Origin of the sequence: Dietzia papillomatosis NBRC 105045, assembly GCF_001570845.1 — a bacterium.
GTDB classification, from domain to species: Bacteria; Actinomycetota; Actinomycetes; order Mycobacteriales; family Mycobacteriaceae; genus Dietzia; species Dietzia cinnamea.
On sequence record NZ_BCSL01000004.1, the window covers coordinates 1 to 57005 of the forward strand.

Here is a 57005-nt window from a genome sequence, read left to right on the forward strand (position 1 = left end):
GGCCTTGAGCCAGCGGGTGATGGTGCCCTCGGTGACGGACTCGCCGAGCTCGGGCATGGTCACGTCGGTGCCCTTGCCGCCACCGGAGCCGCCGGAGGACTTCTTCGCGGGGGCGGGCTCGTCGTCGGCCTCGTCCGCGGAGTCGGACGCGTCGTCCGCGCCCTGGTCGTCGGAGGCGGGAGCGTCAGCTGCGTCGTCGTCGCTGTCCGAGTCGTCGTCGCCCGCGTCGCCCGCGTCGTCGGAGCTGCCGGAGCCGTCGCCGATGACGGCGAGGGTGGCGCCGACCTCGACGGTCTCGTCCTCCTCGGCGACGATCTTCTGGACGGTGCCGGCGACAGGCGAGGGGATCTCGGTGTCGACCTTGTCGGTGGAGACCTCGAGCAGGGGCTCGTCGACCTCGACGGTGTCGCCGACGGCCTTGAGCCAGCGGGTGATGGTGCCCTCGGTGACGGACTCGCCGAGCTCGGGCATGGTCACGTCGGTGCCCTTGCCGCCGCCGGAGCCGCCGGAAGACTTCTCCGCGGGGGCGGGCTCCTCCGCGGGCGCGTCTTCCTCGTCCGCGGAGTCGTCGGCCTGCTCGGCCTGATCAGCGTCCGCGTCGTCGGCGGCGTCGTCGCCCGAGTCATCGGACCCGCCGGAGCCGTCGTCGATGACCGCCAGCTCGCCGCCGATCTCGACGGTCTCGTCCTCCTCGGCGACGATCTTCTGCAGGGTGCCCGCAGCAGGAGAGGGGATCTCGGTGTCGACCTTGTCGGTGGAGACCTCGAGCAATGGCTCGTCGACCTCGACCGTGTCCCCCTCCTTCTTGAGCCAGCGGGTGACGGTCCCTTCGCTGACGGATTCACCGAGAGCCGGCATCTGTACGGAGAAGGCCATGGTGTCGTGACTCCTCGAGAGGTCTAGAAGCGCTGCTCCCCGGCGCGGTCAGCGCCCGCGGTGAGCGGCGTCGTGGGTGGGTCAACTGTCTGTTCGTCGATAGCGCCTCGGACGGACCCGCGGTGGCGACCCGGCCGGACGATCGCCGTCCATTGTGCCCTCTGCCACTGGATGGTGTCGTCGGACGCCCCGATCCGAGCCGAGCCGGACAACGAATTCCCCCGTGGGTGACGCGATCCGCGCTGCTCGCGGCAGATACGATCGATCCGGCGTGACCGGCCCCACCCCGGACGGGGGCCGGCGGGAGGAGGCCGACAGTGGGGATCCGCGACCTGTTCGGGCGTCGTCGGCGGGGGATCGCCGCCGACCCGGCCGACCTCGACCACCTCCGCCGGTGGTGCCGCACGCGGGTGGGCGTCGAGGCCTACCTCGAGCCCGAGACCCTCGTCTCCGTGCCGGGCCTGTGCCTCGTCGCGTTCGACGGTGAGTGGACCCGCCGCCCGGTCGGCGACGTCGCCACCGCCCGCAGGCTCGCCGCGCGGTTGAAGCTGCCGCTCTTCGACGCCTCGATCCAGGGCTACCCGCAACGCATGCGGGACTACGAACAGGTCCGCATCACCCGCGAGAAACGCGAACGCGCCCGCCGGCTGCGCGAACAGATGCGCGAGGCCGACGGGCGCTGACCGGATCCGGCGCACCGGGGCGGTCAGCCCGCCGCGGCGATGTCCTCGAGCACTGCGAGCATCGTGCGGACCGGGACGCCGGTGCCGCCCTTGGGCAGGTAACCCTCCGGACCGCCGTCGTTGTAGGCGGGGCCGGCGACGTCGATGTGCGCCCACTCCACGCCCTCGCCGACGAACTCGCGCAGGAACAGCCCGGCCGAGAGCATGCCGCCCCAGCGGTTGGGGGTGACGTTGGTCATGTCCGCCACCTCGGAGTCGAGTCCGTCGCGCAGCTCCTCCGGCAGCGGCATCGGCCAGCCGCCCTCGCCGACCGACCGGCTCAGCTCGGCGACCCGGTCACGGAACTCGTCGGTGCCCATGACGCCCGGGGTCTTCTTGCCCAGCGCCACCATCTGCGCTCCGGTCAGCGTGGCCGTGTCGATGAGGTACGAGGGGGAGTCCTCGCAGGCCCGGACGATCGCGTCGGCCAGGATGAGCCGGCCCTCGGCGTCGGTGTTCTGCACCTCGACGGTCGTGCCGCCGTACATGGTGAGTACGTCGCCCGGCCGGTAGGCCGTGGCCGACGGCATGTTCTCGGCCATCGGGACGGTCGCCACCACCGTCAGGTCCAGACCCAGGCGCGCGGCGAGGATGACGGTCGCGACCACCGCCGCCGCACCGCCCATGTCCATCGTCATCTGCTCCATGCCGGCGGCCGGCTTGATGGAGATGCCGCCGGTGTCGAAGGTGATGCCCTTGCCCACCAGGGCCACGGTGGGTCGACCCTCGGCGCCCCGGTGGGTGAGCCGCACCATGCGCGGGCCGCGGGAGGAGCCGCCGCCCACGGCGAGGATGCCGCCGTAGCCACCTTCGGTGAGCGCCTCCTCGTCCAGCACCTCGACCTCCAGACCGGCGTCGCGGGCCAGTTCTGCGGCCCGATCGGCGAACGATCCGGGGAACAGCAGGTTGGGCGGGGTGTTGACCAGATCGCGCGCCAGCCCGACACACTCGGCGACGGTGGCGGCGCGGGTCACGGCGTCGGCGCCGCCCTCGGCGACGAACACCTTCAGCGAATCGCTGTTCTCGTCGTCGTCGTCGTTTTTCGAGGTGACCTTGGCCGGGCGGAACGATCCGAGCCCCGCTCCCAGGGCCACCGGCTCCGCGCGCTCGGCGTCCAGCAACACCAGGGCGGACCCGAGTCCGCGGCAGGCCCGCGCGGCGGCGCCGGCCGCGCGGCGCAGGGACTCGTCGGACACCTCGTCGTCGGAGGACCCGAGCCCCACCAGCACCACGGACCCGGCCGACACACCGTCCGGCGCCGGGACACGGGTGGTGGAGGCGACCTTGGTGGACGCGCCCACCGACCGCGCGACCGCGGCGAGCGCCGCGGTGACCCCACCCTCCAGGCCGGGGGCGACGACAACGGGCGCCGCATCCTCTCCGGCCCCGGCATCGGCCGCGATACCGACCACCACGACGTCGGCGTCCACCGGCGTCGTGACCGCCTCGATCGGGGCGAGATCAGGGCTGTGGGTGAGGATCGACTGCGCGGTCGGCATGAAGCGCTCCTGGGGGTCGGCGGGACGTACGGGAAGGTGCGTGATGCCCGGACGACGCGGCGGGACCGCCACGGCGAGGGCACCATAGTCTATCGACTAACGTGGGCAGGCAGCCGGACCGTAGAGCGCGAGGAGTGGCCACATGACAGACACAGGGGACCTTCACGAGGGACCACTGCACTCCCGCCACGTGGAGGCCGGCGCGACCTTCGCCCCGTTCGGCGGCTGGTCGATGCCGGTGCAGTACGCCGGCACCGTCGCCGAACACACCGCCACCCGCACGGCCGTCGGGCTGTTTGACGTCAGCCACCTCGGCAAGGCGCTCGTGACCGGCCCGGGCGCCGCGGAGTTCGTCAACTCGTGCTTCACCAACGACCTCGACCGGATCGCCGCCGGCAGCGCCCAGTACACGCTGTGCTGCGACGAGTCCGGGGGAGTGGTGGACGACCTCATCGCCTACCGGGTCTCCGACTCCGAGATCTTCCTCATCCCCAACGCCGCCAACACCGCCGAGGTGGTCCGGCGGATGCAGGCCGCCGCCGCCGAGCGGGCGCCCGGGGTCACCGTCACCGACGAACACCGTTCCCGCGCCGTGATCGCGGTCCAGGGCCCGCTCGCCGGAGAGGTGCTCGAGGCGGTGGGGCTGCCGACCGACCTCGACTACATGGCGTACGTCGACGCCGGCTGGAACGGACACTCCGTGCGGGTCTGCCGTACCGGGTACACCGGCGAGTACGGATTCGAGGTGCTGCCCGCCTGGGACGAGGCCGGCCCGATCTGGGATGCGCTCGCCGAGCAGGTGCTGTCCCGTGAGGGCGCCCTGTGCGGTCTCGGTGCCCGCGATTCGCTGCGCACGGAGGCCGGCTACCCGCTGCACGGCAACGAACTGTCCGTGGACCTCAGCCCGCTCGAGGCACGCTGCGCCTGGGCCATCGGCTGGGACAAGCCCGCCTTCTGGGGGCGCGAGGAACTGCTGCGTCAGAAGGAGGCCGGCCCCGCCCGCCGGATGTACGCGCTCGAGGTCACCGGACGCGGGATCCCGCGCGCCGGACAGACCGTGCGCGCCGGTGGACGCGACGTGGGCGTCACCAGCTCCGGCACGTTCTCACCGACCCTCAAGACGGGGATCGCGCTCGCGTTCATCGAGCTGGACGCGGGTCTGAAGAAGGGCGACGAGGTCGTCGTCGACGTACGCGGACGAGAGGTACCGTGCCGCCTCGCGGTACCCCCGCTCATCGAGATCCGCACCCGCTGACCCGCCCCCTTCCTCCAGGAACGAGACCCGCCATGCCCGACACGACAGACTTCGACATCCGCCCGTCCGCCTCGCCCAGGACGGCCGACGAGCGCGCCGCCATCCTCGCCGACCCCGGCTTCGGCAAGCACTTCACCGACCACATGGTCACCATCCCGTACGCCGGGGGAGCCTGGGGGACGCCGGTCGTCGAGGCGTACGCGCCCCTCGCGATCGACCCGTCCGCCGTGGTCCTGCACTACGCCCAGACGATCTTCGAGGGCCTCAAGGCCTACCGTCAGGCCGACGACTCCATCGCCTCGTTCCGGCCCGAGCAGAACGCCGCCCGCTTCAACCGCTCCGCGCGGCGCCTGGCCATGCCGCAGCTGCCGGAGGAGCTGTTCATGGAGTCGCTGCGCCAGATCGTGGCGATCGACCGTGAGTGGGTGCCCGCCGCCGGCGGTGAGGAGGCGCTCTACCTGCGGCCGTTCATGATCGCCACCGAGACCGGGCTGGGCGTGCGGCCGGCCGACGAGTACCTCTACTCGGTCATCGCCTCCCCTGCCGGCGCGTACTTCTCCCGCGGTGTCGCCCCCGTGAGCGTCTGGCTGAGCACCGAGTACGTCCGCGCCAGCCCGGGCGGCACCGGCGCCGCCAAGTTCGGCGGCAACTATGCCGCCTCGCTGGCCGCTCAGGAGCAGGCCGCAGCCAAGGGCTGCGACCAGGTGGTGTGGCTGGACGCGATCGAGCGGAAGTACGTCGAGGAGATGGGCGGGATGAACCTGTTCTTCGTCCTGGGCTCCGGGGACTCCGCCGAGATCGTGACCCCCGAGCTGTCGGGCTCACTGCTGCCGGGCGTCACCCGGGACAGCCTGCTCACCCTTGCCCGTCATCTGGGTTACCGCGTCACCGAGCGCAAGGTCTCGGTGGAGGAGTGGGAGACCGGGGTCGCGTCCGGGGAGATCTCCGAGGTGTTCGCCTGTGGCACCGCCGCCGTGATCACCCCGGTCGGCTCCGTGCAGCACGCCGACGGCGGCTACACGGTGGGCGACGGGGGCCCCGGCACCATCACGGTTCGCCTACGCGAGACGCTCACCGGGATCCAGCGCGGATCCGTGGAGGACCCGTTCGGCTGGATGACGCGCCTGGCCTGAGCGCACCCGGCCGGCTCCGTCACGCGAGGAGCACCGCCGCGACGAGAGCCGCGGCGGTGCCGGCCTCGATGGCCGCGCCGAGGACGTCGCCGTTGACGCCACCGAACCGAAGGACGACGTGGCGGCCGAAACCCGCCGTGGCCGCGTAGGCGAGCAGGCCCGCCGCCGCGCCGACCACCGGCGCCCACCAGCGGTCGGCGGGCCACCCACCGTCGGCCGGCCCGGCTCCGGCCAGTCCCGCGCCGGCGACCGCGCACAGCACCGCGGTCATCGCCACGGCGACGCGCGACTGCGAGCCCGCCACCATCGCGCCGAAGCCCGTCGTCGAGGCCGCGGGAACCCCGCGGCGCAGCAGCACCACGGGCAGGCAGCGGGACAGGACGAACGCCGCGACGGGGGCCAGCCACGCTCCCGAGTCGACCAGCGCGCCGAGCGCGGCGACCTCCGCCAGTAGGACGAGGACCAGCACGGCGGCCCCCATCGGCCCCACCGAGCCGGAGCGCATGATCTCGAGCGCACGGTCCGGGCCGGCGTACGAACCCAGCCCGTCGGCGGTGTCGGCCAGGGCGTCGACGTGCATGCCGCGGGTGAGCGCCAGGACGGCCCCCACGCCGACGACCCCGGAGAGCATCGCGCCGGCCCCGAGGGCGTGAGCGCCGTGGGCGAGGGCGGTGGCCGTGGCGCCGCAGACCAGTCCCACGGCGGGGAGCGCCGTCATGGCGCGTCCGGCCGCGGTCGCGTCGGGGACGCCGCCGCGGTCGACGGGGAGGACCGTCATCCACGACAGCGAGAGGCGGACCGCGTCGATCACGAGCCGTCAGTCCCGGCCGCTGACCCCGGCGTCGGCGAAGGTCGCCATCTCCGTGAGGATCGCGACGGCGTTGTGAACGACCGGTAGGGCGGCGACGGCGCCGCTGCCCTCACCCAGTCGCATCGCGTGCTCGAGGATCGGGTCGAGTGACAGGTAGGTCAGCGCCGCCGAGTGGGCGGGTTCGGCACTGCGGTGCCCGGCCGCCCACCACTGACGGCACCCGGGAGCCAGCGCCTCGGCCATGAGGGCGGCCGAGGTGACCACCGAGCCGTCGAGCAGGCACGGCGTCCGGCGGATCGCCGCCTGGGCGAGGAACCCGGCCATCGCCGCGAGATCGGCACCGCCGACCTTCCGCAGCATCGCCACGGGGTCGCGGAGGTCGCCGGACGCACGGTACATGGCGTCGCGGATGGCGGCGGTCTTGCGCATCCATCCCTCGTCGTCGACCCCGGTGCCGCGCCCCACGAGCTCGACGGGCTCGTGGCCGGTGACCAGGCATGTGAGGACGGTCGCCGGGGTGGTGTTGCCGATGCCGAGGTCACCCGCGATGAGCAGGTCCGCCCCGGAGTCGACCTCCTCGTCGGCGATGCGGCGGCCGGCGGCGATCGCGGCCCGCACCTCCTCGGGGCTCAGCGCGTCCTCCCGGTCGATGGAACCGCTGGAGCGGCGGACCTTGTGGTCGTCGAGACCCCCGGGGCGCTCCGCGGACATCGCCATGTCGGCCACCCGGACCGTCGCGCCGGCGGTGCGGGCGAGGACGGACACGGCCGCGCCTCCGGCGACGATGTTGTCGGCCATCTGCAGGGTGACCTCCCGCGGGAACGCGGAGACCCCGTGCTCGGCGACACCGTGGTCACCGGCGAACACCACGACGCGAGCCCGCTCGAGCGGGCGCGGCGGGCACGTGCCCTGGCACGAGGCGATCCAGACGCCCAGCTCCTCGAGGCGTCCGAGGGACGCCGCGGGCTTGGTCAGCGTGAGGTGGCGACCGCGGGCCTCCTCGGCGACGGCGTGGGACGGCGGGTGGACCGGCGGGAAGACGACCGGGTCGTCGTAGTGCGCGACGTCGGAGAGTCCGGGGAAGTCGTGCGAGGCTCCGGTGTGCGCGTCGGTGGGCGCGCTGGCGGGATGCTCGGCCGGGGTGTCGGCGGGCGCGGTCGTCGCCGCGGCCGTAACGACGGGCGTGGTGGCGGCGGGGGTCGGGCGCGCGTCGTCGAGGGGCAGCGCACGCCCGGCGACGACGAGGACCGCCGAGTCGCACACCTGCGCTAGTCGCCGGTTGAGCGAGCCGATCACGTCGGCGAACACCCGGCCGGAGAGGGTGTCCGGGACCACGCCGAGGCCGACCTCGGGGGAGACCAACACGACCGGGCCGGGGTGCTCGGCGACCGCGGCGACGAGCGCGTCCGTCTCGTCGGCGACCGCTGACCCCCCGTCGGTCCACCCGAGAGTGGCGTCCATGCGTCGGGTGAGCCAGCCCCCGACGTCGTCGACGAGGACGGTCGAGTCCGGGTGCTCGGCGAGGACGCGGGTGACCTCGTCGGTCTCCTCGGTGACCCACTCGTCCGGCCTGCGGTCGCGGTGCGCGGCGATGCGGGCGGTCATCTCCGCGTCGTCGGGGTCGCGACGGGCGGTGGCGACGTACACGACGTCGGTACCGGTGGCGGCGGCCACGGACTCGGCGTGGGCGGATTTACCCGAGCGGGTGCCACCGAGGACGAGCAGGCGCATGGGTCAGACCCTTCCGGGGAGCATCGGGGCGGGATCAGATGGCGTCGCCCGGGCGGACCCGGGGACGCGGGGTGCGCAGCATCCGCGGCTGGGTCGCGCGCATGACCGCGTACCAGCCCATGCCGAAACCGGTGTCGTCGGTGTCGGGGAACCGCTCGCGGACCGCCTTGTTGACGGTGCGACCGAGGAGCACGCCGTCGATCACGACGACCGCGATGAGGACGAGGAACAGCGTCTGGCTGAACGCCAGGAGTTCCGGGTTGGGGATGAGCTGGAAGACGATGACGAACAGCGCGAGTGGCATGAACCAGTTGATGAGGCGGCGATGCGTGTCCACCCAGTCGCGGGCGAAGCGCCGGACCTCGCCGCGATCGCGGGACAGGACGTACCGGTCGTCGCCCTCCATCATGAGCTGGCGACGTTCCTCGCGGGCGGCGCGCTCCTCGGCCTTCGCGGCGCGGCGCTCCTCCTTGGTCATGGAGGCCTGCGCGGCCTTGCGACGCTCCTTCGCCTCCTTACGGGTGAGCGGAGCGGTGACCGGCCCCTGGCGCATCCCGCGGGCGCGCTCCTGGTCGCGGCGCCGGGGCGTGGGCTTGCCCTTGCCCGCGGGACGCCGCGGGTCGACGGCGGGCTCGGGCGTCGGCTCCGTCGCCGCCTCGGGGGCGGGGGAGTCCTTGCCGGTCTCGTCGTCTCTGGAGCCGAATGCGCGCAACTTCACGCACTCAAGGCTAGGCGATCCCCGGTTGTGCCGGACATTCACCCGTACGAGGTGGCAGGCGTATCGTGTGGAGGGGAACGGGAGCCGGGGAATAGAGGACTCCCCGGTGGACGTTGGAATCTGCATACGTCCCCGAAGCCCTCTCGGATCGCAAGGAGAACCGACATGACCACTGCGGAGAACACCGCCACCGGCGTACTGCTCACCGAGGCCGCCGCCGCCAAGGCCAAGGCCCTGCTCGATCAGGAGGGGCGCGACGACCTCTCCCTGCGCATCGCCGTCCAGCCCGGTGGCTGCGCGGGCCTGCGCTACCAGCTCTTCTTCGACGACCGTTCGCTCGACGGCGACGTGGTGGACGACTTCGGTGGCGTCAAACTCGCCGTCGACCGCATGAGCGTTCCGTACCTCATGGGTGCCTCGATCGACTTCGTCGACACCATCGAGAAGCAGGGCTTCACGATCGACAACCCCCAGGCCACCGGTTCGTGCGCCTGCGGCGACTCGTTCAACTGACCCCTCGGTCGCGCTGACCGCCTGACGACCCGGACCGATCACGCATCGGTCCGGGTCGTCTACTGTCTGGGGCATGCCCGTCGTCATCACAGGTTCCATCGCCACCGACCACCTCATGACCTTCTCGGGTCGCTTCTCCGAGCAGCTCCTGCCGGACCAGCTCGCGCATGTGTCGCTGAGCTTCCTGGTGGACTCGCTGCAGATCCGGCGCGGGGGCGTCGGTGGCAACATCGCCTTCGCGCTCGGCGTGCTCGGCCGTCGGCCCCATCTGGTGGGCGCTGCGGGTGCGGACTTCGCCGACTACCGCGACTGGCTCGAGCGGCACGGCGTCGACTGCTCGGCGGTCCACATCAGCTCCGCCCTGCACACCGCCCGGTTCGTGTGCACCACCGACTCGGAGATGGCGCAGCTCGCCTCCTTCTACCCCGGTGCGATGGGGGAGGCCGCCACGATCTCGCTGGCCCGCCTGGTCGAGCGGATCGGCCGGCCGGAGATCGTCCTCATCGGTGCCAACGATCCCACCGCCATGAACTCCCACACCGCGGAGTGCCGCGAGCTGGGCCTGGATTTCGCCGCCGATCCCTCCCAGCAGCTCGCCTTCCTCGACGGCGAGGCGGCCGCGGCCCTGGTGGACGGTGCGCGCTACCTGTTCACCAACGAGTACGAGTACGAGCTGCTGCTCAACAAGACCGGCTGGACGGCGGCCCAACTCGACGCCAAGGTCGGCACCCGCGTCACGACCCGCGGTGGCAAGGGAGTGGTGATCGTCGAGCAGGGCGCGGAGCCGATCGAGGTCGGGATCGTGCCGTCGGACAACCTCCTCGACCCGACGGGCGTGGGCGACGCGTTCCGCGCCGGCTTCCTCAGCGGTGTCCTCGACGGATTGTCGCTGGAGCGCTCGGCCCAGTTCGGTGCGCTCATCGCCACGCACGTCCTCGAGACCACCGGCACCCAGGAGTGGACCATCGACCCGGTGGCCGCGCGCCGCCGCCTCACCGACACCTACGGCGACGAGGCGGCCGAGGAGATCTCCTCGCTCCTTCCGGCCTGACCCGCCGCCCGGTCCGCCGTGCCCGTCCCCGGGCTCAGAGGCGGACCGGGTACTCGCGCCGCTCGATGTCGGGGGAGATGCGCCCCTCCACGAAGATGCCGTGCCAGATCATGAAGCACAGCATGGTCCAGATCCGACGGCTGTGGTCGGAGTCGCCGCGACGGTGTTCGTCGAGCATGCGCATCACAGCGTCCTTGTTCACGTACTCGTCCGTGCCGGACGCCGCCACGTGCTCGCGCGCCCAGTCGTGCAGTTCCGGCCCGGCCAGCCAGTGGCGTGTGGGCACGGGGAAGCCGAGCTTGCGGCGGTGCAGCACGTGCGCGGGCACGATCCGCTCGAGCGCCTTGCGCAGGGCGTACTTGGTGGTGCCGTGGGCGATCTTCTCGGTGTACGGCAGCCGCGAGGCGACCTCGTAGACCTCGCGGTCGAGGAACGGCACGCGCAATTCGAGCGAGTTGGCCATGGTGACCTTGTCCGCCTTGACGAGGATGTCGCCGCGCAGCCACGTGAACAGGTCGAGGTGCTGCATGCGCGCGACGGGGTCCCAGCCGCGGGAGCGCTCGTAGATCGGCGCGGTGACGTCCTGGTGGCTCCACTCCGGGCGGTGGTCGCGCAGGACGGAGCGGACCTGCTCCTCGGAGAACGAGCGGGCGTTGCCGTAGTAGCGGTCCTCCAGGGTCATCGACCCGCGGTGCAGGAGGCTCTTGCCCCGGGTGCCCTCGGGGATCAGTTCGCTGGCCCTGCCGAGCGCGCGACGTAGCGCGCCGGGGACCTTCTCGAACGGCGCGAGCGACAGCGGCTCCTTGTAGATGGTGTAGCCGCCGAACAGTTCGTCGGCGCCCTCGCCGGACAGCACGACCTTGACGTGCTTTCGGGCCTCACGGGCGACGAAGTACAGGGGTACCAGGGCGGGGTCAGCGACCGGCTCGTCGAGGTACCAGATGATCTCGGGGATCGCGGCGGCGAACTCCTCGGGAGAGACGACCTTGACGATGTGCTCGACCCCGATCGCGGCCGCGGACTCGGCAGCGACGTCGATCTCGGAATACCCCTCGCGTTCGAATCCGGTGGTGAAGGTGAGGAGGTTCTCGTTGTGGCGTCGGGCCAGCGCGGCGATGGCGGTGGAGTCGATGCCGCCGGACAGGAACGAGCCCACGGTCACGTCGGCGCGCATGTGCTTCGCGACGGAGTCCTCCAGAGCGGCGGCGATCTCGTCGTAGCGCCGCTCGGCGTCGCCATCGGCGACGGGGGCGACGGGGAAGGTGGGTTCGAAGTACCGCTCGATCACCGGCTCACCGCCGGGGGTGAGGGTGGCGTGGCACCCGGACTCGAGTCGCCGGACGCCTCGGGTGAGGGTCTCGTCCTCAGGGACGTACTGGAGGGTGACGTAGTGCTGGAGGGCGCGGGTGTCGAGGGAGGTGTCGACGACGACGAGGTCGATCAGTTCGGTGATGGACTTCTTCTCGCTCGCGAACACGGTTCCCCCAGGCCCGGTCGCCATATACAGGGGCTTGATGCCGAAGGGGTCGCGGGCGACGAAGAGCGACCGCTCGACGGTGTCCCAGATGGCGAAGGCGAACATGCCGCGGAGCCGACGGACCGCGGCGGGGCCCCAGTGGTGGAAGGCGACGATGATCGGTTCGCCGTCGCCCTCGGTCTCGAAGGTGGCTCCGTACTCGCGGCACAGCTCGTCCCGGAGCTCGAGGTAGTTGTAGATCTCGCCGTTGAACACGAGCGCGTAGCGGTCGGGCTGCTCCGGCGGGCCCCAGCGGAGCGGCTGGTGTGAGTGCGAGATGTCGATGATCGACAGGCGGTTGAACCCGAAGGCCATGTCGCCGTCGACCCAGGTGCCGACCTCGTCGGGCCCGCGGTGGCGCTGGCACCCCATGGCGCCGAGCACGCGGGCCTCGTGGGTACGGGCGGAGCCGTCAGGGGTGATCAGACCTAGTAGGCCACACATTCGTCGGGTACCTCGTCCATCGTCGTCGTAGCGTCAGCGGTGACCCGCCTGGGCGGGTCTGGACGCGTTCGAATACTACTGGTCTGTGGGTTCCCACCCGCTCCGGCGCGGGGCGTGGGGGCCTCACGGGTGAATTGCCGGACCCGCGGCTTTCATTCTGAGAGCCGTGGTCTACTCTTCTAAGGTGTCCCGGCCACGTGGCCGGTGCCGCTGATCAGGAAGGCGTGATGGTGGAACAGCGTGACGGGCGTCGTCGGACGCGCAGGGCGACACTCGCGGTGGCTCTCGGTTCATTGGGCTTGCTGTTGTCCGGTTGTAGCCTCCACACCGACAACAAGTGGTGGAACCAGACGATCAACTTCGGATTTCCGACCGGTGTCACCCCCGAGGGCGTCGCGATCCGCGAGTTCTGGACGGGCACCGTCATCACGTCGCTGATCGTCGGGTTCTTCGTGTGGGGCCTGATCTTCTGGTCGATGGCCGCCTACCGCAAGCGGAAGAACGACAACGGCGAGTTCCCGCGGCAGACGGCGTACAACGTGCCGCTTGAGCTGATCTACACGGCCGTGCCGTTCGTGATCATCTCAGTTCTCTTCTACTTCACCGTGGTCACACAGAACAAGGTTCTCGACCTCCGTCCGGAGGAGGAGGTCGGCGTCAAGGTCGACGTCACCGCGTACCAGTGGAACTGGAAGTTCGGTTACAACAAGGTCGACGTGGCCGGCGCGAGCATCGAGGACGGCACCAACGTCGAGGCGCAGCGTGCGGCCGAGGAGGCCGGTGTGCTCTCCGACGAGGCGCGTGAGGCGCTCGGTCATCACGGCGAGCCCGCCGCCGGGGGCCCGATCCACGGCCGTCTCGCCGAGGACAAGTCGTACCTGTACTTCAACAACATCGAGACCGTGGGCACTTCCGACGAGGTCCCGGTCCTGGTCCTGCCGACCGACACGCGTATCGAGTTCCGGCTCGCGTCGGCGGACGTCATCCACTCGTTCTGGATTCCCGAGTTCATCTACAAGCTCGACGTGATGCCGCACCCCGGCAAGAATCAGCAGTTGAGCATGTTCCAGATCGAGGAGATCGAGCGCGAGGGCGCCTTCGTCGGCCGCTGTGCCGAGATGTGCGGCATCTACCACGCGATGATGAACTTCGAGCTGCGCGCGGTCTCCCCGGAGGCGTTCGCCGACTACATCGAGTTCCGCCAGGCCAATCCGACCGCGACCAACGCGGAGGCGCTGGAGTCCATCGGGGAGGAGCCGTACTCGATCTCCACTGCACCGTTCAAGACCGGCCGCAGCGATACCCGCGACCAGAACAACACCATCGAGACCGCGTCAGCTAACTGACGGTTCTCCCGGTATCACGCGAAGGATTTCTGAACGATGAGCGCAACAGTACGAATCTTCGACGCACTGTTTATCTTCCTGGCCTTCCTGGCCATCGCGTACGGGTACCTCACCGGTACGTCGCGGACGGGCGTCGAGTGGGTCGGAACCACGGCCCTCGTGCTCTCGGCCGGCCTGAGCCTGCTGATCGGGGGTTACCTCCGCTTCGTGGCGCGGCGTATCAGCACGCTGCCCGAGGACTACGAGGAGGCTGAGGTCTCCGACGGTGCCGGTGAGCTGGGCTTCTTCAGCCCGCACAGCTTCTGGCCGTTCCTGCTGGCCTTCTCGGTTTTCGTGGTCGGCTACGGGGCGGCGTTCTGGAACTGGTGGGTGCTCATCGGCGGCGCCGTCGCGCTGGTGATCACCGCCTGCGGCCTGGTCTTCGAGTACCACTGGGGTCGCGAGAAGCACTGACCCACTGATCGCCTTCCGCCGGGGCCCGGCGTCGCTGTCCGCGACGTCGGGCCCCGGCGCTTTTCGTCGCGCGCTGACGGCCGGCGCCGTCTAGAAGGGCGGTGGGTCGGTGTCGGTGGTGGGGTGGCCGGTTGTGGGTGGGGGTGTGGTGGTGTTGGCGGCGCGTTCGGCGGCCAGGCGTCGGGCGCGTCGGAGCCAGTGGGTGGCTTGTGGTCGGGGGTCGAGCCAGGGCCGGCGGGGTGGGGCGTCGTCCGTGGGGTTTGGGTCCGGGTCGAGGTCGCGTTGGCGCCAGCGGGCCAGGGGGCCTGTGGGGTGGGTGGTCAGGGTGTGGCCGGTGTCGGTGGTCACGGTCAGGGTGCCGTCGGGGGCGAGGTGGTAGTGCCAGCCGTGGAAGGTTTTGAACCGGTGGTGTTGGCGGCACATGCTGGCGAGGTTGGCTTCGATGGTCAGGCCGCCGCTGTCGGGGTCGGTGTGGTTGAAGGGGCGGATGTGATCGATGTCGCAGTCCTGGGCGGGGACGGAGCAGCCGGGGTGGCGGCAGGTGCCGTCGCGTAGGCGGATGCGGTGGGCCAGTCGGTCGCTGATGCGGTAGCGGTGGGCGTGGTGGGGGTTGTCTGTGGCGCCGGGCGCGGTGTCGGGCACGGTGATGGTCGCGCCGGTGCTGCGGGTGAGTAGTTCGATGAGGGCGTCGATGGTGGCCGGGCCGCCTCGGGGGAGGTAGACCTCGGGTTCGCCGTCGGGGCCGGGGGGTGCGAGCACGGTGATGGTGGGGCGGATCTGGGTGGCCGGCGGGCGGTGACCGGCGCCCGCGGCAGTGCCTGCGCCCGCGCTCGTACCCGCGCCCCTGCGTGCGTCTATGTCGGTGTCGGTGTCGGGGTGGCCGAGGAGGGCGGCGACGAGGGCGTCGGCGCGTAGTTCGTCCATGCTGCGGATGGTGTCGGTGTCGAGGGTGTGGGCGCCGTGGCGGCGGGTGGTCTCGACGCGGGTGCGGGTGTCGCGGTGGCGTTGGTCGGTGGCCCTGGTCTGCAGCAGGGTGTGGATGGCGAAGGCTTCGGTGGCGGTGAGGTGGGCGGTGAGGTCGGCCATGCCGTCTGGGCCGCGGCGCAGGGTGACGCGGCGTTCGCGGACCGCGGCGGTGCGGCGCAGGCGTACGCCGTGGGGGTCGTGGGCGCCGATGATGCGGTCGGTGCGGGACAGGATCGCGTCGCGTCCGGGGCGCCTGCCGGCGGCGAGGGCGGCCAGGAGCCAGTCGATGACCTCGCGGTGAACGGCGTCGCGGTGCAGTGAGTCCACGGTGCGCATGTGGCGTGCGAGCAGGGTGGCGGTGGCTTCGTCGAGGTGGCCGGTGTCCATGGCCTCGACGAGACCGGGGAACTTGGTGACCAGGGTGATGGCCAGGGTGAGCAGGCTGCGGGCGCGGTTGTGGTGCACGCCGTAGGCGGCGACGATCTCACTTGTGGCGATGGTCAGCGGGTCGATGACGGCGTGTTCGGGGCGTTGGTCCAGGCCGGGGCCGTAGCCGGCGGCGATGTCGCGCAGTTCCTGTTCCTCGCGGCAGGTGGCCCACAGGTCGTGGCAGGCGCGCAGTCGGGCAGCGGCCGCGCGATTCTCGGCGTGCAGTGCCGCCAGGGCTGCGGAGCTGGCGGCGGTGACGGCGGGACTGCCGGCCACCGCTCCGGCATCATCCCCGGTAGTCGTCTCCCGCATGTGCACCCCCTCGGGCGGGCGAGTGCCGCACCCCGTATCGCTCGTGTGTTCGATTGAGGGAACACTAGCAAGGGGGTCCGACATGAGGCTCTCAACTGGGAAGACCGGCGACCGGCGCTGGTCGGTGGGAGGGTGAGACCGTGTTGGACACGGGTGCCGTCGTCTCGGTGAGTTGGTGGGCGATCATCCCGCTCATCGTCGTCGGCTCGGTGCTCCACTTCGTCTACGACTGGAGCGGGCACAACCGGGTCGTGGCCGTGTTCGCCGCGGTCAACGAGAGTTACTGGGAGCACATCAAGATCGCCGCCTGGCCGACCATGGTGTTGTACGCGGCCCTCTTCGTGCTCGGCGGCGCCTCGCAGCCGTCTTTCGTGCCCGCGGCCACTGTCGCCCTCTATTCGATCCCGGTGACGATGATCGGGGTGGTCTTCGTCTACAAGGCCGTCGCAGGTCGCAATGTGCTGTGGGTGGACATCGCCGTGTTCGGCCTGTGCATTGCGCTCGCCCAGGTGATCTTCGTGTGCCTGCTCAGCGGACTGGAGGCGGACGTCCTCGTCGTCGTCCTCTCGGTTTTCTACCTGGTGGGCATCGTCGCCGCCTACGTGGTGTTCACCCTGAGGCCCCCCGCCGAACCCGACGTCTTTATCGATCCCATCACATACAGATACGGGGTCGAGGGGTACGCCGACTACGAGGCCGCACCCGGGGACTGACGGGCAGAGGGAGTCCGTCGGACGACTCGGGCCCCGTCCGCGGGGGGCGGACGGGGCCCGACGGAGCCAGGGGGGTCGTGGGACCTACAGGCCCATGTCCTTGGCGATGATGGACTTCATGACCTCGTTGGTGCCACCGTAGATGCGGTTGACGCGGTTGTCCGAGTACAGGCGGGCGATCGGATACTCGTTCATGAAGCCGTAGCCGCCGTGCAGCTGGAGGCAACGGTCGATGACCTCGGCGGCGACCTCGGTGCAGAACAGCTTGGCCGAGGCCGCCTCGGCGGCGGTGAGCTCGCCCTCGTCCAGCGCCTCGAGGGCGCGGTCCGCGACGGCCTGCGCGGCGTCGACCTTGGCCTGGCACGCGGCCAGCTCGAACTTGGTGTTCTGGAACGAGGCCACCTCCTTGCCGAAGACCGTGCGCTGCTGCGTGTACTCCTTGGCGAACCGCACGGCGGCCGCGGCCTGGGCGTACGCACCGTAGGCGATGCCCCAGCGCTCGGACGGCAGGTTCTGCCCGAGGTAGTAGAAGCCGCGGTTCTCTTCGCCGAGCAGGTCCTCGACCGGGACCTTGACGTCGGTGAAGGACAGCTCGGCTGTGTCGGAGGTCTTGAGTCCGACCTTGTCGAGCTTGCGGCCCACCGCGTAGCCCTCGAGCTTGGTGTCGACGGCGAGCAGCGAGATGCCGAAGCGGCGGTCGTCCTCACGCGGGGGAGCGGTACGGCAGGCCACGATCACGCGGTCGGCGTGGACGCCGCCGGTGATGAACGTCTTGGCACCGTTGAGAACGTAGTGGGTGCCGTCCTCCGAGAGCTTGGCGGTGCTCTTCATGCCGGCCAGGTCCGACCCGGTGCCGGGCTCGGTCATGGCCAGCGCCCACATCTCCTCGCCCGAGACGAACTTGGGCAGGTAGCGCTGCTTCTGCTCCTCGGTCGCCAGGGCCTTGATGTAGGGGAGCCCGAGCAGTACGTGGACACCCGAGCCGCCGAAGTCCACGCCGGCGCGGGCGGTCTCCTCGGACTGGATGGCCTCGAACTTGTGGGAATTGATCCCCGCGCCGCCGTACTCCTCGTCGACGTTGATGCCGAACAGGCCGAGGTCGGCGAGCTTGTAGTAGAACTCACGCGGGACGATGCCGGCCTCGAACCACTCCTGGAAGTGGGGGGTCACCTCGGACTCGATGAAGTCACGGAGGGTCTGGCGGAAGGCCTCGTGGTCTTCGTTGAACACAGTGCGGCGCAAGGGCGTGCCTTTCCGTTGGACGTTCTGCTCCGGTGGCAGGCCACCGTGGAGGGGAGCGGAGCGTCGGGTTGGTGTACTCCTACTGGTGAGTAGCCTACAAGAATTCGAACTCTCTGACCCGTCCGCCGGCCCATCCGACGCCGCGACGTCACCCCGTCGGCGGAGTGAATTCCAGGCCGTCGTCGGCGATCAGCCTGATCGGCCCGGTCACCTCACGTCCGGTGACCCGCTCGCCACGCTGGGTCACCGCCACCACGCCCTCCTCGCGGAGGTCGAACGCGACCTCCCGGGCGACGGGCATGAGGTCGCGCCAATGATCCCCACCCGCCACCCGGGCCGCATCCGACGGGCAGATCGACCCCTGGCCGCGCGAGCGCAGGAGCGTCCTGATCGTCGCGGCCAGTCGATCGCGTGTCCCCTCCCGGGTGGGTGCCCACCACGGGTCGCCGCGCTCACCGAGCGCGACCTTGGCGTCGTGCACCATCACCCGGGCGGCATCGCCTTCGGTCTTGACCAGCCGGCGACCGGTCATCAGTGCCCGGACGAGCTCCGAGCGGAGCTTATCGGGGATGGACGGATCCGTCGCGCGCCACCGCCGGCCCCCGACCACGATGTGTCGACCGTCCTCGGTGTGCTCCACGCCGGCGCCGGTGCTGTCGTCTCGATCGGTCACACCCAGATCCTGCACCGCCTCCCCCTCCTTCCCCACCGATCGGCGATCGAGGGTGTCGCACACCGCGCCGGTGTTAGGGTCACGGCAGGAACTGGAACGTGTTCCACCAGAGCTGGATGATGATGAGGGGCTGCCGTGACGGCGCAGGACAACACATTCGACGCGGAATTCGACGTGGTGGTCGTGGGGTCGGGGGTGGCAGCCCTCTTCGGTGCCGCGACCGCCGCCGCCCGGGGTCTGTCGACCTGCCTGATCGAGAAGACCGACCGCTTCGGGGGGACCTCCGCGTACTCCGGCGGCGCCGTGTGGCTCCCTGGAAACTCCGTCCTCGCCCGGGACGGGGTCGAGGACTCCGTCGAGCGGGGGCGCACCTACTTCCGCGCCGTGGTGGGGGACCGCACCGCCGCCGACGTCCAGGACGCGTTCCTCAACACCGGGCCGCAGGTCGTCGAGTTCCTGCAGGACGAGCTGGGCATCCCGACCCGCTTCCAGGCCTTCCCCGACTACTTCGACGCCCCGGGGCGCCAGGAACTCGGCCGGAGCATCTACCCCAAGCCCATCAAGGGCGAGGAGGTCGGCGACCGGGCGACCGACATCCGTCCGCCGGTTCCGGCTGACCAGTTCGGCGCGGACGAGGACACCACGAAGCTCGAGGGCGGCAGGGCCTGGGTGGCGCGACTCGTACTCGCACTCGACGCGATGGGCACCGCGGAGACCCGACTGAACACCGCCGCCGAGGAACTGGTCCGTGACGACGACGGACGTGTCGTCGGGGTGGTCGTGAACGGTGCCTCCGGCCGGCAGGTGCTGGGCGCACGCCGTGGGGTACTGGTCGCCGCCGGCGGTTTCGAACGGTCGGCGGACCTCCGCCGCCGCTGGCAGGACATGCCCACCGCCGACTGGTCCTCGTCGCACCCCGCCACGGGCTCGGGAGACGCCGTCCGCATGTTCGAGCAGGTCGGCGCGGAGCTGGACCTGCTCGACCAGTCCTGGTGGTGCCCCGCCACGCTGTTCCCCAACGGGCACGCCGCTTTCACCCTGGGCTTCCGCTCCGGGATCATCGTCGACGGCACCGGCCGGCGATTCGCCAACGAACTGCTGCCGTACGACCAGATGGGGCGCAAGATGCACGCCCGCATGGCCGACGGGGCCGGTGACGACTTCTGGCTGGTGTTCGACGACGCCGAGGCCGGCGGCTACCCGGCCATCTGTATCCCCGCACCCGAGCCCGACGCGTTGCGCGGTGCCGGCCTGTGGCACACCGCGGGATCCGTCGAGGAACTGGCCGAGGCCACCGGACTCGATCCCGCCGCGTTGCGCGAGAGCGTGGACCGGTTCAACGGCTTCGCCGAGCGGGGCCGCGACGCCGACTTCGCCCGCGGGGAGGACCCGTACGGTCGCTTTTTCCTGGGTGCCTCCACGGCCGAGCAGTGCCTGCGTCCCGTGGGCGGGGACCGACTCCACGCCGTCCGCCTGGTCCTCGGTGACCTCGGCACCAAGGGCGGTGCGGTGATCGACGCGAACGGCGCCGCGCTCGACGCGGACGGACGTCCCATCCCGGGTCTCTACGCCGCCGGCAACTCGTCCGCGTCGGTGTCCGGGGAGGCCTACCCCGGGCCGGGCGTCCCGCTCGGCTCCGGGATGACGATGGCGTTCCGCGCCGTGGCCGACATGGCCGGGGAGCCGCTGCAGATCGCGCCCTGAATCGGGACGCGGGGGCGAGTCGCGCGGGCGGGCCGCGGGGGCCGGCCGGCCCCCGCGGGGCTGCTCTCCGCGGCCGCCGAGCCGGGTCCGGCCAGCGTCAGCGGCCGGCCCAGCGGAGGAAGTCAGCGACCGGGATGACCGGCGTACCCCACCGCTGGGCGGCCCGTGACTTGGTCGACTGGCTGCCCGGTTCGGCGATCACCAGCGCGTCGCAGCGGGACTTGGTCACCGCGGACACCAGTTCGAGGCCGCGTCGGCGAGCCATGCCCTCCATCTCGTTCCGAGCCACCACCGTACCGTCCCGGTCGAGGGCACTGCCGCTGAAGCACACGCGCGCCCCGGGGCGCAGCACCTCGGCCACGTCGACCGCCGGCGCGGCCTCCAGCCCGCGCGTGAGATCCGAGCCCACCACCTCGGAGGCCAGCCGAAGCCTGTCGAGCAGTGCAGCGGTCATCGGCACCCGCTGCGCGGCGCGACGGATCTGGTCGGCCACGAGCCCGCGCGCCCCGACCACGAGGTCGCGGTCGCCGGTGTTGACCACCTCGTCGTCGTCGCCAGCACCCGGGTGGCCACCGCGGTGCGGTGGGTCGAGTAGTGCCGCCGACACCTCCGCGCTGATGCGCAGCATCGCCGACAACTGGGGGAGTGACGCCGGGGAAGGTGGGTGGACGTCGCCGTCGCGGGTGAGAAGGTACCCGCCCCGCGCCGGCTCCGCCGGACCCACCGCGCCCGGGCCGGCCTCGTCGCCGTGCGGGTCGACCCGCTGCGACCCGGCGCCGACCACATCGAACACCCCGGCGCCGGCCTCGTCGAGCCACAGCCGGTCCCGGACTTCGAGAGCGACCCGCGCACGGCGGATCGCCGAGCCGGCCCGATGACGCGCACGCTCGCCGGGGATGAGCGCGCCGGAGGGGATATCCACCCCGAGCGGCATCGCCACCGGGCTGCCCAGACGCTCGAGCTCCGAGTCGAGACACTCCAACGTGGCGTCCAGGTTCACGCCTATCGGCGTGTAGCCGTCCACGAGCGGTGCGATCAACGCCCACGCCTCGGGCAAGGTCGGCGCGAGCAGCACGTCGGAGGCGGAGATCCCGTAGTCCGCCCGCGCCTGGCCCAGATCGCGCTGCGGATTGACCAGCGTGGTCACCGCGCTACCGTCCGGGAACACCACCGCGAGCTCCACCGGCCGCGGACGGGAACGGGCGCTGTCGCCCCCGACGGTGAGCGCCGCGACAGCACAATAGCGGTGGCCGTGGACATCTCCCTCGGGGTCGCGGAGGAACCGGAGGATCCGGCGGTCGGTTCTGAGGTCCCCCGGCCTGACCGGCCGGGTGAGGACGAGACCGTCCAGGGACCGCGACCGGCTCAACGCGACGTACAACTGGCCGGGCGCGAAGGTGCCGCCGCCGAGATCCACGATGAGCCTGTCCAGCGTCTGACCCTGGCTCTTGTGGATGGTGATGGCCCAGGCGAGGGTGAACGGCAGCTGCCTGAAGGAGCCGATGACCTCGTGGCGGACCGCGCCGTTGGAGCCGTCGGGTCGGGTGACGTCCCAGGTGTGTGGGACGACCTCGGCCACCTCCCCATCGGAGAATCCGACGACGACGACGGGTCCGTCCTCGCCCCGCCCCTCCCGTCTCCCCGGCGACGCGTCGAGCACACTTCCGATAGAGCCGTTGACCCAGCGGTCCGCCGGGTCGTTGGTGAGCATCATGACCTGGGCACCGACCTTGTACACGAGCTTCGCCTCGTTCGGGGGCTCGAACCCGGTGAGGTCGCCGGTGACGGCCGCCTCCGTCGTCAGCTCCGCCCCGAGAAGACGGTCGAGACGTCGGCGATTGTGGGCGGCGGCCATCCGGTTGGTGGTCGTCAGTGTCAGCCACGGCGCGTCGTCCGGAGGCGTGAAGGCCGGGTCGGTCCGTGAGTTGAGCCGCTCCAGCGCGGTGCCGACGAGCGTGCCCTCGCGGATCGAGTTGAGGATGGCGGTCAGTTCCGGGTCGCCGGACTGTCGGAAGACGCGGGTGAGATCGACGGTGGGGAAGCGGCCGCGGTCGAAGCGCTCGGCGGAGAAGAAGTAGGGGGTCGTGTACGCCGCGTCGAAGTCGGGTCGCTCGGCGTCGGTGACGACCGGTGGGAGTTGGAAGAGATCGCCCACCAGGACGAGCTGGACGCCGCCGAACGGCCTCGTGGGGTCCGGACCGAATCGCTCGAGGGCGATCGCCATCATGTCGAACAGGTCGGCGCGGATCATCGACGCCTCGTCCACGATCAGTGTGCGGACGCCGGCGAGGGCCCCGGCGAAGCGCCCCGGGCGGTACGAGGAACCGCGGACGTGGTCGACGGTGGACCCGGGGTGGAAGCCGAACAGTCGGTGGATCGTGTAGCCGCCCACGTTGAGTGCGGCGATGCCGGTCGGGGCGGCGACCAGGGTGGGGCGGCGCGTCTCCGACAGGAAGCGACGGATGAGGGTCGACTTACCGGTGCCCGCCTTGCCCGTGAGGAAGAGGTCGTGCCCCCCGTGGAGGAGTTCGAGGGCGTGGTCGAACTCATCGGTGAGCACGATCGCACCGTCCGCTCCGGACGAGTGTGACTGCTCGATCATTCCTGTCCCGCGGGTCGAGGGTGTGGTGGACGACGACCGCGGGCCGGACCTCCTCGGAGAAGGAGATCCGGCCCGCGGTCGGGTGCAGTCGGGGATCAGTGCTCGTCGTCGCGACGAGTACGGTTCTCCTCCTGCAGCGTCGTGAGCATCGAGTGCTCACGGTGGTGCTTGTCGTGCTCGGCCTCGTCGAGCAGACGCGCCTCCTCGACGGGGTCGGGGGTGAGCGCACCGCGCGGGGGCCGACCCGCGACGCCGAGCTGGTTCATCTTGGTGGGCACCTTGGCGCCGGCGTACTCGAGCGGGACGGCGTGGCCGTGCTCGTCGATCTCGCCGAGGGGCTGGTGGACCTCGATGAACTCGCCCTGCGGCATCCGCATGATGATGCCGGTCTCGATGCCGTGTTCCAGCACCTCGCGGTCCGAGCGCTGGAGGCCCAGGCACAGACGGTAGGTGAAGAAGTACACCAGCGGCGGGAGCAGGATGAGCCCGATACGTCCGGCCCACGTCGTCGCGTTGAGCGAGATGGCGAAGTGGTACGCGATGAGGTCATTGGAACCCATCAGGACCAGGATCACGTAGAAGGTGATCGCCATCATGCCGGAGGCGGTACGAACCGGCACGTCACGCGGGCGCTGGAGCAGGTTGTGGTGCGCCTTGTCGCCCGTGATCTTGGCCTCGATCTGCGGGTACAGGAACATCAGCACGACCATGGCGCCGAGCATGACGGCCACCCACGTGGTCGCCGGGATCGTGTACGGGCCGAGGTAGAGCTCCCAGGCCGGCATCACACGGGCGCCGCCCTCGGTCCACAGCATGTACCAGTCGGGTTGCGAACCGGCGGAGATGTGCGACGGGTTGTATGGCCCGAGATTCCATATCGCGTTGATCGTGAACAAGCCCGAGAAGAGCATGAGCATGCCGACGGTGATGGCACCGAACGCGATCGACTTGACGGCGAAGACCGGGAGGATCCGGACGCCGACGACGTTCTTCTCCGTGCGGCCGGGCCCGGGGAACTGCGTGTGCTTCTGGTACCACACCAGCGCGAGGTGAGCGGCGATCAGCGCGAGGATGATGGCCGGGATGATCAGCACGTGCAGGACGTAGAAGCGGGGGATCATGATCTCGCCGGGGAAGTCCCCGCCGAAGATCATCCAGTGCATCCAGGTTCCGATCACGGGCAGACCCACGATGATCGCGGAGGTGATGCGGAGGCCGGTGCCCGAGAGCACGTCGTCCGGCAGACCGTAGCCGAGGAAGCCCTCGACGATGCCCAGGAGCAGCAGCACGCAACCGATGGTCCAGTTGGCCTCACGCGGGCGGCGGAACGCGCCGGTGAAGAAGATGCGGATCATGTGGACGACCATCGAGGCCACGAACAGCAGGGCCGCCCAGTGGTGGATCTGTCGCACGAAGAGTCCGCCACGGACCTCGAACGAGATGTCCAGCGCGGTCTCGTAGGCACGAGACATCTCGATGCCGTTGAGCGGAGCGTACGCACCCTGGTAGATCACCTTCGACATGGAGGGGTCGAAGAACAGGGTGAGGTAGACACCCGAGATCAGCAGGATGATGAAGCTGTACAGGGCGATCTCGCCCAGCAGGAAGGACCAGTGGGTCGGGAAGACCTTGTTGATCTGCCGGCGCAGACCCTTGGCCATGGTGTACCGCGCGTCGAGGCCGTCGCCCAGGGACGCGAGTCTTGTGTTAGTGCTCATGAACGACGCTCCCAGAAGGCGGGTCCGACCGGCTCGACGAAGTCACCGTTGGCGACGAGGTAACCCTCGCTGTCCACGGCGATGGGCAGCTGCGGAAGCGCGCGGGCGGCGGGGCCGAAGACCGGCTTCGCGTACTCGAGCGCGTCGAACTGCGACTGATGGCACGGGCAGAGGAATCGATGGGTCTGCTGCTCGTACAGCGAGGTGGGGCAGCCGAGGTGGGTGCAGATCTTCGAGTAGGCGTACAGGTCGCCGTAGTTGAAGTTCTCCTGGCCCTTGCGCTTGACGACGCGGGCCGCGTCCTCGGGGCGGAAACGGATCAGCATGACCGAGTTACGCGAACCGTGGATCGAGTGCATGTGCTCCTCGAAGTTGCCCAGGGCGCTCGCGGGCAGCGGGAAGACGGACTCGAGGCCACCGGCGGCGAGGTCGTCGACGCGGATGCGCTCGAGGCGGCCCTCACCGGCGGGGGGATGCCCGTCGGGGTAGACCTTGCCGGTGTCGCGGCCGAGGTACACCTTCTCCGGCGGCAGGCCGTCGGGGCGGTTCTCGGAGGCGAGGGTCCAGCCGGTGGTGTGGAGGGTGCCGTCACCGGAGAGGGTCATCTCTCCGCGCTTCCACGGGTTCTTGATCATGCCGCCGAGGGGCAGGATCGCGGACAGGCCGATGAGACCGACGCTCGCGCCGAGGAAGCCGCCCATGACCTTGCGGCGGCCGAGGGTGGAGGTCTTCCACGAGTCGTTGAGCTCGGCGACGATCGTGCGGCGGTCGACCTCGTCGGACGGGCCGTCGTGGCGCGTCTGGACCGAGATCTCCTCGGGGACGAACTTCTTGGTGAACTGCACGGCGCCGAAGCCCAGGAACAGGATCGACAGGCCGATCGTGCCGCCGAGCAGCGGCGTGTACGCCATGTACAGCCAGTAGCCGTCCTCACCCTCACCGCGGTACTCCCACGGCCAGAAGATGTAGACGACGGCGAAGGCGAGGGCGAACAGTGCCGACAGCGCGAACCAGGTGGTGACGGTGCGCGCGGCGCGCTTCTCGGCGCGGGTGGTCACGCCCTCGGGCCAGCGGCTCTCGCGGTGCCGGATCTCGACTCCGTCGAGCCGGGTGCCCAGCTCGACGAGCTCGGCCTCGCTCATGCGGTCCAGGTCCGCCGGTGACGGGTTCTTCGGGGTCTCACTCATGAACGGGATCCGATCCACAGGGTCGCACCGATGAGGGCGACGATGCCGACAAGCCAGATAGCCACGCCCTCGGTCACCGGGCCGAGACCGCCGAGGCCGTAGCCACCGGGCGAGACCTTGTTATCCGTGGCCTTGATGTAGGCGATGATGTCCTTCTTCTCGTCAGGCGTGAGCTGCCGGTCCGAGAACTTGGGCATGTTCTGCGGGCCGGTGAGCATGGCCTGGTAGATCTCCTGCTCGTTGGCAGGGTCCAGAACCGGCGCGTACTTACCGCCGGAGAGTGCTCCGCCGCGGCCGGTGAAGTTGTGACAGGACGCGCAGTTGAGCCGGAACAGCTCGGAACCGCGGGCGATCTCCTCGGCGGTGCTCTGCCCGGAAGCGCCCCGCAGCGACTCCTGCGCGATCGTGCCGTCGGGATCGGTGACGATCTCGGGACCGCCGCCGAAGAGGTGGACGTACGCCGCGAGAGCCATGATCTGCTGCTCGCTGTAGCGGGGCTTCTTCCGCTCGGCCTGCGCCTCGTTGTCCGCGGCCGGCATGCGACCGGAGTGCACCTGGAAGTAGACCGAACCCGCGCCGACGCCTACGAGCGAGGGGCCGCGGTCCTCGACACCCTGCAGATTCTGCCCGTGGCAGGTGATGCAGGCGACGTCGTAGATCGACTTGCCCTCGGCGATGAGTGCGGCCTGGTCCTGCTGGGCCGTCGCCACCTGCGGCTCCGGGACGACGGCGGTGGCGATGGCTCCCGCTCCGAGGAGGCCGGCAGCGATGACGAGCGCGCCGGTCGCCTTACGGCGCCGCTTGGTGGAGACCGACCGCGTCGGGGTCGTCGCCGGGTCCGGCGACGGCGTATCCGCAGCGGCTGGGTGAGGTGAGTTCATTGTGAGTTCCCTTTGGTGTTGGGACCTGCTGGACACAGCGTCCTGCGGCCAGCTGACTACTGAATGAAGTAGATGGTGACGAAGAGGCCGATCCAGACCACGTCGACGAAGTGCCAGTAGTAGGACACCACGATGGCGGCGGTGGCCTGCGCCGGGGTGAACCGCGACATCGTCGTACGCATCACGAGAACGACGAAGGCGATGACGCCCGCGGCGACGTGGAGCCCGTGGAAGCCGGTGGTGATGAAGAAGACGGACCCGTAGACGCTGGAGGAGATGGTGGTCCCCTCGAGGTACAGCATCACGTACTCGTACGCCTGGCCGATGAGGAAGACGGTGCCCATGACTGCGGAGATGACGTACCACCGCCGCAGTCCGAAGACATCGCCCTGCTCCGCGGCGAACACGCCCAGCTGGCAGGTGAACGACGATGCCACGAGGATCACCGTGATCGTCAGGGCGAACGGCACGTTCAGATGCGTCGGGTAGGAGGGCCAGTCACCTCCCGAGTTCGCCTTGGAGACGAAGTACATCGCGAACAGGCCCGCGAAGAACATCAGCTCCTGGGACAGCCAGATGATGGTGCCCACACTGACCATGTTCGGCCGATTCAGCGAATGAACACGCTGGGCCATGGCCGATCCTGAGTTATCTACTGCGCTCGTCACGTGGCCAAGTATGACCCCTGAGGTGGGGCGAGTCTGCATGGACCCCCGAAATCGGCGTGTCCGCTCAGCGTTTCCGCAGGTCGCCTCAGATACGTCACGGTCAGGGGTCGGAAATCGCCCCCCTTGCAGGGGCTATCAGGGGGCTCTCAGGCTGGTCTCCCCGGGCGGTCGCGGCCGCCGTGGCAGGGGACGGCGCGGGCGGCGACGCTACCGGGGTGGCACGATTGATCCCGTGTGGCCGGCCCCTTCGAGTGCCGGTTCCTTTCTATGAGACCAGAGGAGGTCGGGACACGTGGGCAGTTCGGCGGCGATCGACGGGGGCCGGTCCTGGCCCGGAGTACTCGGCACCCTCACGGCGGAGGTGGACCTCGATCCGGCGGACGCGCGGTGGGCGATGTCGCGGATCATGGAGGGCGTCGCGACCGATGCGCAGATCGCCGCGTTCGGAGTGGCCCTGAAGATGAAGGGTGTCACCGGACCCGAGCTCGAGGCGCTCGCCTCGACGATGCTCGACTACTCCCGCCGCGTGCCCACGGACCGCGCCTGCGTGGACATCGTCGGCACCGGCGGCGACCGGCAGGGCACCGTGAACATCTCGACGATGTCGTCATTGGTGGTCAGCGCGTGCGGTGTGCCCGTCGTCAAGCACGGCAACCGGGCGGCGTCCTCCAAGAGCGGAGGGGCGGACGTCCTCGAGGCGCTCGGCGTGGCGATCGATCTGGGGCCCGAGGACGTGGGGCGTTGTCTCGACGAGGTGGGGGTGGCCTTCTGCTTTGCCCCCGTGTTCCACCCCGCTCTGCGCTTCGCCGCGACGCCGCGGCGGGAGATCGGCATCCCGACCGTCTTCAACATCCTGGGGCCGTTGACGAACCCGGCCGCTCCGACGGCGAACCTCATCGGCTGCGCCTTCGAGAATCTCCTCTCGGTGATGGCGGAGGTGTTCGCGCTGCGCGGCCGATCGGCTCTGGTCGTCCGCGGTACGGACGGGCTGGACGAGATCACGATGACGGGTCCGACCCGGGTCCTGCGGGTGTCCGACGGTCAGGTCGACGAGGACCGGATCGAGCCCGCCGACTTCGGGATGAGCACGTGCTCGATCGAGGATCTCCGTGGCGGCGACGGGGTGCACAACGCCGGGGTCGCCCGGGATCTCCTGGCGGGGAAGACCGGGCCGGTGCGTGACGCGGTCCTGCTCAACTCCGCGGCGGCCCTGGTGGCGTTCGACGGGCTCGACAGAGATGCGGACCTGGTGACCGCGATGCGTGCGGCCGTGGACCGGGCGGCGACGGCGATCGACGACGGCGAGGCGGCGCGTCTGCTCGAGAAGTGGGTCGGTTTCAGCGCGAACCGGTGAGTCAGGCGTGGCGGTGATCGGCGGCCGCGCGTTCGGCCCGGTCAGCCCAGTCCGTCAGGGTGTGCGCACCCTGGACGGGGAGCGTCCAGCAGCCGTCGACCGAGACGATGCGGGTCTGCGTGGAGTCGATCCACCGGTGGACGTTCCGGATCTGAGCCTGGGTCGCCCCGGCGAACGGCCCGGGCGCGGGCCGCACGGTGGTCGCGGCGGCCCGTAGGCCGTCGATGACCGGCATCGGCGCGGCTCCGGGTGGGACCGTGCCGGATCCGGCGAGCCGGCCGTGGCGGACGATCGCCACCGCCCAGGCCCGTCGGGGCGCCGGTTGGACGAGCACGATCTCCGCGAGCGCGGCGGTGGCGGCCAGCTCCTGCCGGCGGGCGAGTACCCGGATGAGGGCGGCGGTCCTGTCACGCAGTCTCGCCCCGCGCTCGAAGGCGCCGTCGGCGGCGAGTCGGTCGATCTGCTCGACGAGCGCGTGCAGCGGGGCCTGGTCCCGCCCGTCGGCGAGCGCCGCCCAGCGCTCGGGCGTGGGCCGACCGCCGAACGCCTCGAGGAGGTCCTCCCACGCGGCGCGTGCGTCCTCGGTGCGACGGAACGGCCCGATCGCCGTGGGGTCGTCCGGGATCCGGACGATCGTCGGACGGCTGGCGCGGCCGGTGGGAGGGGAGAGCCACCAGCCTCGGCGAGGGCTGCGGGACCGTCTGTTGAACGGGGGCTGCAGTGAGTCGATGAGTTGTTCCTCGACGGTCCACGCCTCGAGGAGGTGGGCGCACGGCACCGACTCCACCGAGGCGGCCAGGCCGACCATGGTGCGCATCCGCCCGCGGGTGTCCCCGCCGGAGTAATAGGAGCGCGCGCGACGACGCACCGAGCCGGATGACCCGACGTACAGCGGCCCGCCGGCCTCGTCGCGGAAGACGTAGACCCCGGGGCCGTCGGTGAGCGCCTCGGTGAGGGTCGCGCGACGTCGGATCTCGGGAGCCAGGCGGCCGTCGTACGCCAGCAGTTCGGAGAGGGTGGACACCCCGCAGTCACCCACCCGCGAGATGAGGGCGTGCAGCACGTCCACCGTGGCGCGCGCGTCCTGTAGGGCGCGGTGATTGGGCTCGACCGTGGCGCCCAGGTGTGCGGCCAGGACCCCGAGCCGGTGGCCACGCGTCTCGCCGCGGTGCAGCACCCGCCGGGCGAGTGCGAGGGTGCACACGGACGGGGGATCCGGCCACCGGTGGCCCGTCGCGGCTGCGGCGGCGCGGAGGAAGCCGAGGTCGAATCTGGCGTTGTGTGCCACCAGGACAGCGCCGCGCGAGAACTCGAGGAACGTCGCCATCACCTCGCCGAGGGACGGTGCGCCGACGAGGTCCTCCGGGGCGATCCCCGTCAGCCTGCTGATGTGCCCCGGCAGTACGCCGTCGATCGAGACGAAGGTGGACAGCTCCGCCTGCACCTCGCCTCCCCGGATCCGGACGGCGCCGATCTCGGTGATCTCGTCGCCGCCCGGCTTGGTGCCGGTGGTCTCGAGGTCGACGACGACGAAGGTCACCTCGGACAGCAGCGGCTCGAGCTCGTCGAACGCGCCCTGCGCGCCGACGGGTGCCGGTGAGGTGGAGGGGGGCATGGCGGAGACGGTAGCGGCGGGGTCGGACATCGCCGTCCGGGGGCGGCGTCCGGGTCACGGTCCGGGGGAGTGTGTCGTACCCGGTTCCTAGGGTGCCTCCCGGGCCGACCGCCGCGGCCGGATCGCGGCGCGATAACGAACGGGCAACACGCCCAGGACGGAATGTGAGGTAGATCATGGTGTCAATGGATTGCGCTCGCTGCCCGGCGGTGGCGGGCGACTGTGAAGGCTGCATCGTCTCCCTGCTGCTCGGCGAGAAGGACCAGGTAGACGAGCTTTCTCCGGAGTCCTGCGGGTACGTGCTGGACCCGGAGGTGCGGACGGCGATCGACGTCCTCCGAGCCGCGGGCATGGTGACGTCCATCGACATCCTGGCCGCGGAAACCGCCGCGTGAGCGGGGAACTGGACTTCGGCGAGATGGTTTCGTAACCTTTTCGAGACCTCGGAAGTCATTCCCCGCCCGCCGGTGGGGAGCCGGGGTCACGCCTAAGCGCCCGAGGGCGCGCCGGGGAACCACGTTCCACTGGGGTGAATCGCTCGACGACCGGGAGGTCGGCGAGCGTAGGACAGACTTCCGTGTCCGAACCCGTCAGCTAACCCGGTCGGTGTCGCAGGAAGAAAGAGGTAAAGTCTCTCGTGGGAGCCCACAGCATCAAGACCAGCTCGACCGGCCGCCGCGTGGCCGCCGCCGGACTGCTCGCCGCCGGAGCCGCTGTCGCGGGCTCCGGGACCGCGTCCGCCGCGCCCGTGACCGTCGACGTCCCCGTCGAGCTGCGGCTGCCGGGTGTTCCGGCCCAGGTCACCATCGACGTCCCGGAGGGCATCGCCCTTCCGGCCGGCCTCCAGCAGGCCGCCCAGGCGGCCCCGGCCGCTCCGGTCGAGTTCGCCACCCCGGCGCCCGAGGTCTCCACCGGCCAGCGCATTCTGGACGCGGCCACCACTCGTGTCGGCTCGCCTTACGCCTGGGGAGCGACCGGCCCCAGCTCGTTCGACTGCTCCGGCCTGACCTCGTGGGCCTACAAGGAGGCGGGGATCTCGATCCCGCGCACGAGCCAGGCCCAGATCGGCGGCGGCACGCAGGTGGCCAAGTCCGACCTGCAGCCCGGTGACATCGTCGCCTTCTACAGCGGCGCGTCCCACGTCGGCATCTACGCCGGCAACGGTCAGGTCGTCCACGCCCCGTACTCCGGTACCTCCGTGAGCTACGCGCCGGTCGACTCGATGCCGTTCTACGGCGCCACCCGCTACTACTGAGCGGGTCGGGTCTCCGACTTCTACGCACCCCGCCTGTGACCGGTCGTGTACCGGACCCGGGCGGGGTGTGTCGTATGTAACATCCCCTCTCGGGTGCCGGATGCCTTCGCAGGTGTCCGGATCGGCCCCGCCCAGGCGAACCCCGGATCCGAGAGACCGACGAGAGCAGATGAAGCCCCGTGCCCGCGCGAACAGGCTCGCCGCCGCCGCGGCGGTCGTGGTGCTGCTGGCCGTCGCCGGTGTCACCGCTCAACCCACCGCCACTGCTCAGCCCACCGTTCCCGTCGCCGCCTCCACGACGACCGCGGCCCCCGCGGCTGACGCTCCCCCCACTCTGAGCGAGAGCGCGGTCCATGCGCCGGCCTCCGCCTCGCGCGGTGCTCCGGAGGGCTCCGTGTCCGCGGCGGGCGAGGACCTGGCCGAGTTGGCGCGGCTGTCCGAGGAGGCGGGGGCTCTCGGCGAGGAACTCCACCTGGCCCGCGCGGAACTCGACCGCGCCGAGCGGGAGCGCGATCGCCTCGAGCTGGCCGCCGGGGCAGCCGCCGGCCGAGCCGCGGTGGCCGACGGTGCGGCCGTGAGGGATCAGTCCCTCGTCGACCACCTCGCCGCCATGAGGTACCGAGGTGGCGACCCGGGCGCGACCCGGGCCGCGATGCTGGCCGAGAGCCCACGGGACCTCGTGCACAGATTGGACGCGCTACGCCGGCTGTCCGGCGCGACCACGAGCGCACTGGACGCCTCGCGGGCGGCTTCCGAGACGGCCGCACGCCTCCGGGATGACGCCACCAGGGCCGCGGATACGGCGCGGGCCTCCGCTCGCGCGGCGCGAGAGCACGCCGATCACCTCGACCGGCGCATGGCCGAGATGCGCGAACTCATGGACGAGGTACGTCGCCGCGTGGACTCCCTGTCGGACGGGCAGCGGGCCCTGTGGGTCGGCGGGCCGGTGATGCCCGCCGGTTACGTCGCCCCGCCCGTGGACGACACCAACTCGGCCGCGCTCCGCGTGGCACTGACCCGGCTCGGCGCTCCGTACTCGTGGGGCGCCACCGGTCCCGACGAGTTCGACTGCTCCGGGCTCATGGTGTGGTCGTACGCCCGGGAGGGCAAGACCCTGCCACGATCGAGCCAGGCGCAGGCGGTCTCCGGGGCGCCCGTGGCGATGCGGGACGCCCGTCCCGGCGATCTCGTCATCTACTACCCGGAGGCAACCCACGTGGGGATGTACGCCGGCGACGGCCTGGTGCTGCACGCCCCGACCTACGGCGTCCCCGTCAGACTGGAGAGGGTCGACGCTATGCCGATCCACTCGATCCGGCGGTACTGACCGCGCGCCAACGGCCCCGTGACGTTTCCGGGGCGCACGGGTCGTGCCGGGTCGCGCGGGGCCGGTGTAGGTGCTGTGGCAGGCTCGGAGTCGATGACCAAGACCCTGCTGATCACCAACGACTACCCGCCGCGCCCCGGCGGGATCCAGTCCTATCTCGAGACGTACCTGAGCCACCTCGACCCCGCCGAGGTCGCGGTCCTCGCGTCGACGTTCCGCGGTGCCGAGTCCGCCGAGTACGACGCGTCGAAGCCCTATCTCGTGGAGCGCGTGCCCACCGAGATGTTGCTGCCGACGCCGGACCTGGCGGCCCGGGCGCGCCGCCTCGCCTCGGATTTCGGGGCGACGACGATCTGGTTCGGGGCGGCCGCCCCGCTCGCGGCCATGGCCCCGGTCCTGCGTGAGGGTCCCGTGGAGCGGATCGTGGCGAGTACCCACGGGCACGAGGTGGGATGGTCGATGCTCCCCGGGTCGCGTCAGGTCCTGCGCGTGATCGGGGAGTCGACCGACGCGATCACCTACGTCAGTGACTACACGCGAAGGCGCGTCTCCGCGGCCTTCGGCCCCCGGGCACGGCTGGTGCGTCAACCGGGCGGTGTCGACACGGAACGGTTCCGCCCGGACCCGGTCAGGCGCCGGGCGATCCGGGACCGCTACGGGGTCGCGGACCGCGACGTGATCGTGTGCTTGTCCCGTCTCGTGCCGCGGAAAGGTCAGGATGCGCTCATCCGCGCGATGCCGGAGATCGCCCGCCGGGTGCCCGGGGCCGTCCTCGTCGTCGTCGGCGGGGGGCCGTACAGACGGACGCTCGAGGGGCTCGCACGCCGGTACGGCGTGGCGGACCGGGTCATCTTCTCCGGCCGGATCCCCGCGGACGAGATCGTCGACCACCACCGCATGGCCGACGTCTTCGCGATGCCGTGCCGCACGCGCGGCGGCGGGCTGGACGTGGAGGGACTGGGGATCGTCTACCTCGAGGCCTCGGCGTGTGGCGTACCGGTGGTGGCGGGGCGTAGCGGGGGAGCACCGGAGACGGTCCGGGATGGGCGGACCGGACTCGTGGTGGACGGGACCTCGCGGCGCGAGATCGTCGACGCGGTGGCCGGGCTGCTCGAGGACCGTCCGCGGGCGTCCTCGATGGGGCTCAGTGGCCGCCGTTGGGTCCTCGAGAACTGGCGGTGGGAGGACCTGGCGCGGGACATGCAACGCGTGCTCTCGGGGGAGTGACCCGCGAGAGCACGCGTCCGGGCCGTCGTGCCGTCCGGCTCGGCCCGACCGTCAGGCCGCGCCGTCAGGCGTAGAGGGCCTCGATCTGCTCGGCGTACTTCTGGTGCACCACGTTGCGCTTGACCTTGAGAGACGCGGTGAGCTCGCCGGTCTCCTCGGTGAACTGGTCCGGCAGGACGTGGTACTTCTTGATCGACTCCGAGTGCGACACGCTGCGGTTCGCCCGCGCCAACGCCTGATCGAGGTGCTCGATCATGTCGGCGTCCTTGAGCAGCTCGTACAGTGACCCCGACTTGTCGTGGTGGGACTTCCAGCGCTCCAGGGCCTCCGGATCGAGGGTCAGCAGGACGGAGACGAACGGCTTGCCGTCGCCCACACAGACCGCCTCCGCGACCAGGGGATCGGCGCGCAGGGCGTCCTCCAGCTGGTTGGGAGCCACGTTCTTGCCGCCGGCCGTGACGATGATCTCCTTCTTGCGGCCGGTGATCGACAGGTAGCCGTCCTCGTCCAGCGAGCCGAGGTCGCCGGTCCGGAACCAGCCGTCCGTGAAGGACTCGGCGGTCGCCTTCTCGTTCTGCCAGTAGCCGGAGGCCACCACGGGGCCGCTCACCTCGACCTCGCCGTCCTGGGCGATACGGACGGCGCACCCGGGCAGCGGCTGGCCGACGCTGCCGATGCGCATGTGGCCCGGGGTGTTCACCGTGATCGCGGCGCACGTCTCCGTCAGGCCGTAACCCTCGAAGATGTTGACCCCGATGCCGTCGAAGAAGTGGGTCAGCCGGTCACCGAGGGCCGCGCCACCGGAGATGGCGACCTCACAGCGTCCACCGAGGGCGTTGACGAGCTTGGCGTACACGAGCTTCGAGAAGAGGGCGTGGCGCAGCCGGAGGAGCGGACCCACGCGGCCGTCGCCCCGGTTGGCCTTGGAGTACGCCACGGCGGTGTCGGCCGCCTTGTCGAACATCCACGCCTTGACCGTGCCGCCGTCCTGGGCGGTCGCCCGGGCCTTGTTGAAGACCTTCTGGAAGACGCGGGGGACCGCCAGGATGTAGTGCGGCTTCATCTCGCCGAAGGTGTCGACGAGGTTGGTGAGGTCGGAGGAGTGCGCGATCGTCACACCGGCGTGGAAGCCGGCATAGGTGATCGCGCGGGCCAGCACGTGCGCCAACGGGAGGAACATCACCGACGTCGCGTCGATGCGCAGGATCTGGCTGAAGGGCGTCTCGAGCACGGCGAGCGTCTCGGACATGAAGTTGTGGTGGCTGAGCATGACGCCCTTGGGGCGCCCCGTCGTGCCGGAGGTGTAGATGAGTGTCGCGGGCGAGTCGGCCCGCACCGTGGCTCGGCGCTCGTCCAGGACGGAGGCGTCGACCGAGGCGCCCTGGGCGGTGAGAGTCTCCAGAACCGGTTCGGCGCCGTCGATCACGAGGACGTCGGAGACCTCGAGCCCCTCGATGCCCTCGCGGGCCGTCGCCGCGTGGGTGTCGTTCTCGACGATGATCAGCTTCGCGCCGGAGTCCTCCATGATCCACCGGATCTGGTCAGCGCTCGAGCTGTCGTACACCGGCACCGTGACCGCCCCGACCGCCCAGATGGCGAAGTCGATCAGGTTCCACTCGTAGCGCGTGGCGCTGAGCAGGGCGACCCTGTCGCCCGCCTGGACGCCCAGGGCCACGAGGCCGCGGGCGACCGTGCGGACCTCCTCGGCGAACTCACGGTTGGTGACGTCCGTCCACCGCCCGCCGACGGGCTTGAGGAACGCCACGTTCTCCGGAGTCTGTTCCGCTCGGTCGTAGGCCGACTGAACGCAGGACCAGTCGTCGGGGACGGTGAAGGTGGCGGGTGCCGCGACGTATTCGCGCAAAGGGTCCTCCCGGTGGTGACGTTCGTCGTATGTCGGTGACCACACACTATCGCCGCCCCGGCACGGCGACCACGGCGACCGGCACCCTCAGGACTCGGCGTGGGCGCATCCCGGGTCGGGATGTGTGAAGCTGGAGGGCATGAGCGAGCACGACGGCGCCCCCGAGGTCTGGCCGACCAGAGACTCCACCGTGGTCGACGCGTCGGTGGCGGACGTCATGGCGGTCATCGCCGACTTCGCGGCCTATCCGGAGTGGTCCGCGTCGATCGACGCCGCCGAGGTGCTGTCGACGGGCGCGGACGGCCGCCCGGACAGAGTGCGGTTCCAGCTGCGAGCGGGCGCGATCGTCGACGAGTACGTGCTCGTGTACTCCTGGTCGGCGGATCACCGCTCGGTGGAGTGGCGCCTCGAGAGCTCGACGCTGCAGCGGGACCAGCGCGGGTCGTATCGTCTGGAACCCGTGGAAGCCGGCACCCGGGTGGACTACGAACTGGAGATCGAACTGACGGTGCCGGTGATCGGCAGTCTGCGCAGCCGTGCCCAGCGACGCATCCTGGGCGACGCGCTCAGTGAGCTCAAACGACGGGCCGAGTCCCGGTGAACCACACCCGTGTGGTCGTCGTCCTCGGCGGCGACCCGGCCGAACGCGCCGGCGTCACCGGCGGGCTACTCGCGGAGTCCGGGCGGACCGCCCTGGTCCTGACCGGGCACCCTGATGCCGTCGACCCCCGTCTCGACACCTCCGACGAGGGCCCGGTCGAGGTCCGCGCCGACGACCCGACCGCGAGGCTGGAGGCGTACCGATCCGGTGCCGCCGACCCGGATGACGACGTCCTGGCCGCCCTCTCGGCAGGCGGCGACACACCGCTGGCAGCCGTGCTCGGATGGGAGTACGCGCGCCGCGCGGCGGCGTCCGGTTACTGGGACGTCGTCGTGGTCGAACTCGACGGGGACCTGGCCGCCGTCCGCCGCATCGCCGCGGCCGGGGAACTGGCCGCCTTCGTCGAGTCGCAGTGGCCGGCGAACGTGCGCTTCGCGTCCATGGCCGCCGGCGCCCGTGCGGACGCCCGTGTCCGGGAGGCGCACCGGCTCGCGCTGCTCGCCGGTGACGTGGCCGGTTTCCTCTCGGGCCCGCTCGAGGTGATCGTCGTCGGCCGCGCACCGGAGCGGACGGCCGCGATGGCGGCGCTCGCGCGCGGCGCCGTCCGGCCCGAGGTGGCGCCTGACGGCGACGGGGGATACCGCGTCGAATACCCCGTCCCGACCGCGCCCTCCACGCCGGCGTCCGTCGAGGGCGACCGGCTCCGCCTCGAACACGACGGTTTCCGCGCCGTTCTCGGCCTGCCGCCGCTGCTGACCCGCTGCGTCCTCGTCGACTCGACCTTCGACGCCGGCGCCGGGCGGGTCCGGCTACGCTTTCTCCCGGACCCCGATCTGTGGCCGCAGAACCTCGTGCCGACCGGTTCCGCCGACACGGCCGGGTAGTATCCGCATTCGTCGATTGGCACCACGAGAGGACCGGGGACCGCGTTGCTGTACTACCTGTTCAAGTGCGTGCTCATCGGCCCGTTCCTCCGGGTGACGAGTCGGCGGGTCGTGACGGGACGCGAGCACTTCCCGGCCCGGGGGGCCGCTCTCCTCGTCGGCAACCACCAGTCGGTCGCGGACTGGCTGTTCACCCCGCTGCTCCTGCCGCGCCGGGTGACGTTCCTGGCCAAGAGTGACTACTTCACGGGAACCGGCATCCGCGGGATGCTCAGCCGGTGGTTCTTCGCCGGCTCCGGGCAGTACCCGATCGACCGCACCAACGCCGACGCCGCACAGGCGGCGCTGGACGCCGGTCTCGAAGTCCTGTCGTCCGGGCAGATCCTGTGCATCTATCCCGAGGGCACCCGTTCCCCGGACGGACGGCTCTACCGGGGCAAGACCGGGCCGGCCCGGCTGGCGCTGCGCGCGGGCGTGCCGATCATCCCCGTCGGGGTCTCCGGCACCGGCGAGTACGTCCGCAAGGCGACCAGGTTCCGCTTCTTCCCGCGCACCGAGGTCCGCGTTATGCTCGGCGAGCCGCTCGACCTCTCGCCGTGGGCCGGCCGTGAAGGCGACCGGGCGGCCGAGCGCGAGGTCACCGACGAGCTCATGCGTCGCATCCAGGCACTCACCGGCCAGGAGTACGTCCACGACATCTACGGCGCGGACATGAAGAAGCGCTACCAGGCGGTCCGCGAGTCAGGGCACAACCTGCTCGACCAGCCCGTCGACGGACAGCGCTGACGAGGTGCGGTACTTCTACGACTGCGAGTTCATCGAGGACGGCACGACCATCGACCTGGTGTCGGTGGGGGTCGTCGCCGAGGACGGTCGCGAGTTCTACGCGGTGTCCACCGAGTTCGACTCGTCGACGGCCGGCCCGTGGGTCCGCCGCAACGTCCTGCCCAAACTCCCCAACCCGTCGTCCGCGGCGTGGATGTCGAGGGCCCGGATCCGCGACGAGCTGTACGACTTCGTCACGGCCCGGCCCACCGGCCCGGTCGAGATGTGGGCGTGGATCGGCGCCTATGACCACGTCGCGGTGTGCCAGCTGTGGGGCGACATGACGAAGCTCCCGGCGGCGATGCCCAAGTTCACCCGCGACGTCCGCCAACTGTGGGAGCTCGCCGGCCGGCCGGAGCTGCCGGCGCACCCCGGGGGCGCACACGACGCACTCGGTGACGCCCGCCATGTGGCGATGCGGTTCCGGGCCATCGCCGAGCAGGCGCCCCACCTGGGTCTCTGAGGCCTCGCCCGCGCGCGGTGGCGTATCGTCGCCGGGGTGAGCAACTGGACAGTCGACGTCGACATCGCGCAACTCCCCGACCTGCCGCCGCTCTCCGCGGACCTCAACAGGCAGTTGGCCGATGCGCTCTCCCGGCCGGCGCTGCAGCAGCCGTCGTGGGACCCGCAGCACGCCGCCGCCATGCGCAAGGTCCTCGAGAGCGTCCCGCCGATCTGCGTGGCCTCCGAGGTCGAGCACCTCTCGGACCGCCTGGCGGACGTGGCCCACGGTCGGGCGTTCCTGCTGCAGGGCGGTGACTGCGCGGAGACGTTCGAGGCCAACACCGAGCCCCATATCAAGGGCGTGATCCGCACGCTCCTGCAGATGTCGGTCGTGCTGACCTACGGCGCCTCGATGCCCGTGGTCAAGGTCGGTCGCATCGCCGGCCAGTACGCCAAGCCCCGCTCCGCCGACCGCGACGGCACCGGACTGCTGTCCTACCGGGGGGACATGGTCAACAGCATCGAGGCGGACGAGTCCGCCCGCGAGCACGACCCGTCCCGCCTGGTCCGCGCCTACGCCAACGCGGCCGCGGCGATGAACCTCGTCCGCTCCCTGACGGCGTCGGGCACCGCCGACCTGCACCGCGTGCACGAGTGGAACATGGAGTTCGTAGCCGGCTCGCCGGCCGGTGCCCGCTACGAGGCCCTGGCCGCGGAGGTCGACCGGGGCCTGCGCTTCATGGACGCGTGCGGCGTCTCCGACGCGAACCTGCGGTCCGCCGACATCTTCTCCTCCCACGAGGCCCTGGTCCTGGACTACGAGCGGGCGATGCTGCGCCTGGCCGACGACGGGACGGGACTCACCGGTGACGCCGAGCCGGGCCTGTACGACCTGTCGGCCCACTTCCTGTGGATCGGGGAGCGCACCCGCGGCATCGACGACGCGCACGTGGCGTTCGCCTCGCTCATCCAGAACCCCATCGGACTGAAGATCGGTCCCACCACGACGCCCGAGCTGGCGGTCGAGTACGTGAAGAAGCTCGACCCGGACAACCGGCCGGGCCGCCTCACCCTGGTCTCCCGCATGGGCAACGACAAGGTCCGGGAGGCGCTCCCGCCGATCGTCCGTGCGGTGGAGGCCACCGGGCACAAGGTCATCTGGCAGTGCGACCCGATGCACGGCAACACCCACTCCACGTCGAACGGGTACAAGACCCGCCATTTCGACCGGATCATCGACGAGGTCCAGGGCTTCTTCGAGGTGCACCACGCGCTCGGGTCGCATCCCGGCGGGATCCACATCGAGTTGACCGGCGAGGACGTCACGGAGTGCCTCGGCGGCGCCCAGGACATCTCCGACCTGGATCTGGCGGGCCGGTACGAGACGGCCTGCGACCCGCGGCTCAACACCCAGCAGTCGCTCGAGCTGGCCTACCTGGTCGCGGAGATGCTGCGCCACTGACGCGTCGGGCCCGGCCGCCGGCGCGACGCGTCAGCCCAGGGCGTCGATCTCGACCTCGCTGCCCCGGGCCACCACCCGGCCGGGCAGCGGGGTCTGGCCGTAGACGATGCCGCTCGACGTCCCCGCGTCGATGGTGGCGCGCAGTCCGGCCTCCTGCAGTCGCTGGCGGGCGTCGGACGCGCGTGAGCCAAGCACGACCGGGACGGTCACCGCGTCCGACGGCACGATCCGCAGCACGGCGCCCGACGGGTCGAGGCGGGTCCCGGCGGGCGGCTCGGTACGGACCACCCGACCGTCGGCGACCTGACGATCGGTGACGGGCGACTCGAGGACGACCGTGAACCCGGCCTTCTCGAGCACGTCGGTCGCCTCGTCGACGGGCACGTCCCTGATGTCGGGCACGGTCAGTGCGTTGGAGACCAGCAGGACGACCCCGTCGCCGCGGGACACGTCGGTCCCGGCGTCCGGGTCGGTGCCCACGGCCAGGCCACCGTCCACCTCGTCGTCGTACACCCTCCTGACCTCCGACACGGCGAGGCCCGCGCCCTCGAGGGCGGCGCGCGCCTGGTCCTCGGCCAGGCCCACCACCTCCGGCACGGCCACCGGCGCCGGCCCGGAGCTGGTGATCATGGCCACGCGCGTGCCCACGTCGACGGTCGTGCCCGCGCCGGGCTGCAACGACACCACCTGGCCGACGGGCACCGAGTCGGAGTACTCGGAGCCGCCGCGGACCGGCTCCAGCGAGTTCTCCCGGAGGGCGGCCGAGACGGCGTCGACGGTCCGGTTCGCACCCACCTCGGGCACCACCGGGCGCCCCACCGACACCAACACGGCCACGGTGTCCCCGCGGGGCACCTTCTCACCCGCCGCGGGGTCGGTACCCACCAGGCCGGACGGGGGGACGTCGTTGCTGAAGGCGTCGCGCGTCGCGGCCGCGAGCCCCACGGCGTTGACCGCGTCGGTGGCCTGGCCCACCGACATCCCCTGGACGGAGGGCACCTCCACGAACCGCCCCGAGCCGAGCCACCACCCGGCCACGGCCAGTCCGATCGCGGCGGCGAGCACCACGATGAGCCATAACATGCCGCGCTGTCGGCGCGGCCGGATGATGTCGCGGTCGGGCGCGGCCTCCACCTCGGCGCGCGGTGCGCGGGCGGGCTCGGCGGGGCCGGCGTGCGTGCCGGGGCCGCCGGCCGGGGGCGCCGGGGCGAGGTCGGCACGCGTCTGGACCCGGGTGGGCGTCGGACCGTCGCCGCGGCGCAGGGCCTCGCCGCTCTCGCGGTCGGCGGCGTCGAACTCGGATTCCCCGCCCGGGGTGGCGCGCGCGGCGTTCGCCCGGGCCCGCGTCCACGAGGACTGCCTCGGCGCCGGGACGACGTAGTCGGGGAACCGCCCGATCCTGGCGGCGCGGTCGAGGTCGCGCAGCATCTCGTCGGCGTCGGCGTAGCGGTCCTCGCGACTGCGCCGGGTGGCGCGCAGGACCAGGTGGTCCAGGTCCTCGGCGACGGTGTCGGACTGGTCGGACGGCGCGGGGACGTCGGTGTCGAGGCGACGATAGGCCACCGCGATGTTGTTGTCGCCGCTGAACGGCGGCTCCCCGGTGAGCATCTCGAAGGCCAGCACGCCCAGGGAATACAGGTCGGAGCGCGCGTCCGTGTCGGCACCGGAGATCTGCTCGGGGGAGAGGTACGCGGCGGTGCCCATGACCACGCTGCTGGAGGTGGCGCGCGACTCGGCGACCGCGCGCACCAGGCCGAAGTCGGCCAGCTTGACCGCGCCGGTCGTGGAGATCAGGACGTTCTCGGGCTTGATGTCCCGGTGGACGAGGCCGGCGGCGTGGGCCTCGCGGAGCGCGCCGAGCAGCGGGCGCAGTACGGCGGCCGCGGCGTACGGCGGCATCGGCCCGCGCTCGTCGAGGAGTTCGCGCAGCGTGCCGCCGGGCACCAGTTCCATGACCAGGAACGCGGTCCCCGCCTCGACGCCCTGGTCGAAGACCTGGACGATGCCGGGATCGGACAGGCGCGCGGCGGACCGGGCCTCGAGCGTGAACCGGTCCACGAACGCGCGGTCGCCGGCGAGGGTGGGGTCGAGCAGTTTGACGGCGACGTGACGGTCGAGCCGCTCGTCCGTGGCCAGGTGGACCGTGGACATGCCACCGCGGGCGATCACGGCGTCGAGCCGGTAGCGCCCGTCGAGCAGGGTGCCTGGTCCGGGGGGCTGCCCGTCGTAAGTGCTCATAGCGTCCATTCTGCCCCTCCCGCCCCGTCCGCGGTACGTCCGGAGACGTCCTGACGCGGCCCGGGGTCTAACGTGGGAGGCGTGAGTACCGTTCCGCACTGCGACGACGTCCTGCCCGCCGGGGCCGAGACCATCAACCTGCCCGAGGTGTCCGAGCGCCTCGGCATCCCGGTGACCCGTGTGCACGATCTGCTGCGCGACGGGACACTGCTCGCCGTCCGCCGGGCGGGCGTCGTCGTGGTGCCGGCCGTCTTTCTGGACGACGACGAGGTCGTGCGTTTCCTTCCGGGACTGATCGCCGTCCTGCGGGACGGGGGTTATCGGGACGAGGAGATTCTGCGGTGGCTGTTCACCGAGGACGACAGCCTGCCCGGCCGCCCGGCCGACGCGCTCCACGGCCACCGCGCACGGGAGGTCATGCGTCGCGCTCAGGCGATGGCGTTCTGACGGAGTCGGGGCCGGTGCGCGCTGCTGCGGTCGCACGCCACCACCACCAGACCGCGGCAGCGGACGCCACGAGGGCCGCGCCGACTAGCGCGGGGCTGTAGAGGCTGGTCGAGCCGTTCGGGCCGATCCCCAGGACGAGGAAGACGGTCACTCCGACCGCCGCGGTCGTCGCGCGCGGGCCCGGCCGGGCGACAAACCAGAACGCGGCCACCCACACGTGGTACCACGGCCAGGACAGCGAGTTGAGCACCACGAAGGTCAGCAGCGCGACCATGATGCCGCGCAGCGCCGACCGGGTGTCCCGGCGGTACCGCCACCACACCGCCACCAGCGCCACCGCGAGCACTACACGTCCCACCCGCCGGGTCACGGCGAGGACGTCCTCGAAGCCGGGGGTGTCGAACGCGGCGTGGATGAGGTGGGCCACAGCAGTAGGCGCGCTCAGGTAGTTGATGACCCGGTCGGAGACGGAGATGGCGTCCACCCAGCCGAGGCCCGTGCCGGCGGCCAGAGTGGCCAGCGCGAACACGACGACCGCCGCGCCCGCTGCGACGACCGTGTCGAGGACCGCGCCCACGAGGGGACTCCGGTGCGACCGCGCGAGAGGCCGCGTGGAGTCCTGCGGGCGTCGGCGCCGGTCGAGGGCGATCCACAGCAGGAACGGCGCGACGATCACGGCGGTGGCCTTGAACGCCACGGCGAGGCCGATCGCGGCCCCCGCCCACGCGTAGCGCCGGTCGAGGGTGAGCACGACCGCCGCGAGGCACGCCACCAGGGGGAAGATCTCGTTGTGCAGGCCGCCCGCGAGGTGGATGACGGTCAGTGGTGACGCGCCGGCCATCCACACGGCCGCGCCCGCGTCGACCCCGGCGCGGCGAGCAGCCGCCGCCACGAGCGCGACGAGCCCGGCCAGCGCGACCAGCACCAGCACACGCAGGATCAGCACGCCCACCGCGGGATGCCCGCCCGACAGGGCCACGACGCCGCGCATGAGGAGCAGGTGCAGGGGGCCGTAGGGGGTGGCGGTGGACTGCCAGTCGGAGCTGACCTCGGTGGTGAACGGGCCGGGGTTGGCCTCGGGCCCGTACTCGTACGGGTCGACGCCCGCGGCGGTCATCGCGCCCTGAGCCAGGTACGACCACGCGTCGCGGCTGAACAGGGGGACCGCGGGCAGCAGCGGCAGCGACCACAGCGCGGTGGCCCACGCGGCGTCGCGTGTGGGGAGCCGTCCGGAGACCGCTCGGGGGCCGAGCGAGAGCCACGACGTGACCAGGAGCGCGACGCCCGCCCAGCACAGGACGAGGGCCAGGACCTCACCGTGGCCGAACGTGAAACCGGGCAGGCCTATCGCGACCGCGGGGCCGCCGTCGACCGGCAGCGCGCCGGCGCCGAAGCCGGAGACGGTGAGCAGTGCGGAACCGAGGACGCCCCGCCACAGCGCGGGGCCGGACGGGCCGGTGAGGGCGGCGCGGGCGGAGCCCACCGCCGAGGTGGTCCGGGTGGGCGGGCGTGACGACGACGAGGAGTTCCGCTCAGGTCGGCGTCCCGTGGCAGCGGGCACGGGTCAGGCCCGTCGGCGGGTCGCGGCCTCCGCGAGGTCCCGCAGCATGTCCCGCCCGTGTGCGCTGATCGCCTCCGAGGCGATCGCGTCCAGCGCGCGGGCGGTCAGCTCCTCGATCTCGGTCTCGACGGAGGCGACCGCTCCGGAGTCCACGAGGACGGCGCGGGCCCGTTCGAGCGTCGGGCCGTCGGGTTCGGTTCCCAGGACTCCGGCGAGGAAGCGCGCGTCCTCGCCGGGCGCGAGGGTCATCGCGCGTGCGAGCAGGAGGGTGCGCTTGCCCTCACGTAGGTCGTCCCCGGACGGCTTCCCGGTGACCTCCGGGTCGCCGAACACCCCGAGCAGGTCGTCACGCAGCTGGAACGCCTGGCCCACGGCGACGCCGAACTCCCTCAGCGTGGCGACCGTCTCGTCGGTCGCGCCGGCGAGCTCGGCCCCGATGTGCAGGGGCCTCTCGACGGTGTAGGCCGCGGTCTTGAAGCGGTTCACCCGGGCGGGGGTCTGCTCGTCCGTGGCCCCCGACGCCTCGGCGAGGATGTCGAGCATCTGGCCGGACAGGACCTCGGTCTTCATGGCGTGCCACGGGCCGAGCGCCCGGCCCAGCGCGGCCGGATCGACGCCTGACGTCACGAACATCTCGTCGGCCCAGCTCAGGGCCAGATCGCCGACGAGGATCGCCTGGGACACCCCGTAGCGGGCGGCGTCGCCGTCCCACCCGTCCCGGCGGTGCGCCGACTCGATAGCGCGGTGCACGGTGGGTCGGCCGCGGCGGGTGTCGGAGGCGTCGACGATGTCGTCGTGGACGAGGGCGCACGCCTGGATCAGCTCGAGGGCGGCGCAGGCGGTCACGACCTCCTCGGGCGCCGGGCCGGCGTCGGGCCGGGACGCGGCCCACCCGGCCAGTGCGAAGCGGGGCCGCATCCGCTTGCCGCCGTCGAGCACGAAGTCCGACAGGAGCCCGGCCAGCCGGTCCACCCGCTCGTCGACCGCGGCGACGACCGTGCGCCGTCCCTCGATGTGGCGGCGGAGCGTGGCGAGGACGCGTTCTCCGTCGTCGGGGCGGGTCGCCATGACCACGGGCACCATCCCTTCCGGGCGCCCGGTCCGGTCGCCCTCGTCGCCGACGATCCTAGTCGTCGGGCGACGGCCGGACCGGACGCGTGTCGGGCTACCCTGGTCGGGTGACCCAGCTACCCGACTCCGACCAGACGGGCGGTGGCCGGCACCCCAGCATCGTGGAGCGGATCGAGACGTCCACCACCCCGAGGGTGCCGTTCTCCGTCGAGTTCTACCCGCCCCGCGACGAGGCCGCCGAGGAGCGTCTCTGGCGTGCGGCCTCCGTGTTCTCCGAGCTCGGTGCGGCGTTCGTCTCCGTGACCTACGGGGCGGGCGGGTCGACGCGGGACCGGACCGTCCGGGTCGTGGAGCGCATCGTCCGCGAGACCGACCTCGTCCCCATCGCCCACCTCACGGCGGTCGGGCACACGGTGGCCGAGCTCACCGACATGGTCCGGATGTACGGCGAGGCGGGGGTCTCCAACATCCTCGCGCTCCGCGGCGACCCGCCCGGGGACCCGCTGGGTGAGTGGACGGCCCACCCGGAGGGGCTGCACTACGCCGAGGAGCTCGTGCGGCTGATCCACGAGGTGGGTGAGTACCACGTGGGCGTGGCCTCCTTCCCCGAGGGGCACTACCGGGCCCGCGACCTCGACCACGACACCGAGGTCCTGGTCGGCAAGCTGCGCGCGGGGGCCGAGTACTCCATCACGCAGATGTTCTGGGACGTCGAGCACTACCTCCGGCTGCGGGACCGAGCCGTCGCGGCCGATCCGGAGCAGGGCGCCAAGCCGATAATCCCGGGTCTCATGCCGGTCACCAGCCTGCGTCAGGTCAAGCGGATGGTCGAGCTGTCGGGGTGCGCGCTGCCCGACGACCTGGCCGAGCGCCTGCGCACCGCGGCGGGGGACGGGCCGGAGGAGAACCGCGAGGCGGTGCGCGAGGTGGGGATCGACCTGACCACTCGGATGTGTGAGCGGCTGATCTCCGAGGGCGTGCCGTGTCTGCACTTCAACACCCTCAACTTCTCGCGGGCCACCCGCGAGGTCCTCACAAACCTGTCGATGGCGCCCGCGCCCGGGGTGGCGGCCAGCCGGATCTGACCGCCTCAGCGCACCAGCCGGTCCGCGCGGGCCCTCGAGGTCCGCGCGGCCAGGATCGTCCCGATGGACACCAGCAGGGCTGCGCCGACGCCCACGATCATCCACACGGCGAAGCCGCGGGTGGCAGGGTCCGGGTACGAGGACGAGGCCTGCATCCGGGTGATGGACCCCGGTGCGGGCGTCCAGCTCACGGAGTTCCCCGCGCCGACGGTCCCGTTGGTCTCGCTGATGCGGTTGGGGAACGTCAGGTCGACCCGCGTCGTCGTCGATCCGGCGCGATCAGCCGGGAGCATCGACAGGTCGATCGCGCCGCTGAACGACACGGTGTCGCCGCTGCGGCGGAATCCGAGCGTGTACGGGCGGGCGCCCTCGATGTCGATCGCCAGGGAGAGCGCGTCCATCTCCGCGAACGTCAACTGGGTGAAGTAGATCTCGCGACCGGTGAACCCGTCCGCAGAGTAGGGCGTGATCCGGACCTTCTGCTCGAGGCCGGACGGCGCGCCGAGCCGCTCGAGCGCCGCCGCCTGTTCCAGCTGGTCCCCGGCGACGAGGATGCGTCCGGAGACGGTGTCGTCCTTACGGACGCTCATCTGCGCGTTGAGCTGCAGACACCCGGTGAGCACGACCAGCAGGGCGGCCAGCGTGGTGAGGCCAGCGACCCGTCGGGACAGCCGCGAGCGGCCGGAGGCGGCTGAGCGGCGCACGGTCGTGGAGGGCACGGTCGTGGGACGCCGGAGCGGTCGGGGCACGGTCACGGCGGTCATTCTGCCCGGATCCCCCGACGCCGTAGCGCCGACCTGCCGAGCCTGCGGCCGACGAGTCGCGCCACCGTCCTGCCGCTGGCGCCGATGACGCCTCCGCCGGGGTGGGTGGACGCTCCGGCGAGGAACACCCCGTCGGCGCCCGGGACCGCGTGGCCGCGCAGGTCGGGGTGCGGGCGCATCGGCAGCATCTGGTCCAGCGACATCTCCACGTGCATGACGTTCCCGCCGAGCAGCCCGAGCTCGGTCTCCAGGTCCTCCGGAGTCTGGATGTGTCGGTGGACGATCGAGTCCGCCAGACCAGGGGCGAACCGGTCCGCCGCTGCGATGATGCGGTCGGCCTCCCCGGGCCCGGCCTCGGCCCAGCCCCGCCCGTCGGCGAGGTGGCGCGGGTGCCACTGCGACCAGAGGGTGAGCTCGTGTCGGCCCTCCGGCGCGAGGGAGGGGTCGAGCGAGCTGAAGCTCATGGCCAGGACGGCGGGGTCCGCGTCCAGCCCCCCGGCCGCGGCCACGCCGTAGCGCCGGTCGAGGTGTCGCCGGTCCGTGACGAGCAGCTGCAGCCCGTGGGCACTGGTCTCGGTGGGCACGTCCGGATAGCACGGCAGGTCGGTGGTGCCCAGCCGGACGACCATCCCCAGGCCGAAGCCGGGCCGGATCCGCCGCCGCCACCCGTCCACCGTCGTCGCCGGCAACTCGTGCTCGAGGAGGTCGAGGGTCGTGTGGACGTGGCACGCCGCCACCACCGTCGAGCAGTGGAGGGAGTCGCCGCCCTCGGTGTCGACCCGCCAGCCCGGACCCGAGCGGCGGATCGCGGTTGCCCCGGCGCCGGCGGTGACCGTGCCGCCGTGCGCCCGGATCGCCGACGTCAGCGCGTCAGCCAGCGCCCCGGACCCGCCCACCGCGCGCCCGGGCGGGATCCGGTGCATCAGTGCCGCGAAGCCGATCATCGGGGCGGTGGCGGGGTGCGACATCGGCGGACCGGACTGGGCCCCGAACCACGAGAGCGCGGCCTTGAGCCGCTCGGAGTCGAACATCGAGTCCAGGAGCGCGTCGCCGGAGGACAGGAACGTCTGGACCGCGCCGAACGGGTCGCGCAGGTCCTCGGCCCCGAGGAACGCCGACCCGAGCCCCGGCGCGGTCGGCCGCACCGAGAAGCCCTTCATCATGCGTCCCGCGAGGACGTCCCACCGCCGGACGAACTCGCGGTACGCGTCGGCATCGGCGTCCCCGCAGGCGGCGGCGATGCTGGCGCACGTCGCGTCGAGGTCCCGGTGGAAGACGATCGGCGGCTCCCCGGATCCGGGCGGAGCGGGCGCGAACCCCCACGGATCGCAGTCGATGTAGCGCAGTCCGTGGGCCGCGAGGTCGAGCTCCTCCGGGATGCCGGTGTGCCGGATCATGAGGTGCGCCGACGACCCGCGATCGGTCAGGTGACCGGGGTACCGTTCGACCGTCGAGGTGGCGCCGCCGATCACGGTGTCCTTCTCCACCACGTGGACGTCGTGCCCGGCGCGGGCGAGATAGGCGGCGCAGACCAGCCCGTTGTGGCCGGAGCCGATCACCACCACGTCATGACGCCGGCTCACTCGTCGGTCCCCGGGACGGGGAGCGGCAACGTGCGCTCGAGGACCGCGAACGGCCGTGCATCGCCCTCGAAGCGGTACGACCGCAGCACATCGGTGAAGCCTAGCGACCGGTACAGCCGCCACGCGCTGTTGTCCTCGCCCTCGACCTCGGGTGTGGACAACAGGACCCTGCTCTCCGGACGGTCCGCCAGGAACCTGCGCAGCAGTGTCCCGCCGATACCGCGGCCCTGGTGGGTGGGCGAGACGTGCAGTTCGGTCAGCTCGACGTAGTCGGACGGGAGTTCGCGCTCCCGGTCGCGCAACCCCCGGGAGACCTGCTCGTACCACCACTGGCCGGGCGCGCCGTGGTAGCCGTAACAGATCGCGACCAGCGGGCCCCTCGACTGTCCGAGCAGGCGCCGGCGCGGGGCCTCGAACGCGGCCACCCCGGACCAGCCGTCGCGGTAGCTGTGCTCCATCCAGGCGGCCGCCCGGGAGCGGATCACCTGCGACGGGTAGCCCATGGCGTCGACGTAGACCCCCAGAGCCTCGGGCAGTCGGTCTCGGAAGTCGGCGGCGTCCAGCCGGGTGATCACGGTGTCCATCCACCCCATTTGATCACGGGCGCGGATCCGGGGCGCCGGGATGTGTCGTACCCCGGCGATACCGTGCGCGCAGACGCGGAGGTGCAGGAGGCGGAGGTGCAGCAGATGGACACGAGGAGGACGCGGACCACGAGCAGGACGCGGTCGTCCCGCGGGGGTGCCGCGGGGTCACTCGGCCGCGCCGGGCGCGCCGAGGTGCATCGTGGTCGCGCGGTCGCGGCGGCCGACCCGTCGGAGCGCTTCGTCGAGGCGTACCGCGCCGCGCGGTGCGCTGCCGGCGCGTTGCTGGCCCCGGGGCCCCGGCGTCGCGGTCCGGTCGATGTCTGGCACCGGCTCGCGGCGGAGGCGCCTGAACTGGGGGAGTGGGCGACCGCCTTCGCCGGGTATTCCGCTCTAGCTGCCGCCGTCGAGGACGGGCTCCCGCGGACGATCTCAGCCCGCATGGCGGACGATTTCCTGTGGGCGGTGGGCCGCTTCATGGACCTGGTGGACCGGCGCCTGGGCGTCCTGGGCCCCGCGGCCTGACCCGTCCGGCCGCGGACCCGCCGTCCCCCTGGCCCGTCCAGGGGAATCCCGGTGGTCCCGGCCGCGTTGCCCTCGTATGATGGGGAGAACCATGACCGGCTGATCACCGTCCGCGGTCGGTGCGAACCGACCGAGCCGGCCACGCTCGTCATCACGAGCATCTGAAGGAGGTCGAAGTGCCCCTGTCCGAGCACGAGCAGCGCATGCTCAAGGAGATCGAGAGCGCGCTCTACGCCGACGACCCCAAGTTCGCGTCGTCCGTCCGTAAGACCGGCGCGAGTGGCGCCCGGCGTCCCGCGGGCCTGGTCGTGGCGCTCGCCGTCCTCGGTGTGGCACTTCTCATCGGTGGTCTGGCCCTCGACGTCAAGCCGGGCGGTTTCCCCGTGCTGAGCCTCGTCGGGTTCCTGGTCATGTTCGCGGCCGGGGTGCTCGCGCTACGTTCGACGCCGTCAGCGGGTGCGCCGGGGGTCAAGAACCCGGGCGGGCCGCGTGTCCCCGGGGCCGGGCGGGCCTCCTCCAAGTCCTCCGATGGTCGGTCCTACTCCTCGAGGATGGAGGACCGGTTCCGCCGTCGCTTCGAGCAGGGGCCCTGATCGATCGACTGCCTCCGGGCCGACCACCACGCTTCAGATGAAGGGGTGAGCGCACCAGCGCTCACCCCTTCACCCATTTCCCGGCCCACCGGCCCACCGGCCCACCGGCCCACCGGCCCACCGGCCCGAGGCCCATCGGTCCACCGGCCCACCTGCCCGCCGGCCCGCCGGGGTACGGCTTCTCGCATTCACGCCACGCTCGCGGGGACGCCACGGGTCCTCCGGCATCCACTCGCGCAGTCGGCGTCTCGCCGGCGGGGCTCAACGCCGAGTCCACAGCCGCTCCCTCGGATGGCGTCTCGCTCGCGCGGATGTACGCCGAGCATGCAGCCGCTCCCGGGGATGGCGTCTCGCACCCACCGCGGTGCGCGCGAGACGCCATCTTGGCGTGCGGCTGCGGCTGCGGCTGAGCGGGCCGGGCGGCTGCGGCTGAGCGAGCTGGGCGGCTTCGGCTGAGCGGGCCGGGCGGCTGAGCGAGCTGGGCGGCTGCGCGCCCGACCCCTCCCCGCCCCGGAGCCCCACCACGCCCCACCCCGACGCCCCACCACTCCCCACCGGCCGCCCTCAGGGCCGCCTCATGAGCTACTTCAGTCACATCGGCCTCAGTAAGTCGCTGAATGTGCGGTTCGTGACGAGGGCTCGACAGCAGGGGGTCGTCCGTGTCGACGAGGCGGAAACCGTCTGAAGTGCAGTGATGTAAGACAGTGGGGAGAAGTGGGGCGCACGCCTTGTTTGTGGGGCGTAGTGGGGTACAGTGGGGCACGCAAGGAGCTCGATGGGCCTGGACCCCAGGAGGTGGCGGGTGACCGACACCGATCCCGTCGACTCCGGACGCGAACGAGCCTTCGTCGGGTACGGGACCCACCGTCCCAAGCTCGACGACAAGGGGCGGCTGACGATCCCCGCCAGATTCAGGCCAGGCCTGGCGGACGGGGTGGTGGTGTGTGGGTGGTTCACCAACACGCTGTCGGTCTTCCCTGAGGGCGAGTTCGACGCGCTGGTCAGAAAGGTCCGGCCGACCGCCAACCTCAGCGAGAGGCACATGGCGTTCTTCCGGCTCCTGGTGAGCGGCGCGGAAGTCCAGCAACTGGACTCGCAGGGACGGATCTCCATCCCCGCGAGTCAGCGGAACTACGCGGGTCTGGACAAGGACTGCGTCGTCAACGGCCTCGGGGAGCGTCTCGAGGTCTGGGACGCCGAGGCGTGGGACCGCTACAGCGCGGAGAACCTACCCGTGTTCTCCGAGATGGAGGGCACCTCGCTCGGGATCGAGTTCTGATCCCGGGAGAGGAAGGACGAGAACGCACACGAGAGCACGACGGACGGAGCCCCCCGGCCCCTGCCCGGCACCACCCTGACGTACTTCCCCGACGCCAGGTGGGTACCGGACGGGGACCAGGGGGCTCCACCACAACCGCCGGAGCACCGACGACCGGACGCGAGGAGGCGAGATGGCAGAACGGCCCGATGCCGACCGCGACGCCACGCGCTCCGGGCACATCCCCGTCTTCCTCGAGCGCACCATCGAGCTCTTCCGTCCCGTCGTCGAGGCCGCCGCGGAGGAGGGGCGCGCACCCGTCATCGTGGACGGCACCCTCGGTCTCGGTGGGCATTCCTCGCACCTGCTGGCCGAGTTCGGCGAGCTGCGTGTACTCGGCGTGGACCGCGACCCCGAGGCGCTCGACATGGCGACCCGCCGGCTCACCGCCTATCGCGGCCGCTTCACTCCCGTCCACGCCCGCTTCGACGACTTCGACAGCGTCACCGCGGCGCTACCTCCGGATGCGCGTGACGACGCCGGCCCGGCGATCGACGGCATCCTCCTCGACTTCGGCGTCTCCTCGATGCAGCTCGACGTCGCCGAGCGCGGATTCGCGTACTCGGTGGACGCGCCGCTCGACATGAGGATGGACCCCACCACCGGCCCGACCGCCGCCGACATCCTCGCCGACTATCCGCGCGACGACATCGCCCGGGTCCTCCGGGTGTACGGCGAGGAGCGCTTCGCCCGGCAGATCGCGGCCGCGATCGTCCGCCGACGCGACACCGATCCCATCGTCACCAGCTCCCAGCTGGTCGAACTGCTCTACGACACGATCCCCCAGGGCGCCCGCCGGACCGGTGGGCATCCGGGCAAGCGAGTGTTCCAGGCCCTGCGCATCGAGGTCAACGCCGAACTCGAGGCCGTCGAGAACGCCGTGCCCGGCTACCTCGACCTCCTGCGGTTCGGCGGTCGCGCGGTCTTCATGGCGTACCACTCCCTCGAGGACAAGATCGTCAAGCGCGAACTCGCGACCCGCACCGCCTCCCGCACCCCGGCGGGCCTGCCGGTGGAGCTGCCCGGCCACGGCCCCGAGTTCGAGGCCGTCACCAGGGGAGCGGAGAAGGCCTCTCAGGAGGAGATCGACCACAACCCGCGCTCGGCCTCGGTCCGGGTGCGATGCGTCCGGCGTATCGACGGGAGAACCCCATGACGAGCACGATCGACACGCCCGGCACCGTTGACGGGCTCGACACCCACCCGGCCCCCGGCGCGGACGCCGACGCCCCGGCCGGGGCGGGACGGGCCGTCGGCCTCCGACGCAGGCCGGTCACGCGCTCCGTCCGTGGCCGTCGCACCGTGGTCGTCCCCGCGGAACGTCTGAGCCCCGCGGAACTGGCCGCGAGGGTGCCCTTCCTCGTCGTCCTGCTCCTCCTCATCGGCGCAGGCGTCGGCGGCACCCTCCTACTGTCGGCCCAGACCACCCAGGACACCTACGACCTCAAGAACGCACGCGACGCCAACGTCGAACTGGTCGAGCGGATGGAGGCGCTCCGCGCGTCCAACGAGCGCGCCCGCTCTGCCGAGGTGCTCGCGCAGCGCGCCGAGAAGCTGGGCATGGTCGGCGTCGCCAGCGCACCCATCCTGACCCGGGGATCCGACGGCGTCATCGAGATCGTGGGGGAGCCGGAAGCCAAGCTCGGCGCGCCGATCAAGCCGCTCCAACCCGCTCCGGTAGCGTCCGAGCCGTCGAGGTCGTCCGACCGGGACGCGTTCGATGCGCCGCCCGCACAGGTGCCGCAGGACCGGACCCCCCGCGGCGTCGCCCCCGTTCCTTATCCGCCGCTCGCCGGCCCGCCGTCCCCGGTGGCGCCGCCGTCCCCCATGGTCGAACCGGCGCCGCCGGCCCCCGGCGCCGACGCGGGCCCCGCCCCCGACCCGGTGTCCCCGGCCGCGCCGCCCGCCCCGGCGGCGCCTGGTGACGGTGCCGCGACGCTCGCCCCGGTGCCCGGACAACCCTTCTAGCACCCCACCCGAAAGGCCCCCGAGATGACCGAACGACGCACCCCGGAAGCGGGACGCCGGGCTACCTCGGGTGACCCGCGCGCCACCGAACCGCGCGTCGGACGGCCACCGAACCGGTTCGGGCGGGTTCTCACCACCAACTCGACCGAGCGCCGGTTCACCTTCATGCGGTCCGCGTTCGCGCTGATCATGGTGATCGCCCTCGTCAAACTCTTCTGGGTGCAGACCATCGGGGGCACCGAACTCGCGGCCCGCGCCGAGAGCCAGCGGCAGGTCCACCAGGTCCTGCCGGCCGCCCGCGGGGCGATCGTCGACCTGGACGGCGACCCCATCGCCTTCACCCGCGAGGCCCGCGACCTGTCGATCCAGCCGCTCGTCGAACAGCAGAACGCCGAGGCCCGCCGCGAGCTCGACAGCACCAAGCCGACGTGGGACGAGCTCGTCGTGGAGATCGCCGACGAGTTCGAGGCCGTTCTCGGCGACGCCGTCGACCGCGACGAGATCGAGGCCAAACTCTCGTCCGGCGGAGGCTTCACCTACCTCGTCCGCAACGTCGACGTCACCCAGGCCAACGCGATCGTCCGCAAGTACCCGATGATCGGCGCCGAGCGCGTCGACATCCGCGAGTACCCGGGCGGCGCACTCGCCGCCAACGTCGTCGGCGCCACCACCAAGAGCGACGAGGGCAAGCTGATCGGCCTGCAGGGCATCGAGTCCCACTTCAACGATCAGCTCGACGGCGAGGACGGCCGGCAGACCTTCGACCGGGCCCAGGACAACACGGTCATCCCCGGCACTCTGCGCAACATCACCGAACCCCGCGACGGCGACACGATCCGCCTCACCCTCGACGCCGACCTGCAGTGGCACGTCCAGAAGGCCATCCAGTCCGCCAAGGACACCTCCGGCGCGAAGAGCGCCTCGGCCGTCGTCCTGGACGCGCGGACCGGCGAGGTGCGGGCGATGGCGAACGACAACACGTTCAACCCCGCCGTCGGAGTGGGCGCCGAGCTCGAGCGTGGCGCCGACCTCGGCAACCCGGCCATCACCTCCCCGTTCGAGCCGGGCTCCGTGCAGAAGATCATCACCGCGGCAGCCGCGATCGAGGCCGGACTGACCCACCCGGACGAGGTGCACTCGGTCGACGGCAGCATCCGCATGGAGGGCGTCACGGTCTCCGACGCGTGGCAGCACGGACCCACGCCCTACACCACCACCGGCATCTTCGGGAAGTCCTCCAACGTCGGCACCCTCATGCTCGCCCAGCGGCTGGGCAAGGAGCCGTTCTCGCAGTACCTGGAGAGGTTCGGCCTCGGCCAGCGCACCGGTATCGAACTGGCGGGGGAGTCGGAGGGCCTCGTGCCCGACCTGCAGAACTGGCAGGGGGGCACGTTCGCCAACCTGCCTATCGGGCAGGGCCTGTCCATGACCACCCTGCAGATGGCCGGGATCTACCAGACCATCGCCAACGACGGCGTCCGGGTGCCGCCCCGGATCGTCGCCGAGCGGGTCGGTCCTGACGGCGAGAGCCACCCCACCGAACGCCCCGAGGGCGAACGCGTGGTCAGCACCGAGACCGCCCGCACCGTGCGCGACATGTTCCGCGCGGTCGTGCAGTCCGGGCCCGGCGCCCAGGCCGGTACCGGCCCCCAGGCCGCGGTGGCCGGCTACCAGATCAGCGGCAAGACCGGCACAGCGCAGCAGATCGACCCGGGCTGCTCCTGCTACTCCAACTCGCGGTACTGGATCACCTTCGCGGGCATCCTGCCGGCCGACGACCCGCGCTACGTGATCGCCATCATGCTCGACGCGCCCTCGCGCGGCGTCCTCGGCGCGTCGGCCGCCCCGCTGTTTCACGACATCGCGTCATGGCTGGTCAACAGGGACAACATCCCCCCGTCCGCCCCCGCGCCGGAACTGGTCCTGCAGGCGCGGTGACCGACGCCCGGCAGGGTAGCGTGTAGCGGGTTCACGGGAGGGATCGAGCGAGGAAGGCGGGGCGAGGACAGGCGATGACCACGGCGCGACAGCTGGCAGATGCGGTGGGGGCCAGGCTCCTCGGCGACAGGTCCGGGGCCGACGTCGACCTCACCGGGGCGACCATCCGGGCCCAGGACTGCGGTCCGGGCATCCTCTTCGCCGCCCTGCCCGGTACCCGGGTCCACGGCGCCTCCTTCGGTGCCACCGCCGTCGAGGCGGGCGCGGCCGCGGTGCTCACCGACCCCGAGGGCGTCGAACTGATGTCCGCCGTCGCCGGACGCCTGCCCGTCCTCGTCCACCCCGCCCCGCGGGCGGTACTCGGCGCCGTGTCCGCGGCGGTGACCGGCGACCCGTCCGCCGACCTCGACGTCGTCGGCATCACCGGCACCTCCGGCAAGACCACCACCACCTACCTCGTCGAGGCCGCCCTCGAGAGGTGCGGGCACGTGGCCGGTCTCATCGGCACCACCGGTAGCCGCGTGGACGGCCGCGCCCTGCCCAGCCGACTCACCACCCCCGAGGCCCCCGAGTTCCAGGCACTGCTCGCCCGGATGCGAGCCGCGGGGGCACGCGCCGTCGCGGCGGAGGTCTCCAGCCACGCCCTGCGGCTCGGCCGGGTGGACGGCGTTCGGTTCGCCGTGGGCGCGTTCCTCAACCTGTCGCAGGACCACCTGGACTTCCACCCGAGCATGGACGACTACTTCCGCGCCAAGGCGCGGCTGTTCGACGTCGAGGCGGACCCGGGCTCGGCGGTGTGGCCGGCCGAGCGGGCGGTCGTCGTGATCGACGACGAGTGGGGCCGCCGCCTGGTGGGGATGCGCCCGGACGCGGTGACCGTGTCCGCCGATCCCGGCGCCGACGCCGACTGGACGGCCGGGGAGTCCACCCCGACCGACCGCGACACCCAGGAGTTCACCGTCCACGGGCCCCGCGGAGTGGCCATCGACGTCGAGCTCCCGCTGATGGGTCGGTTCAACGTCGCCAACGCGCTCGTGGCGCTGGCGATCGTCGACGCCCTGGGCGGGGACGTCGCCGCAGCCGCGGCCGGACTCATGCGGGTGCGGGTGCCCGGCCGCCTCGAGCCGGTCGTGCGCGGCCAGGACTTCCGCGTCCTCGTGGACTACGCCCACAAGCCGGGTGCGGTCGCCGCGGTCCTGCGCTCCGTCCGCGCGCAGACCGAGGGCCGTGTGGCCGTGGTCCTCGGCGCCGGGGGCGACCGCGACCCGGGTAAGCGCCCCAAGATGGGGGCCGCCGCGGCCGAGATCGC

The 57005-nt window shown here is 71.6% G+C and carries 50 protein-coding genes and 1 riboswitch (1 of these 51 running past the window's edge); of the genes, 28 read left to right on the forward strand and 22 right to left on the reverse strand.

What is annotated here, in order from left to right; all coding sequences use genetic code 11:
- On the reverse strand, window positions 1-876 hold an 876-nt coding region (locus tag DPA01S_RS02055), incomplete at its 3' end, for a biotin/lipoyl-containing protein (protein ID WP_305791232.1).
- Between the two features lie 317 nt (window positions 877-1193).
- On the opposite strand from DPA01S_RS02055, the gene DPA01S_RS02060 reads away from it, so the two are divergent.
- On the forward strand, window positions 1194-1559 hold the full coding sequence (locus tag DPA01S_RS02060) for a hypothetical protein (RefSeq protein ID WP_007632918.1): 366 nt from the start codon (window positions 1194-1196) through the stop codon (window positions 1557-1559).
- A 23-nt stretch (window positions 1560-1582) separates the two neighbouring features.
- Here the strand turns inward: DPA01S_RS02060 and DPA01S_RS02065 are convergent, their stop codons facing one another.
- Window positions 1583-3097, reverse strand: a complete 1515-nt coding sequence (locus tag DPA01S_RS02065) for a leucyl aminopeptidase (protein ID WP_082767850.1) — start codon at window positions 3095-3097, stop codon at window positions 1583-1585.
- 142 nt (window positions 3098-3239) lie between these two features.
- Between DPA01S_RS02065 and gcvT the strand changes: the two genes are divergently transcribed.
- Window positions 3240-4352 (forward strand): glycine cleavage system aminomethyltransferase GcvT, encoded by a 1113-nt coding sequence (gene gcvT, locus DPA01S_RS02070; RefSeq protein ID WP_061229909.1) that lies wholly within the window; start codon window positions 3240-3242, stop codon window positions 4350-4352.
- Window positions 4353-4384: 32 nt separating this feature from the next.
- Window positions 4385-5485, forward strand: a complete 1101-nt coding sequence (locus tag DPA01S_RS02075; protein ID WP_061229910.1) for a branched-chain amino acid aminotransferase — start codon at window positions 4385-4387, stop codon at window positions 5483-5485.
- A gap of 19 nt (window positions 5486-5504) precedes the next feature.
- Here the strand turns inward: DPA01S_RS02075 and DPA01S_RS02080 are convergent, their stop codons facing one another.
- The 3 genes from DPA01S_RS02080 to DPA01S_RS02090 are packed head-to-tail and all read right to left on the reverse strand — an operon-like array spanning window position 5505 to window position 8745.
- Window positions 5505-6296, reverse strand: a complete 792-nt coding sequence (locus DPA01S_RS02080) for an adenosylcobinamide-GDP ribazoletransferase (protein WP_061229911.1) — start codon at window positions 6294-6296, stop codon at window positions 5505-5507.
- Between the two features lie 6 nt (window positions 6297-6302).
- Window positions 6303-8027, reverse strand: coding sequence for a nicotinate-nucleotide--dimethylbenzimidazole phosphoribosyltransferase (gene cobT, locus DPA01S_RS02085; protein WP_061229912.1), 1725 nt, complete (start codon window positions 8025-8027; stop codon window positions 6303-6305).
- 34 nt (window positions 8028-8061) lie between these two features.
- Window positions 8062-8745: a DUF3043 domain-containing protein gene (locus DPA01S_RS02090; RefSeq protein ID WP_007632905.1), complete on the reverse strand. Its 684-nt coding sequence runs from the start codon at window positions 8743-8745 to the stop codon at window positions 8062-8064.
- A gap of 165 nt (window positions 8746-8910) precedes the next feature.
- Here DPA01S_RS02090 and DPA01S_RS02095 point away from each other — a divergent pair, with 165 nt between their 5' ends.
- Both DPA01S_RS02095 and DPA01S_RS02100 read left to right on the forward strand, forming a co-directional pair.
- Entirely contained in the window at window positions 8911-9258 is a 348-nt protein-coding gene (locus DPA01S_RS02095) for a HesB/IscA family protein (protein WP_007632903.1), read from the forward strand.
- 73 nt (window positions 9259-9331) lie between these two features.
- The gene (locus tag DPA01S_RS02100; RefSeq protein WP_061229913.1) at window positions 9332-10309 is read left to right on the forward strand and encodes a carbohydrate kinase family protein; all 978 of its coding nucleotides are present in this window, start codon (window positions 9332-9334) and stop codon (window positions 10307-10309) included.
- 34 nt (window positions 10310-10343) lie between these two features.
- On the opposite strand, the gene asnB is transcribed toward DPA01S_RS02100, so the two are convergent.
- Window positions 10344-12269, reverse strand: a complete 1926-nt coding sequence (gene asnB / locus DPA01S_RS02105) for an asparagine synthase (glutamine-hydrolyzing) (RefSeq protein ID WP_061229914.1) — start codon at window positions 12267-12269, stop codon at window positions 10344-10346.
- A gap of 227 nt (window positions 12270-12496) precedes the next feature.
- On the opposite strand from asnB, the gene ctaC reads away from it, so the two are divergent.
- Window positions 12497-13615: an aa3-type cytochrome oxidase subunit II gene (gene ctaC / locus DPA01S_RS02110; RefSeq protein ID WP_061229915.1), complete on the forward strand. Its 1119-nt coding sequence runs from the start codon at window positions 12497-12499 to the stop codon at window positions 13613-13615.
- Window positions 13616-13651: 36 nt separating this feature from the next.
- Window positions 13652-14068: a cytochrome c oxidase subunit 4 gene (locus tag DPA01S_RS02115; protein WP_061913758.1), complete on the forward strand. Its 417-nt coding sequence runs from the start codon at window positions 13652-13654 to the stop codon at window positions 14066-14068.
- A gap of 90 nt (window positions 14069-14158) precedes the next feature.
- Here the strand turns inward: DPA01S_RS02115 and DPA01S_RS02120 are convergent, their stop codons facing one another.
- Window positions 14159-15775, reverse strand: coding sequence for an HNH endonuclease signature motif containing protein (locus DPA01S_RS02120; RefSeq protein ID WP_061913783.1), 1617 nt, complete (start codon window positions 15773-15775; stop codon window positions 14159-14161).
- Window positions 15776-15915: 140 nt separating this feature from the next.
- On the opposite strand from DPA01S_RS02120, the gene DPA01S_RS02125 reads away from it, so the two are divergent.
- Window positions 15916-16488, forward strand: a complete 573-nt coding sequence (locus DPA01S_RS02125; RefSeq protein ID WP_198150705.1) for a DUF6512 family protein — start codon at window positions 15916-15918, stop codon at window positions 16486-16488.
- Between the two features lie 84 nt (window positions 16489-16572).
- On the opposite strand, the gene DPA01S_RS02130 is transcribed toward DPA01S_RS02125, so the two are convergent.
- Both DPA01S_RS02130 and DPA01S_RS02135 read right to left on the reverse strand, forming a co-directional pair.
- Entirely contained in the window at window positions 16573-17730 is a 1158-nt protein-coding gene (locus DPA01S_RS02130; protein WP_061228903.1) for an acyl-CoA dehydrogenase family protein, read from the reverse strand.
- 148 nt (window positions 17731-17878) lie between these two features.
- Window positions 17879-18403, reverse strand: coding sequence for a DUF3253 domain-containing protein (locus DPA01S_RS02135; protein WP_061228936.1), 525 nt, complete (start codon window positions 18401-18403; stop codon window positions 17879-17881).
- A 135-nt stretch (window positions 18404-18538) separates the two neighbouring features.
- Here DPA01S_RS02135 and DPA01S_RS02140 point away from each other — a divergent pair, with 135 nt between their 5' ends.
- Window positions 18539-20107 (forward strand): FAD-dependent oxidoreductase, encoded by a 1569-nt coding sequence (locus DPA01S_RS02140; protein WP_061228904.1) that lies wholly within the window; start codon window positions 18539-18541, stop codon window positions 20105-20107.
- A gap of 97 nt (window positions 20108-20204) precedes the next feature.
- Here DPA01S_RS02140 and DPA01S_RS02145 read toward each other — a convergent pair whose 3' ends face one another.
- The 5 genes from DPA01S_RS02145 to ctaE all read right to left on the reverse strand — a co-directional run bounded on the left by DPA01S_RS02145 (window position 20205) and on the right by ctaE (window position 27163).
- Window positions 20205-22709 (reverse strand): AAA family ATPase, encoded by a 2505-nt coding sequence (locus DPA01S_RS02145; protein ID WP_174521544.1) that lies wholly within the window; start codon window positions 22707-22709, stop codon window positions 20205-20207.
- Between the two features lie 95 nt (window positions 22710-22804).
- Window positions 22805-24427 (reverse strand): cytochrome bc1 complex cytochrome b subunit, encoded by a 1623-nt coding sequence (qcrB, locus tag DPA01S_RS02150; RefSeq protein ID WP_061228905.1) that lies wholly within the window; start codon window positions 24425-24427, stop codon window positions 22805-22807.
- Entirely contained in the window at window positions 24424-25614 is a 1191-nt protein-coding gene (qcrA, locus tag DPA01S_RS02155; RefSeq protein ID WP_061228938.1) for a cytochrome bc1 complex Rieske iron-sulfur subunit, read from the reverse strand. The genes qcrB and qcrA overlap by 4 nt, the downstream gene beginning before the upstream one ends.
- Complete coding sequence (gene qcrC, locus DPA01S_RS02160) at window positions 25611-26495, reverse strand: cytochrome bc1 complex diheme cytochrome c subunit (protein ID WP_061228906.1); 885 nt, start codon at window positions 26493-26495, stop codon at window positions 25611-25613. The genes qcrA and qcrC overlap by 4 nt, the downstream gene beginning before the upstream one ends.
- A gap of 56 nt (window positions 26496-26551) precedes the next feature.
- Window positions 26552-27163 carry an aa3-type cytochrome oxidase subunit III gene (gene ctaE, locus DPA01S_RS02165; protein WP_007632198.1) on the reverse strand — a complete coding sequence of 204 codons (612 nt, stop codon included), beginning with the start codon at window positions 27161-27163 and terminating at the stop codon, window positions 26552-26554.
- A gap of 292 nt (window positions 27164-27455) precedes the next feature.
- Between ctaE and trpD the strand changes: the two genes are divergently transcribed.
- Window positions 27456-28517, forward strand: a complete 1062-nt coding sequence (gene trpD, locus DPA01S_RS02170) for an anthranilate phosphoribosyltransferase (RefSeq protein WP_061228907.1) — start codon at window positions 27456-27458, stop codon at window positions 28515-28517.
- Window position 28518: 1 nt separating this feature from the next.
- Here trpD and DPA01S_RS02175 read toward each other — a convergent pair whose 3' ends face one another.
- Complete coding sequence (locus DPA01S_RS02175) at window positions 28519-30132, reverse strand: DEDD exonuclease domain-containing protein (RefSeq protein WP_232302961.1); 1614 nt, start codon at window positions 30130-30132, stop codon at window positions 28519-28521.
- A 185-nt stretch (window positions 30133-30317) separates the two neighbouring features.
- Here DPA01S_RS02175 and DPA01S_RS02180 point away from each other — a divergent pair, with 185 nt between their 5' ends.
- From DPA01S_RS02180 to DPA01S_RS02195, 4 genes are all read left to right on the forward strand, one after another.
- Window positions 30318-30527, forward strand: coding sequence for a hypothetical protein (locus DPA01S_RS02180; RefSeq protein ID WP_232302962.1), 210 nt, complete (start codon window positions 30318-30320; stop codon window positions 30525-30527).
- A 79-nt stretch (window positions 30528-30606) separates the two neighbouring features.
- A riboswitch (cyclic di-AMP (ydaO/yuaA leader) is annotated at window positions 30607-30756 on the forward strand.
- Between the two features lie 13 nt (window positions 30757-30769).
- Window positions 30770-31387, forward strand: coding sequence for a C40 family peptidase (locus DPA01S_RS02185; RefSeq protein ID WP_061228910.1), 618 nt, complete (start codon window positions 30770-30772; stop codon window positions 31385-31387).
- A 169-nt stretch (window positions 31388-31556) separates the two neighbouring features.
- Window positions 31557-32714 (forward strand): NlpC/P60 family protein, encoded by a 1158-nt coding sequence (locus DPA01S_RS02190; protein WP_061228911.1) that lies wholly within the window; start codon window positions 31557-31559, stop codon window positions 32712-32714.
- A gap of 93 nt (window positions 32715-32807) precedes the next feature.
- On the forward strand, window positions 32808-33941 hold the full coding sequence (locus DPA01S_RS02195; protein ID WP_007632189.1) for a glycosyltransferase family 4 protein: 1134 nt from the start codon (window positions 32808-32810) through the stop codon (window positions 33939-33941).
- 64 nt (window positions 33942-34005) lie between these two features.
- On the opposite strand, the gene DPA01S_RS02200 is transcribed toward DPA01S_RS02195, so the two are convergent.
- Window positions 34006-35805, reverse strand: a complete 1800-nt coding sequence (locus DPA01S_RS02200; protein WP_007632186.1) for an AMP-dependent synthetase/ligase — start codon at window positions 35803-35805, stop codon at window positions 34006-34008.
- Window positions 35806-35944: 139 nt separating this feature from the next.
- On the opposite strand from DPA01S_RS02200, the gene DPA01S_RS02205 reads away from it, so the two are divergent.
- The 5 genes from DPA01S_RS02205 to DPA01S_RS02225 are packed head-to-tail and all read left to right on the forward strand — an operon-like array spanning window position 35945 to window position 40021.
- Window positions 35945-36406, forward strand: coding sequence for an SRPBCC family protein (locus tag DPA01S_RS02205; RefSeq protein ID WP_007632184.1), 462 nt, complete (start codon window positions 35945-35947; stop codon window positions 36404-36406).
- Complete coding sequence (locus DPA01S_RS02210) at window positions 36403-37290, forward strand: hypothetical protein (RefSeq protein WP_061913762.1); 888 nt, start codon at window positions 36403-36405, stop codon at window positions 37288-37290. The genes DPA01S_RS02205 and DPA01S_RS02210 overlap by 4 nt, the downstream gene beginning before the upstream one ends.
- A 45-nt stretch (window positions 37291-37335) precedes the next feature.
- On the forward strand, window positions 37336-38076 hold the full coding sequence (locus tag DPA01S_RS02215) for a lysophospholipid acyltransferase family protein (RefSeq protein WP_061913764.1): 741 nt from the start codon (window positions 37336-37338) through the stop codon (window positions 38074-38076).
- Window positions 38077-38080: 4 nt separating this feature from the next.
- Window positions 38081-38578 (forward strand): polyadenylate-specific 3'-exoribonuclease AS, encoded by a 498-nt coding sequence (locus DPA01S_RS02220; protein ID WP_007632179.1) that lies wholly within the window; start codon window positions 38081-38083, stop codon window positions 38576-38578.
- Window positions 38579-38614: 36 nt separating this feature from the next.
- A complete protein-coding gene (locus DPA01S_RS02225) occupies window positions 38615-40021 on the forward strand; it encodes a class II 3-deoxy-7-phosphoheptulonate synthase (protein WP_061913766.1) in 1407 nt (468 codons plus the stop codon).
- Between the two features lie 30 nt (window positions 40022-40051).
- Here DPA01S_RS02225 and pknB read toward each other — a convergent pair whose 3' ends face one another.
- A complete protein-coding gene (pknB, locus tag DPA01S_RS02230) occupies window positions 40052-42259 on the reverse strand; it encodes a Stk1 family PASTA domain-containing Ser/Thr kinase (protein ID WP_232302963.1) in 2208 nt (735 codons plus the stop codon).
- 81 nt (window positions 42260-42340) lie between these two features.
- On the opposite strand from pknB, the gene DPA01S_RS02235 reads away from it, so the two are divergent.
- Window positions 42341-42706: an Rv2175c family DNA-binding protein gene (locus tag DPA01S_RS02235; RefSeq protein WP_007630648.1), complete on the forward strand. Its 366-nt coding sequence runs from the start codon at window positions 42341-42343 to the stop codon at window positions 42704-42706.
- On the opposite strand, the gene mptB is transcribed toward DPA01S_RS02235, so the two are convergent.
- On the reverse strand, window positions 42675-44267 hold the full coding sequence (mptB, locus tag DPA01S_RS02240) for a polyprenol phosphomannose-dependent alpha 1,6 mannosyltransferase MptB (RefSeq protein ID WP_232302964.1): 1593 nt from the start codon (window positions 44265-44267) through the stop codon (window positions 42675-42677). The two genes, DPA01S_RS02235 and mptB, sit on opposite strands and share 32 nt — an antisense overlap.
- A 3-nt stretch (window positions 44268-44270) precedes the next feature.
- Window positions 44271-45350 carry a polyprenyl synthetase family protein gene (locus tag DPA01S_RS02245; protein ID WP_109149223.1) on the reverse strand — a complete coding sequence of 360 codons (1080 nt, stop codon included), beginning with the start codon at window positions 45348-45350 and terminating at the stop codon, window positions 44271-44273.
- 95 nt (window positions 45351-45445) lie between these two features.
- On the opposite strand from DPA01S_RS02245, the gene metF reads away from it, so the two are divergent.
- Entirely contained in the window at window positions 45446-46423 is a 978-nt protein-coding gene (gene metF, locus DPA01S_RS02250; protein WP_061228917.1) for a methylenetetrahydrofolate reductase [NAD(P)H], read from the forward strand.
- A gap of 5 nt (window positions 46424-46428) precedes the next feature.
- Here metF and DPA01S_RS02255 read toward each other — a convergent pair whose 3' ends face one another.
- From DPA01S_RS02255 to DPA01S_RS02265, 3 genes are read right to left on the reverse strand one after another with little or no spacing between them, the layout of a single operon-like run.
- The gene (locus tag DPA01S_RS02255; protein WP_061913771.1) at window positions 46429-47187 is read right to left on the reverse strand and encodes an LppM family (lipo)protein; all 759 of its coding nucleotides are present in this window, start codon (window positions 47185-47187) and stop codon (window positions 46429-46431) included.
- The gene (locus DPA01S_RS02260) at window positions 47184-48770 is read right to left on the reverse strand and encodes a phytoene desaturase family protein (protein ID WP_061228919.1); all 1587 of its coding nucleotides are present in this window, start codon (window positions 48768-48770) and stop codon (window positions 47184-47186) included. Before DPA01S_RS02260 ends, DPA01S_RS02255 begins: the two co-directional genes overlap by 4 nt.
- Window positions 48767-49354, reverse strand: coding sequence for a GNAT family N-acetyltransferase (locus DPA01S_RS02265; protein ID WP_061228940.1), 588 nt, complete (start codon window positions 49352-49354; stop codon window positions 48767-48769). The genes DPA01S_RS02260 and DPA01S_RS02265 overlap by 4 nt, the downstream gene beginning before the upstream one ends.
- A gap of 105 nt (window positions 49355-49459) precedes the next feature.
- On the opposite strand from DPA01S_RS02265, the gene DPA01S_RS02270 reads away from it, so the two are divergent.
- The 7 genes from DPA01S_RS02270 to DPA01S_RS02300 all read left to right on the forward strand — a co-directional run.
- A complete protein-coding gene (locus tag DPA01S_RS02270) occupies window positions 49460-49879 on the forward strand; it encodes an SAV_6107 family HEPN domain-containing protein (RefSeq protein WP_061228941.1) in 420 nt (139 codons plus the stop codon).
- A 176-nt stretch (window positions 49880-50055) separates the two neighbouring features.
- A complete protein-coding gene (locus DPA01S_RS02275) occupies window positions 50056-50472 on the forward strand; it encodes an SCO2097 family morphological protein (protein WP_061228920.1) in 417 nt (138 codons plus the stop codon).
- A gap of 802 nt (window positions 50473-51274) precedes the next feature.
- A complete protein-coding gene (locus tag DPA01S_RS02280) occupies window positions 51275-51751 on the forward strand; it encodes a division/cell wall cluster transcriptional repressor MraZ (protein WP_061228921.1) in 477 nt (158 codons plus the stop codon).
- A 172-nt stretch (window positions 51752-51923) separates the two neighbouring features.
- The gene (gene rsmH / locus DPA01S_RS02285; protein WP_061228922.1) at window positions 51924-52946 is read left to right on the forward strand and encodes a 16S rRNA (cytosine(1402)-N(4))-methyltransferase RsmH; all 1023 of its coding nucleotides are present in this window, start codon (window positions 51924-51926) and stop codon (window positions 52944-52946) included.
- Complete coding sequence (gene ftsL, locus DPA01S_RS02290; RefSeq protein ID WP_061228923.1) at window positions 52943-53758, forward strand: cell division protein FtsL; 816 nt, start codon at window positions 52943-52945, stop codon at window positions 53756-53758. Before rsmH ends, ftsL begins: the two co-directional genes overlap by 4 nt.
- 24 nt (window positions 53759-53782) lie before the next feature.
- A complete protein-coding gene (locus DPA01S_RS02295; RefSeq protein WP_083324493.1) occupies window positions 53783-55696 on the forward strand; it encodes a peptidoglycan D,D-transpeptidase FtsI family protein in 1914 nt (637 codons plus the stop codon).
- A gap of 74 nt (window positions 55697-55770) precedes the next feature.
- Window positions 55771-57005, forward strand: the 5' portion of a protein-coding gene (locus DPA01S_RS02300) for a UDP-N-acetylmuramoyl-L-alanyl-D-glutamate--2,6-diaminopimelate ligase (protein WP_061913773.1). 325 nt of this gene lie beyond the right edge of the window; the window shows 1235 of its 1560 coding nt (coding positions 1-1235); its start codon is at window positions 55771-55773; the stop codon falls past the right edge of the window.

What these genes read in the sequence shown, in the direction of transcription:
- DPA01S_RS02180 (WP_232302962.1), top strand. Translation starts at nt 30,318, where the DNA reads ATGGATTGCGCTCGCTGCCCGGCGGTGGCGGGCGACTGTGAAGGCTGC.
- DPA01S_RS02270 (WP_061228941.1), top strand. Translation starts at nt 49,460, where the DNA reads ATGGACACGAGGAGGACGCGGACCACGAGCAGGACGCGGTCGTCCCGC.
- rsmH (WP_061228922.1), top strand. Translation starts at nt 51,924, where the DNA reads ATGGCAGAACGGCCCGATGCCGACCGCGACGCCACGCGCTCCGGGCAC.
- qcrB (WP_061228905.1), bottom strand. Translation starts at nt 24,427, where the DNA reads ATGAGCACTAACACAAGACTCGCGTCCCTGGGCGACGGCCTCGACGCG.
- qcrC (WP_061228906.1), bottom strand. Translation starts at nt 26,495, where the DNA reads ATGAACTCACCTCACCCAGCCGCTGCGGATACGCCGTCGCCGGACCCG.
- gcvT (WP_061229909.1), top strand. Translation starts at nt 3,240, where the DNA reads ATGACAGACACAGGGGACCTTCACGAGGGACCACTGCACTCCCGCCAC.
- DPA01S_RS02255 (WP_061913771.1), bottom strand. Translation starts at nt 47,187, where the DNA reads ATGACCGCCGTGACCGTGCCCCGACCGCTCCGGCGTCCCACGACCGTG.
- DPA01S_RS02115 (WP_061913758.1), top strand. Translation starts at nt 13,652, where the DNA reads ATGAGCGCAACAGTACGAATCTTCGACGCACTGTTTATCTTCCTGGCC.
- DPA01S_RS02175 (WP_232302961.1), bottom strand. Translation starts at nt 30,132, where the DNA reads ATGCCCCCCTCCACCTCACCGGCACCCGTCGGCGCGCAGGGCGCGTTC.
- ftsL (WP_061228923.1), top strand. Translation starts at nt 52,943, where the DNA reads ATGACGAGCACGATCGACACGCCCGGCACCGTTGACGGGCTCGACACC.
- ctaC (WP_061229915.1), top strand. Translation starts at nt 12,497, where the DNA reads ATGGTGGAACAGCGTGACGGGCGTCGTCGGACGCGCAGGGCGACACTC.
- DPA01S_RS02190 (WP_061228911.1), top strand. Translation starts at nt 31,557, where the DNA reads ATGAAGCCCCGTGCCCGCGCGAACAGGCTCGCCGCCGCCGCGGCGGTC.
- asnB (WP_061229914.1), bottom strand. Translation starts at nt 12,269, where the DNA reads ATGTGTGGCCTACTAGGTCTGATCACCCCTGACGGCTCCGCCCGTACC.
- cobT (WP_061229912.1), bottom strand. Translation starts at nt 8,027, where the DNA reads ATGCGCCTGCTCGTCCTCGGTGGCACCCGCTCGGGTAAATCCGCCCAC.
- DPA01S_RS02195 (WP_007632189.1), top strand. Translation starts at nt 32,808, where the DNA reads ATGACCAAGACCCTGCTGATCACCAACGACTACCCGCCGCGCCCCGGC.
- DPA01S_RS02100 (WP_061229913.1), top strand. Translation starts at nt 9,332, where the DNA reads ATGCCCGTCGTCATCACAGGTTCCATCGCCACCGACCACCTCATGACC.
- DPA01S_RS02295 (WP_083324493.1), top strand. Translation starts at nt 53,783, where the DNA reads ATGACCGAACGACGCACCCCGGAAGCGGGACGCCGGGCTACCTCGGGT.
- DPA01S_RS02145 (WP_174521544.1), bottom strand. Translation starts at nt 22,709, where the DNA reads ATGATCGAGCAGTCACACTCGTCCGGAGCGGACGGTGCGATCGTGCTC.
- pknB (WP_232302963.1), bottom strand. Translation starts at nt 42,259, where the DNA reads ATGAGCACTTACGACGGGCAGCCCCCCGGACCAGGCACCCTGCTCGAC.
- DPA01S_RS02095 (WP_007632903.1), top strand. Translation starts at nt 8,911, where the DNA reads ATGACCACTGCGGAGAACACCGCCACCGGCGTACTGCTCACCGAGGCC.
- DPA01S_RS02205 (WP_007632184.1), top strand. Translation starts at nt 35,945, where the DNA reads ATGAGCGAGCACGACGGCGCCCCCGAGGTCTGGCCGACCAGAGACTCC.
- DPA01S_RS02245 (WP_109149223.1), bottom strand. Translation starts at nt 45,350, where the DNA reads ATGGTGCCCGTGGTCATGGCGACCCGCCCCGACGACGGAGAACGCGTC.
- DPA01S_RS02120 (WP_061913783.1), bottom strand. Translation starts at nt 15,775, where the DNA reads ATGCGGGAGACGACTACCGGGGATGATGCCGGAGCGGTGGCCGGCAGT.
- DPA01S_RS02065 (WP_082767850.1), bottom strand. Translation starts at nt 3,097, where the DNA reads ATGCCGACCGCGCAGTCGATCCTCACCCACAGCCCTGATCTCGCCCCG.
- DPA01S_RS02265 (WP_061228940.1), bottom strand. Translation starts at nt 49,354, where the DNA reads ATGGACACCGTGATCACCCGGCTGGACGCCGCCGACTTCCGAGACCGA.
- DPA01S_RS02075 (WP_061229910.1), top strand. Translation starts at nt 4,385, where the DNA reads ATGCCCGACACGACAGACTTCGACATCCGCCCGTCCGCCTCGCCCAGG.
- qcrA (WP_061228938.1), bottom strand. Translation starts at nt 25,614, where the DNA reads ATGAGTGAGACCCCGAAGAACCCGTCACCGGCGGACCTGGACCGCATG.